This window comes from Rodentibacter pneumotropicus DSM 21403 (assembly GCF_000379905.1).
Taxonomy (GTDB): domain Bacteria; phylum Pseudomonadota; class Gammaproteobacteria; order Enterobacterales; family Pasteurellaceae; genus Rodentibacter; species Rodentibacter pneumotropicus.
The window spans coordinates 115,344-173,014 of the sequence record NZ_KB904052.1 but is presented as its reverse complement, the minus strand read 5'-3'; the positions used below and the strand labels follow the sequence as shown (position 1 = coordinate 173,014).

52 protein-coding genes, 2 tRNA genes and 2 pseudogenes (2 of these 56 cut by a window edge) are annotated in these 57,671 nt (G+C 39.2%); 22 read left to right on the top strand and 34 right to left on the bottom strand.

Annotated features, from left to right (window positions below; all coding sequences use genetic code 11):
• Both A3GE_RS0105960 and A3GE_RS0105955 read right to left on the bottom strand, forming a co-directional pair.
• On the bottom strand, positions 1-1,376 hold the 5' portion of the coding sequence (locus tag A3GE_RS0105960; protein ID WP_026215412.1) for a heavy metal translocating P-type ATPase. 805 nt of this gene lie to the left of the window's left edge; the window shows 1,376 of its 2,181 coding nt (coding positions 1-1,376); its start codon is at positions 1,374-1,376; its stop codon lies beyond the left edge, outside the window.
• The gene (locus tag A3GE_RS0105955; protein ID WP_018356353.1) at positions 1,351-1,557 is read right to left on the bottom strand and encodes a heavy-metal-associated domain-containing protein; all 207 of its coding nucleotides are present in this window, start codon (positions 1,555-1,557) and stop codon (positions 1,351-1,353) included. The genes A3GE_RS0105960 and A3GE_RS0105955 overlap by 26 nt, the downstream gene beginning before the upstream one ends.
• Positions 1,558-1,642: 85 nt before the next feature.
• Here A3GE_RS0105955 and cueR point away from each other — a divergent pair, with 85 nt between their 5' ends.
• Complete coding sequence (gene cueR / locus A3GE_RS0105950) at positions 1,643-2,035, top strand: Cu(I)-responsive transcriptional regulator (protein ID WP_018356352.1); 393 nt, start codon at positions 1,643-1,645, stop codon at positions 2,033-2,035.
• Here the strand turns inward: cueR and metJ are convergent.
• From metJ to rpmE, 5 genes are all read right to left on the bottom strand, one after another.
• A complete protein-coding gene (metJ, locus tag A3GE_RS0105945; RefSeq protein WP_018356351.1) occupies positions 2,032-2,349 on the bottom strand; it encodes a met regulon transcriptional regulator MetJ in 318 nt (105 codons plus the stop codon). The genes cueR and metJ overlap by 4 nt on opposite strands.
• Before the next feature lie 197 nt (positions 2,350-2,546).
• A complete protein-coding gene (locus A3GE_RS0105940; RefSeq protein WP_018356350.1) occupies positions 2,547-3,305 on the bottom strand; it encodes a glycosyltransferase family 25 protein in 759 nt (252 codons plus the stop codon).
• A gap of 16 nt (positions 3,306-3,321) precedes the next feature.
• On the bottom strand, positions 3,322-4,473 hold the full coding sequence (locus A3GE_RS0105935) for a glycosyltransferase (protein WP_018356349.1): 1,152 nt from the start codon (positions 4,471-4,473) through the stop codon (positions 3,322-3,324).
• A 12-nt stretch (positions 4,474-4,485) separates the two neighbouring features.
• Positions 4,486-5,370, bottom strand: a complete 885-nt coding sequence (locus A3GE_RS0105930; protein ID WP_018356348.1) for a hypothetical protein — start codon at positions 5,368-5,370, stop codon at positions 4,486-4,488.
• A gap of 227 nt (positions 5,371-5,597) precedes the next feature.
• Positions 5,598-5,810, bottom strand: coding sequence for a 50S ribosomal protein L31 (gene rpmE / locus A3GE_RS0105920; RefSeq protein WP_005655540.1), 213 nt, complete (start codon positions 5,808-5,810; stop codon positions 5,598-5,600).
• A 218-nt stretch (positions 5,811-6,028) separates the two neighbouring features.
• Here rpmE and mutY point away from each other — a divergent pair, with 218 nt between their 5' ends.
• The 3 genes from mutY to mltC are packed head-to-tail and all read left to right on the top strand — an operon-like array spanning position 6,029 to position 8,506.
• Positions 6,029-7,162, top strand: a complete 1,134-nt coding sequence (gene mutY, locus A3GE_RS0105915) for an A/G-specific adenine glycosylase (protein ID WP_018356346.1) — start codon at positions 6,029-6,031, stop codon at positions 7,160-7,162.
• Positions 7,140-7,412, top strand: coding sequence for an oxidative damage protection protein (locus A3GE_RS0105910; RefSeq protein WP_018356345.1), 273 nt, complete (start codon positions 7,140-7,142; stop codon positions 7,410-7,412). The genes mutY and A3GE_RS0105910 overlap by 23 nt, the downstream gene beginning before the upstream one ends.
• A 14-nt stretch (positions 7,413-7,426) precedes the next feature.
• A complete protein-coding gene (gene mltC, locus A3GE_RS0105905; protein WP_018356344.1) occupies positions 7,427-8,506 on the top strand; it encodes a membrane-bound lytic murein transglycosylase MltC in 1,080 nt (359 codons plus the stop codon).
• 310 nt (positions 8,507-8,816) lie between these two features.
• Here the strand turns inward: mltC and A3GE_RS11825 are convergent.
• A pseudogene (locus A3GE_RS11825) lies at positions 8,817-8,942 on the bottom strand (alpha-amylase family glycosyl hydrolase); the annotation flags it as partial.
• Between the two features lie 242 nt (positions 8,943-9,184).
• Between A3GE_RS11825 and A3GE_RS11580 the strand changes: the two are divergent.
• Positions 9,185-13,318 carry a hypothetical protein gene (locus A3GE_RS11580; protein WP_018356342.1) on the top strand — a complete coding sequence of 1,378 codons (4,134 nt, stop codon included), beginning with the start codon at positions 9,185-9,187 and terminating at the stop codon, positions 13,316-13,318.
• Between the two features lie 194 nt (positions 13,319-13,512).
• Here the strand turns inward: A3GE_RS11580 and A3GE_RS12345 are convergent.
• From A3GE_RS12345 to mtr, 5 genes and pseudogenes are all read right to left on the bottom strand, one after another.
• Positions 13,513-13,626 (bottom strand): annotated as a pseudogene (locus A3GE_RS12345) (ParA family protein); the annotation flags it as partial.
• A 100-nt stretch (positions 13,627-13,726) separates the two neighbouring features.
• Positions 13,727-13,802, bottom strand: a tRNA-Asn gene (locus tag A3GE_RS0105885).
• Positions 13,803-13,815: 13 nt separating this feature from the next.
• Positions 13,816-13,891: transfer RNA gene (locus A3GE_RS0105880), tRNA-Phe, on the bottom strand.
• Positions 13,892-14,115: 224 nt separating this feature from the next.
• Positions 14,116-14,886, bottom strand: coding sequence for a class I SAM-dependent methyltransferase (locus tag A3GE_RS0105875; RefSeq protein WP_018356340.1), 771 nt, complete (start codon positions 14,884-14,886; stop codon positions 14,116-14,118).
• An 81-nt stretch (positions 14,887-14,967) separates the two neighbouring features.
• Positions 14,968-16,227, bottom strand: coding sequence for a tryptophan permease (mtr, locus tag A3GE_RS0105870; RefSeq protein WP_018356339.1), 1,260 nt, complete (start codon positions 16,225-16,227; stop codon positions 14,968-14,970).
• A gap of 141 nt (positions 16,228-16,368) precedes the next feature.
• Here mtr and A3GE_RS0105865 point away from each other — a divergent pair, with 141 nt between their 5' ends.
• Positions 16,369-17,142, top strand: a complete 774-nt coding sequence (locus A3GE_RS0105865; protein ID WP_018356338.1) for a M48 family metallopeptidase — start codon at positions 16,369-16,371, stop codon at positions 17,140-17,142.
• Positions 17,143-17,293: 151 nt separating this feature from the next.
• Here A3GE_RS0105865 and acrB read toward each other — a convergent pair whose 3' ends face one another.
• The 5 genes from acrB to priA form a co-directional block, all read right to left on the bottom strand.
• Positions 17,294-20,380, bottom strand: a complete 3,087-nt coding sequence (gene acrB / locus A3GE_RS0105860) for a multidrug efflux RND transporter permease subunit AcrB (protein WP_018356337.1) — start codon at positions 20,378-20,380, stop codon at positions 17,294-17,296.
• A gap of 17 nt (positions 20,381-20,397) precedes the next feature.
• Positions 20,398-21,594, bottom strand: coding sequence for a multidrug efflux RND transporter periplasmic adaptor subunit AcrA (gene acrA / locus A3GE_RS0105855; protein ID WP_018356336.1), 1,197 nt, complete (start codon positions 21,592-21,594; stop codon positions 20,398-20,400).
• 35 nt (positions 21,595-21,629) lie between these two features.
• Positions 21,630-22,196 carry an efflux transporter AcrAB transcriptional repressor AcrR gene (gene acrR / locus A3GE_RS0105850; protein ID WP_018356335.1) on the bottom strand — a complete coding sequence of 189 codons (567 nt, stop codon included), beginning with the start codon at positions 22,194-22,196 and terminating at the stop codon, positions 21,630-21,632.
• 197 nt (positions 22,197-22,393) lie between these two features.
• Complete coding sequence (gene ftsN, locus A3GE_RS0105845) at positions 22,394-23,182, bottom strand: cell division protein FtsN (protein WP_018356334.1); 789 nt, start codon at positions 23,180-23,182, stop codon at positions 22,394-22,396.
• Between the two features lie 77 nt (positions 23,183-23,259).
• Complete coding sequence (gene priA, locus A3GE_RS0105840; RefSeq protein ID WP_018356333.1) at positions 23,260-25,452, bottom strand: primosomal protein N'; 2,193 nt, start codon at positions 25,450-25,452, stop codon at positions 23,260-23,262.
• 103 nt (positions 25,453-25,555) lie between these two features.
• Between priA and trmB the strand changes: the two genes are divergently transcribed.
• Both trmB and A3GE_RS0105830 read left to right on the top strand, forming a co-directional pair.
• Positions 25,556-26,296 (top strand): tRNA (guanosine(46)-N7)-methyltransferase TrmB, encoded by a 741-nt coding sequence (trmB, locus tag A3GE_RS0105835; RefSeq protein ID WP_018356332.1) that lies wholly within the window; start codon positions 25,556-25,558, stop codon positions 26,294-26,296.
• 81 nt (positions 26,297-26,377) lie between these two features.
• Positions 26,378-26,722: a YggL family protein gene (locus A3GE_RS0105830; RefSeq protein WP_018356331.1), complete on the top strand. Its 345-nt coding sequence runs from the start codon at positions 26,378-26,380 to the stop codon at positions 26,720-26,722.
• A 121-nt stretch (positions 26,723-26,843) separates the two neighbouring features.
• Here the strand turns inward: A3GE_RS0105830 and A3GE_RS0105825 are convergent, their stop codons facing one another.
• The 3 genes from A3GE_RS0105825 to A3GE_RS0105815 all read right to left on the bottom strand — a co-directional run bounded on the left by A3GE_RS0105825 (position 26,844) and on the right by A3GE_RS0105815 (position 30,717).
• A complete protein-coding gene (locus A3GE_RS0105825; RefSeq protein ID WP_018356330.1) occupies positions 26,844-27,863 on the bottom strand; it encodes an ABC transporter ATP-binding protein in 1,020 nt (339 codons plus the stop codon).
• Entirely contained in the window at positions 27,864-29,513 is a 1,650-nt protein-coding gene (locus A3GE_RS0105820) for an ABC transporter permease (protein ID WP_018356329.1), read from the bottom strand. It abuts the gene before it with no gap.
• A gap of 187 nt (positions 29,514-29,700) precedes the next feature.
• The gene (locus tag A3GE_RS0105815) at positions 29,701-30,717 is read right to left on the bottom strand and encodes a Fe(3+) ABC transporter substrate-binding protein (protein WP_018356328.1); all 1,017 of its coding nucleotides are present in this window, start codon (positions 30,715-30,717) and stop codon (positions 29,701-29,703) included.
• Positions 30,718-31,056: 339 nt separating this feature from the next.
• Here A3GE_RS0105815 and napF point away from each other — a divergent pair, with 339 nt between their 5' ends.
• The 7 genes from napF to A3GE_RS0105780 all read left to right on the top strand — a co-directional run bounded on the left by napF (position 31,057) and on the right by A3GE_RS0105780 (position 37,310).
• Positions 31,057-31,587 carry a ferredoxin-type protein NapF gene (gene napF / locus A3GE_RS0105810; RefSeq protein WP_018356327.1) on the top strand — a complete coding sequence of 177 codons (531 nt, stop codon included), beginning with the start codon at positions 31,057-31,059 and terminating at the stop codon, positions 31,585-31,587.
• A complete protein-coding gene (locus A3GE_RS0105805) occupies positions 31,580-31,861 on the top strand; it encodes a chaperone NapD (RefSeq protein ID WP_018356326.1) in 282 nt (93 codons plus the stop codon). Before napF ends, A3GE_RS0105805 begins: the two co-directional genes overlap by 8 nt.
• A 96-nt stretch (positions 31,862-31,957) precedes the next feature.
• Positions 31,958-34,441 (top strand): nitrate reductase catalytic subunit NapA, encoded by a 2,484-nt coding sequence (gene napA, locus A3GE_RS0105800; RefSeq protein WP_026215411.1) that lies wholly within the window; start codon positions 31,958-31,960, stop codon positions 34,439-34,441.
• Between the two features lie 111 nt (positions 34,442-34,552).
• Complete coding sequence (napG, locus tag A3GE_RS0105795) at positions 34,553-35,362, top strand: ferredoxin-type protein NapG (RefSeq protein WP_018356324.1); 810 nt, start codon at positions 34,553-34,555, stop codon at positions 35,360-35,362.
• A complete protein-coding gene (gene napH / locus A3GE_RS0105790) occupies positions 35,362-36,228 on the top strand; it encodes a quinol dehydrogenase ferredoxin subunit NapH (protein ID WP_018356323.1) in 867 nt (288 codons plus the stop codon). Before napG ends, napH begins: the two co-directional genes overlap by 1 nt.
• Before the next feature lie 5 nt (positions 36,229-36,233).
• Complete coding sequence (locus A3GE_RS0105785) at positions 36,234-36,677, top strand: nitrate reductase cytochrome c-type subunit (RefSeq protein WP_018356322.1); 444 nt, start codon at positions 36,234-36,236, stop codon at positions 36,675-36,677.
• Positions 36,678-36,689: 12 nt separating this feature from the next.
• Entirely contained in the window at positions 36,690-37,310 is a 621-nt protein-coding gene (locus A3GE_RS0105780) for a cytochrome c3 family protein (RefSeq protein WP_018356321.1), read from the top strand.
• A 163-nt stretch (positions 37,311-37,473) separates the two neighbouring features.
• Here A3GE_RS0105780 and A3GE_RS0105775 read toward each other — a convergent pair whose 3' ends face one another.
• The 13 genes from A3GE_RS0105775 to A3GE_RS0105715 form a co-directional block, all read right to left on the bottom strand.
• On the bottom strand, positions 37,474-39,027 hold the full coding sequence (locus tag A3GE_RS0105775) for a methyltransferase regulatory domain-containing protein (RefSeq protein ID WP_018356320.1): 1,554 nt from the start codon (positions 39,025-39,027) through the stop codon (positions 37,474-37,476).
• 265 nt (positions 39,028-39,292) lie between these two features.
• Positions 39,293-41,320 (bottom strand): BCCT family transporter, encoded by a 2,028-nt coding sequence (locus tag A3GE_RS0105770; RefSeq protein ID WP_026215410.1) that lies wholly within the window; start codon positions 41,318-41,320, stop codon positions 39,293-39,295.
• 271 nt (positions 41,321-41,591) lie between these two features.
• Positions 41,592-42,740, bottom strand: coding sequence for a tRNA 2-thiouridine(34) synthase MnmA (gene mnmA, locus A3GE_RS0105765; protein WP_018356318.1), 1,149 nt, complete (start codon positions 42,738-42,740; stop codon positions 41,592-41,594).
• 108 nt (positions 42,741-42,848) lie between these two features.
• Complete coding sequence (locus A3GE_RS0105760; protein WP_018356317.1) at positions 42,849-43,055, bottom strand: tautomerase family protein; 207 nt, start codon at positions 43,053-43,055, stop codon at positions 42,849-42,851.
• 16 nt (positions 43,056-43,071) lie between these two features.
• Complete coding sequence (gene nqrM / locus A3GE_RS0105755) at positions 43,072-43,332, bottom strand: (Na+)-NQR maturation NqrM (protein WP_018356316.1); 261 nt, start codon at positions 43,330-43,332, stop codon at positions 43,072-43,074.
• A gap of 2 nt (positions 43,333-43,334) precedes the next feature.
• A complete protein-coding gene (locus A3GE_RS0105750; protein WP_018356315.1) occupies positions 43,335-44,375 on the bottom strand; it encodes an FAD:protein FMN transferase in 1,041 nt (346 codons plus the stop codon).
• A 172-nt stretch (positions 44,376-44,547) separates the two neighbouring features.
• On the bottom strand, positions 44,548-45,783 hold the full coding sequence (gene nqrF, locus A3GE_RS0105745) for an NADH:ubiquinone reductase (Na(+)-transporting) subunit F (protein ID WP_018356314.1): 1,236 nt from the start codon (positions 45,781-45,783) through the stop codon (positions 44,548-44,550).
• 12 nt (positions 45,784-45,795) lie between these two features.
• Positions 45,796-46,392, bottom strand: a complete 597-nt coding sequence (nqrE, locus tag A3GE_RS0105740) for an NADH:ubiquinone reductase (Na(+)-transporting) subunit E (RefSeq protein WP_018356313.1) — start codon at positions 46,390-46,392, stop codon at positions 45,796-45,798.
• 3 nt (positions 46,393-46,395) lie between these two features.
• Positions 46,396-47,022, bottom strand: coding sequence for an NADH:ubiquinone reductase (Na(+)-transporting) subunit D (locus A3GE_RS0105735; RefSeq protein ID WP_018356312.1), 627 nt, complete (start codon positions 47,020-47,022; stop codon positions 46,396-46,398).
• On the bottom strand, positions 47,022-47,756 hold the full coding sequence (locus A3GE_RS0105730; RefSeq protein WP_018356311.1) for a Na(+)-translocating NADH-quinone reductase subunit C: 735 nt from the start codon (positions 47,754-47,756) through the stop codon (positions 47,022-47,024). The genes A3GE_RS0105735 and A3GE_RS0105730 overlap by 1 nt, the downstream gene beginning before the upstream one ends.
• A complete protein-coding gene (locus A3GE_RS0105725) occupies positions 47,749-48,984 on the bottom strand; it encodes an NADH:ubiquinone reductase (Na(+)-transporting) subunit B (protein ID WP_018356310.1) in 1,236 nt (411 codons plus the stop codon). Before A3GE_RS0105725 ends, A3GE_RS0105730 begins: the two co-directional genes overlap by 8 nt.
• 2 nt (positions 48,985-48,986) lie before the next feature.
• On the bottom strand, positions 48,987-50,330 hold the full coding sequence (locus A3GE_RS0105720; protein ID WP_018356309.1) for a Na(+)-translocating NADH-quinone reductase subunit A: 1,344 nt from the start codon (positions 50,328-50,330) through the stop codon (positions 48,987-48,989).
• A gap of 324 nt (positions 50,331-50,654) precedes the next feature.
• On the bottom strand, positions 50,655-50,966 hold the full coding sequence (locus A3GE_RS0105715) for a BolA family protein (protein WP_018356308.1): 312 nt from the start codon (positions 50,964-50,966) through the stop codon (positions 50,655-50,657).
• Between the two features lie 95 nt (positions 50,967-51,061).
• Between A3GE_RS0105715 and A3GE_RS0105710 the strand changes: the two genes are divergently transcribed.
• From A3GE_RS0105710 to holA, 7 genes are all read left to right on the top strand, one after another.
• Positions 51,062-51,661 (top strand): YajG family lipoprotein, encoded by a 600-nt coding sequence (locus A3GE_RS0105710; protein ID WP_018356307.1) that lies wholly within the window; start codon positions 51,062-51,064, stop codon positions 51,659-51,661.
• A 302-nt stretch (positions 51,662-51,963) separates the two neighbouring features.
• Positions 51,964-52,911, top strand: a complete 948-nt coding sequence (gene corA, locus A3GE_RS0105705; protein ID WP_018356306.1) for a magnesium/cobalt transporter CorA — start codon at positions 51,964-51,966, stop codon at positions 52,909-52,911.
• Positions 52,911-53,456 (top strand): YggT family protein, encoded by a 546-nt coding sequence (locus A3GE_RS0105700; protein WP_018356305.1) that lies wholly within the window; start codon positions 52,911-52,913, stop codon positions 53,454-53,456. Before corA ends, A3GE_RS0105700 begins: the two co-directional genes overlap by 1 nt.
• Before the next feature lie 69 nt (positions 53,457-53,525).
• The gene (gene yggU / locus A3GE_RS0105695) at positions 53,526-53,813 is read left to right on the top strand and encodes a DUF167 family protein YggU (protein ID WP_026215408.1); all 288 of its coding nucleotides are present in this window, start codon (positions 53,526-53,528) and stop codon (positions 53,811-53,813) included.
• 127 nt (positions 53,814-53,940) lie between these two features.
• On the top strand, positions 53,941-56,529 hold the full coding sequence (gene leuS, locus A3GE_RS0105690; RefSeq protein ID WP_018356303.1) for a leucine--tRNA ligase: 2,589 nt from the start codon (positions 53,941-53,943) through the stop codon (positions 56,527-56,529).
• Positions 56,530-56,587: 58 nt separating this feature from the next.
• Positions 56,588-57,091 carry an LPS-assembly lipoprotein LptE gene (locus A3GE_RS0105685; RefSeq protein WP_018356302.1) on the top strand — a complete coding sequence of 168 codons (504 nt, stop codon included), beginning with the start codon at positions 56,588-56,590 and terminating at the stop codon, positions 57,089-57,091.
• Positions 57,091-57,671: the 5' portion of a DNA polymerase III subunit delta gene (gene holA, locus A3GE_RS0105680; protein ID WP_018356301.1), read on the top strand. It continues 454 nt past the right edge of the window; only the first 581 of its 1,035 coding nucleotides appear in the window; the start codon lies at positions 57,091-57,093; its stop codon lies beyond the right edge, outside the window. Before A3GE_RS0105685 ends, holA begins: the two co-directional genes overlap by 1 nt.

Genomic DNA, 57,671 nt, shown 5'->3' with positions numbered 1-57,671 from the left:
GCGGCGGTAATGCGATACAAATCTTTTTCGGAAATGACCGCACTTTCAGGTTGCCATACCGCAGCAACAGCCAGTTCGCCAGTCGTTAATGTACCTGTTTTATCTAACACAACAGTATCGACACGGGCGGTTTCTTCCATTGCTGCTGCATCCTTAAACCAAATTCCACTATTCACCGCTTTTCCCATTCCAGCCATGATAGCAGCCGGAGTGGCAAGTCCCAATGCACAAGGACAAGCAATCACTAACACTGCAACCGAGTGAATAATTGCTGTACCAACATCATCTGTAATCAACCATGTTAGCCCGAACGTTACCGCTGCAATAATAAGAACAGCAGGTACAAAAACACCAGCGACTTTATCTGCAAAACGGGCGATTGGCGCTTTTGTGCCTTGTGCGTCAGAAAGTGCCTCCATCATATCGCCAAGCAAAGTTTTCGAACCAAGCTGGTTAGCACGGTAAATTAAGCTTCCCTCTGTCACCATTGATCCCGCCAATACCATACTTTGAACGTGCTTCATTTCAGGTATAGATTCACCTGTTAAATGGCTTTCATCACACCATCCTACCCCCTCTTCAACAATACCATCAGCTGCAATACGCTCCCCATGGTTTGTACGGAGTACGTCACCCATTTTTACTTGATCAAGCGGAATATTTTGCCAAGTTTCGGCACGCAAAACACTTACTTTTTTCGGAGTAAGTTGTAATAACAATTCAAGGCTATTTAAGCTATGTTTTTTGGTTCTCTCTTCTAAAAACTTGCCAAAAGTCACAAAGCCAATCACCATAACAGCGGCTTCAAAATAAATATGGTGCAATGCATCATAACCTTGAGCAAGGTGATAGAACAACATGTAAGTGGAATACAAATAAATGGTGAGTGTGCCGCTACTAACAAGCACATCCATATTTGCCAATCCACCGCGAATACTAGCAATTGCCCCTAGATAAAATGGGATAGCGAGACCAAATTGTACAATAGTTGCCAACACAAATTGCCACATCGGAGGCAGCATTAAACGATGATTGCCGATTAACATTCCAATCATCCCAATTAAAAAAGGCATGTTAACCAACAATAATAGCCAAAGTCGCCAATGAACTTTTTTATTCTCTCGCAACATTGGTTGTTGTTCGTTTTTTAAAATTCCTTTAAATCCCGTTTTTTGAAGAATACTGAAAATATCCTCTATAGTTGCTTGTGTTGAATCAAAAACCACTTGCGCCTCTTCTACCGCAAAATTTACATTTGCCTGTTCCACAAAAGGCTTTTTGTTTAATACCTTTTCAATTCTACTGGCACAAGATTGACAAGTCATACCTTCAATTTGGAGAGCGATTTTTTTATTCTGCTGCATCAAATCCTGCATCCTCAATAGTTTCAATTAACTGTGTGACAGATACTTTGCTTTCATCAAATTGAATATCGGCATAACCTTCAAGGGCGACATTTACTCCCTCCACACCATCCAACACCTCTAATACGCGAGTTACACTTTTTACACATCCTCCACAATGCATTCCCGTTACGCTTAAACGAACCTTTTTCATTATTTTCTCCTTGTCTTATATTGAAAAAAAATTAATGCCGGCTACTATAACCCTTGACTTAAGGTAAAGGTCAAGGTGTTTTTTTATGAATATTAGTGAAGCAGCAAAATTAAGCGGTCTCACCGCCAAACAAATTCGAGATTATGAGAAATTAGGTTTACTTAAACCGGCAAAACAAAACTTTTCTGGCTATCGTCATTATGAGGAAAAAGATATTGAACGATTACATTTTATTCGCCATTCAAGAAATGTGGGCTTTTCCTTACAGCAAATCGGGCAATTACTCGCTCTGCAAGATAACCCTGCTCGCAACAGTAGTGAGGTGAAAGCATTAACGGCAAAACACATAGCAACATTAAAACAACAGATTAAGCAATTAGAAGAGATGGTAAAAGAGCTGCAAGCTTGGTACGACGCATGCCAAGGCAATAATTGCCCCGAATGCCCAATTTTGGACGGATTAAAAGAAGAAAACTAATAATCCCAGCTTTCCGGATCTATGCCTAATTGACGCATAATTTCTTTTGCTTCTTCCGGAATTTCATCATTGCGATCCTTTATTAAATCGGCATCTGTTGGCAGAGGTTGACCGGTAAACGCATGGAGAAACGCTTCACAAAGCAACTCACTATTGGTTGCGTGGCGCAAACTTTTTAATTGGCGGCGAGTACGTTCATTAGTTAAAATTTCCAATACCTTAATGGGAATTGACACCGTAATTTTTTTAACCTGCTCACTTTTTTTTCCGTGTTCCGCATAAGGACTGATATATTTGCCATTCCAATCTGCCATAAGTACCTTGCAATCAATAAGAAAATTAAAACTAAATTATATGCGGTTATTTTAATGAAAAAAGAAAAAAATAACAATCTGGATTGCCAAGTGATAAATTTTTCAATTTTATCATAGTCATAAATTCTACTATCATTTAAACTTGCTCTACTTATATGGACAACAATATTTCCCCAAAAATAAGTTATGAACAGTTTTTAGTTAAATATATTATAAATCAATCTCTTAACTGTTGTTTTTATATTAAATAACTCTCTTGATAAAATAGTTTTAAATGATTTTATTTTCTTTTGTTTTTCAAAAATTGTAGATTCAATCTCATAATCTGCCTCTAGGCAAAATGGAACAATTGAATAAGGTGGTACTTTATTTTCAAAGAAACGATCCATCGTCACATCTACAGTTAAATACCACTCTTTGCTTTGAGCTAAGAATTTCTTAGCTGCTTGCGGAGTTAAATAATACCCCGTTGCACCAATAAAGCCTTTGCTAAATTGTTGAATTGAAAAATCACCAAAATCTGCTACTAATTTTCTTTTATTTTTTAATCGATCGGGCTGCAACCAAAAAAATTCAAAGGTATTTTTATCACTATTAATAAAGGCAAGAACATCTAAAAAATTATTTTTAAATTTTGCATCATCCTCCAAAATAATAATAGGTTGATTCAACTCTACGCATTTCTCCCACATAGAATAATGGCTTGCATAACAACCTAGTTGGCTCAAAGTTAGCGGATAGCCTTTTACATTTAACCGTTTTTTATTATTGTAACGTTTAAATAACGGATGATTGGGATTTTCTTTTCCGTTAATTCCTGTAAAGAAATAGATTTCTTGCATTGAATTATGATCAAATAAACTATCGAACTGTGCTTGCATATAGGCTTTTCGATCCGTTGATTTTTCTAGATTGATAATATATATCGGTACTTGACTATTATTTAAACCAGACATTTGATGTCTCCATATTTCACTTTTCATAAAACAAATTATCTAAACCTAACGCGATTTTTTCCATTGAGAATTGTTCAATACGTTCTAAGGATTTATTACTGTATTTTTTATATATATCATCGTTAGTCAGTAATTCTAAGGTTTCGGCTATGAATTTAGTTTTATCATACATTGGAATGAGCTTACCAAATTCTCCTTTTTCTCCAAGTATATCTTTCGGTCCAGTATGGCAATTCATCGCAATAACAGGAACACCAAATACCATACTTTCAAGTATTACGGTTGGTAACCCTTCTGATTCAGAGCAATGTAAGAATAATTTCGCGTTTTTGAAGTAGGGATATGGATTCTCCATTTCTCCTAGGAATAAAATATCATTTTCTAAACGTAGTGATAACACTTTATTCTCAAGATTTTTTCTGTTATTGCCATCCCCGATGAAATATAGTTTATGACTTATACCTTTTTTCTTTAATTCGTAGTAAATATCTATAAGCTGTTCGTGTCCCTTTCTATGAGTTAATCTTGATACTTGTAAAAGATAAGGAGTGGAATTCATAACCTGATTTATTTCAGTTTTATTGATATTACCCTTTTTCTTAATTGTAGGAATATCAATTGGATTACTCAAAATGAATAATTTATTTTTATCTATATTAACTTGTTCTAATATTAACTTTCTCATTCCCTTGCATAAAACAACTACTTTATTATGATTTCTAAAAATATTGTAATATTTATTTTTCTCTTTCTTGCTTAAAATTAGATTAGTTGAAAGTTGATTATGAACCCATCTAATTGTCTTTATATCATTTTTCCTAAAGAATGGATTCCTAATATAGGAATCTAAGCAACTACTAAAATCAATAATATAATCATACTTGTGACATATGGAGTTTATTAAATTATAGTAACGTAGTTTTTGGTAACTTTTATAAAAGCCTCTTAGTATTTTTTGGTATAAATTATTTTCTTTACTATAGATAAAATTAAATTCTTTACTGGTAAAAGCAAATCTTATATTGTGACTATTTATTTTTGAGTTTGTTTTATAAGTTATCAGTATATCTACATTATGACCTGATTTTTCTAGAATCTTCCTATAATTTATTAGTACAGTTTCAACACCACCAGTTACTAGCCATTTATGTAATATTAAGATCTTCATGATATTATCTCGTTATGGTAATATTTTCTCACCAGAGTGATTAAATCTAGAAAATGCCTCAAGTATATTGCTTTCATTAATCATGTAGTCCGGAACTCGACCTTCTAATTTATGTTCCTTTAAATATTTTCTTATATCAAAATCTTGAAGTAATACCCACTCGTCTCTGTTGAAATTATTCCTATGATTTTTTACTATAGGAAAATGCCAGTTAGTACATACAGTAAAGATTTTCTTTCTCTCTTTCTTAGGTAGGTGAAGTATTTCATAGGCTTCAAATTTGTTGTCAACCCAACCTCGCCAAAACTCAAAGTTTACATTTCTATTATACAGAATCCAAGAATCTCCATTTTCCAAAATTGGGTATTTCTTATGGATGTAACATTTTCCTTCATAACAGTGCAGGTTTAATCTACTTAAAATAATACAATCTTTTTTTCTAACTGGAATCCTACATAAGTTTTCTAAAAATTCAGGTATCCAAATATGATCTCCATCAATCTTTATTATCCATTCATTTTTTGGTAATTTTTCCCATACAAAGTTATAGTATGAGTCAAGTCTATTTTTTATATCTATCGAATCTTCCATATAGATTTTATTGCTAGCAGGAATAACATCATAAGGATATTCTACGGGAATAAATTGTGGATATTTTTTACAAAAATGTAAGATATATTCCTTTGTTCCATCAGTACATGAGTTAAATCCAATTACTCCCCCTTTTAAAACAGGCAGTACACTTTTTAAAGCAGCATCAATAGTTTTTATCTCATTATGAACACGAATAAATGCATAAGGTTTAATTGGTTTACGCCAATAATATAGCTTTTGAATTTTTTCAGTAACTCTTAAACGTTTTGATAAACCCAAATAAAATAATATTATCTTGAACATATGTATCCTTGATTTTAATGGTAATATATTTTAAATTTATTTGTAGTGAAATTAGTTAGATTCTACATATATAAAAATTAAAATAATTTAATTAATAAATTATTATTAAAAGAAAATTATTTTTTGTGACATTTAAGATGTCTTTTCCCATCAATTTTACTGGATTTTACACATTTTCCGGGCAAAACAAAACCCCGCCAGAAAGCGGGGTTTTGAAAAAATCCAAATTATTTTGAACTTGGAATTTTGAAACGGCTGTTGAAGCGTTCAACACGACCGCCGGTATCTACAACACGTTGTTTACCTGTGTAGAATGGGTGGCAGTTACCGCACACATCAAGGTTAATGTCTTTGCCTAGTGTTGAACGGGTTTTAATCACATTACCACAAGAGCAAGTCGCTGTGATTTCTTTATATTCAGGGTGAATACCTTGTTTCATAGAAAACCTCAAAATGAAGCCACGCCGCTATAAGAACTCTCTTCTCACACCGCGTGAGTTAATAATCGCCGTTATTCGGCACCAAATAGACCGCAAATTATACTGAAAAAATGATATTGATCAAGAGGGGGGAGATGGTAAAATCAGCCCTTTGTTTTCCTTAAGAAACAATAAAAATTCATTTAATTTTTTGACCGCACTTTTGACTCAGGAAAGTTATGCTAGCCCAATCTTCCCCTAATGCACCTTTTGCCCAATCCGTACTACGATGGTATGAAAAATTCGGACGTAAACATTTACCTTGGCAACAAAACAAAACATTGTATGGTGTTTGGCTTTCGGAAGTCATGCTACAACAGACTCAAGTCGCAACTGTCATTCCTTATTTTGAACGATTTATCAAAACTTTTCCAAATGTGACCGCACTTGCTAATGCTTCACAAGATGAAGTGCTTCATTTATGGACTGGGCTAGGCTATTACGCACGAGCGAGAAACTTACATAAAGCGGCACAAAAAATTCGAGACGAATTTAACGGAGATTTCCCTATTGATTTTGATCAGGTTTGGGCATTGCCGGGAGTAGGACGTTCCACTGCCGGCGCAATTTTATCTTCCGTATTGGATCAACCATACCCGATATTAGACGGAAATGTAAAACGCGTACTTTCACGTTATTTTGCAGTGAATGGTTGGCCGGGAGAGAAGAAAGTAGAAAACCATTTATGGTACCTAACAGAGCAAGTTACGCCAACAGAACGCGTAGCGGATTTTAATCAAGCAATGATGGATATTGGTGCCATGCTCTGTACACGAACAAAACCCAAATGTGAACTTTGTCCTTTAAAAAAGGATTGTTTAGCCTACAAAAATGAAAGTTGGGCACAATTTCCTGCTAAAAAACCTAAAAAAACATTACCGGAAAAAGAGACTTATTTTTTGATTTTGTCAAAGAATGGCAAAGTATGGTTAGAACAGAGGGAAAACTCAGGCTTATGGGGGGGATTATTTTGTTTTCCACAATTTGAATCACAAGAAGATTTGCAAGCTTACTTAATAAGCGAGGGAATTTCATACTATCAAGCTTGGTCAAGCTTTCGTCATACCTTCAGTCATTTTCATTTAGATATTCATCCTATTTACGCTGAAGTTGGTAATATTCGGGCAGATCAGGAAAATCGAGATTGGCGCCAAGTGATGGAAAAACCAAAAGAATATAAACCAAATCTATCAAGTGCAGTCAAATATTGGTATGATCCGAAAAATCCTCAACAAATCGGGTTGGCACAACCCGTAAAAAATCTATTAACACAATTTGTAAGGAGTAATCATGGCGAGAATAGTATTTTGTGAGCATCTCAAAAAAGAGGCTGAAGGCTTAGATTTTCAGCTTTATCCAGGGGAGTTGGGCAAGCGGATTTTTGATTCAATCAGTAAGCAGGCTTGGGGAGAATGGATAAAAAAGCAAACGATGCTCGTCAATGAGAAAAAACTCAATATGATGAATACAGAACATCGTAAATTACTCGAACAGGAGATGATAAATTTTTTGTTTGAAGGCAAAGATGTACATATTGAAGGCTATGTTCCCCCATCAAATTAATCGGCAATAAAATAATGAAAAAGTATTTGTTATTGGCATTACTGCCACTTTTGTATGCCTGTGGTGATTCTTCTAACCGCCATAGAGGTATTAATTACGATGAAGTATTTGCGAAAGATACACAAGGGCTGGATATTCTAACCGGACAATTCTCTCATAATATTGATCGCATTTGGGGGGTCAATGAGCTGCTTGTGGCGAGTCGCAAAGATTACGTAAAATACACTGATTCTTTTTATACTCGTAGCCATGTGAGTTTCGATGAAGGTAACATTGTGATTGAAACGCAAAAAGATCTCAATCGATTGCATAATGCCATTGTACACACGTTATTAATGGGATCGGATGCAAAGGGAATTGATTTATTTGCATCAGGTGATGTACCAATTAGCTCAAGACCTTTCCTTTTAGGACAGGTGGTCGATAATAACGGACAACAAATTGCAAACCAATTTATTGCGGGTAATTTCGCAACCTATTTAATTCAAAATAAATTACAAACCCGCCGACTACAAAACGGCAATATGGTACAGTTTGTTGCGATTCCGATGATTGCTAACCACGTTGAAATTCGCGCACAAAAATATTTGCCATTAATACGAAAAGCAGCGCAACGTTATGGTATTGATGAAAGTTTAATTTTGGGAATTATGCGAACCGAATCCAGTTTCAATCCTTACGCCATTAGCTATGCTAACGCCATCGGATTAATGCAAGTGGTACCGCATACGGCAGGGCGTGATGTCTTCGAGATGAAAGGTCGGGGAGGCCAGCCTTCCGCACGTTACCTGTATGATCCGGCGAATAATATTGATGCGGGGGTATCCTATTTATGGCTTCTACAAAATCGATACTTGGATGGTATTACTAACCCTGCTTCTAAACGATTTGCGATGATTTCGGCTTATAACAGTGGTGCAGGTGCGGTATTACGCGTATTTGATAACGATAAAGATGAAGCCATTTACAAAATCAACCAAATGTATCCGGAACAGGTTTATCGTATTCTAACAACCTCACATCCGTCATCACAAGCTCGTAACTATCTTTTAAAAGTGGATCAAGCACAGAAGAAATTCCGTGTAAGACGATAGGCTGCTATCAGCCCGATACAAACTCAGTCTTAACTAAAAGGTGATCGTTTAGGCGGTCACCAATGCAGTTAAAAATAACTTTATATTTCTACCTTTTCTCTTTCAATTATTTACAATTAAATGCTTTTTATTGTTAATGATCATGCAAAAATGCACCTAGCAGATACAGGAAGATTATCGAAAAGTGATCTACCCTGTCTTTTGATAAACGCCTTGTTATTTAAAACAGGGAATAACCTGATATACTTTGCCTGGAAACTATCTTAAAAACCCGCTGCCCTTATCATAAAGGCGGTCTCTCTCATAGTACCATCCAAACGCCATCCACTCCCAGCTTTTGCAGATAATCTAACCGCTTGATAATACCTTGAATATCACCCGTGCCACTACCAGTCGTATCCTGAAATGATTTCGGGTAAATTTGATAAATTACCACGTTTTTCCACCAAGATTACCGCATTTTCCGCATTTTCCGCATTTTATTGCTCCTCAAAAAATTAAAAACTTTAGCTCTTATAGAAGAATAAATGCAAATTAGGAACGTTCCTTTTTATTAAAAATTTAGATAAATCCCTCATCAGATAGATCTATCAATTATTTTGTGAATTAGTAATTTATTGATAGAATTGCTCGATTTAACTACCACTCTATACCACTACTTACTAAAAAGGCGCAGTTATGGCTACTTTTCTCCATATTATTAAAGGTAATAAAATTACTAAAGTTCCTCTTCCCTCTAAAGAAGTTATTCGTATCAAGGCAGAAAGCGAGACACAATATCAATTAGTTGATGAAAATGGAAAATTGCTCTCAAATATCAAAACAGAGTTAACAGGTAATGATCTTCATATCTTCGTTGATAATGAAAGAGCAAATCTCATTTTAGAAGACTACAATCTTAGTTATCCAATCGCTGAAAAGCCTTACTTTGTTGAGCAATCTCTTTCATTTGATTTACCTACTGAAATGTCTGAAGGTGCACTTCAGGCTAGTGAAGTATCTAAACCCTTTATCAGCAAGCTTGGTATTTTCGGATTTAGTGCTTTTATACTCAGCTCATTAATGCTTGCTACAACCAGGAAAGACAGAAAAAAAGTACAACCAACGGTAGAAGAGAAGCCAGCGGAAGAGCCAACAGAATCAGTTCAACCAACAGAGCCAACTGAGAAACCAGCCGAACCAGTAGAACCAGCTCAACCTACTGAGCCAACTGAGAAACCAGCTGAGCCAGTAGAACCAGCTCAACCTACTGAACCAACTGAGAAACCACCCGAACCAGTAGAACCAGCTCAGCCTACTGAACCAACTGAGAAACCAGCTGAACCAACAGAACCTGCTCAACCAACTGAAACGCCGAAGGTGGAAGAAGAAAAGCGCCTGCCTGCAATAGTATTAGATGATATTGTTAATATCGCGGAGAGCGAAGAATCTAAGCTTATGATTTCTGGTTCGGTGAGTAATGTTGCTGATGGTGAGAAAGTCGTTATTGAAATTGGTACACAGCAATTTGAATCGACTGTAACAGAAGGTAAGTTTAACCAAGCGATTGATACCGCACTTTTAGTTGCAAATCATCAAGTGAAAGTGAGTATTCAAGGTGTAGAAGTTGTAAGGCCATATCAAGTTGATCTCATTCCACCAACAGTTGGTTCTATAACAATTGATCCAATCGTGAGTTTAAATGCTAATAATCTAGATCAAATGGTTACTATTCAAGGTACATTGGAGTTTGGTTCAGACGATGATTTAGCGATAGTGAGTTTACACTTAAATGGTGAAGAATTTATTGTCAATGTTGATGGAAATAGATGGTCTTATAGCTTAAAAGCCTCAAAATTGATTAATGCGGATGAGCATAAAATAGAGGTTCAAGCGACATTTATTGATCCAGCATACAATGGATCTTCGCTCAAACAAGAACTTACTTATGAGGTTCTTACCCCTGAAATTACTCTTGATTTGATTACGAGTGATGATTTTATTAATGTTACTGAGGGTAAAGAGACAATTACACTAAAAGGTAGCACCAAGAATGTTGAAGATGGTGAGACTGTGAATGTTGTTGTGGGTACAGAAACCTTTGCCGCAAGGATTACTGATGGGCGTTTTAGCGTGGAAGCAAGCGGTCAGATTTTAGCACAAAATCGCAGAGTGTCTGCAACATTGGCAACGGGTAAGGCGGAAACGTCTAGAGAATATGAGGTTGATCCAAATCTCAGTGTAGCGATCGATATTACGCAAATTGGTCAATCGTTCAGTACTGATCTGGCTAAAACAAGCCGTATTAGTGGTGCGGTTGAATTTGATGGGATTTATGCATTGGGACAAAATTCACGAATGATCCGTGCGGTAAATATGGTTATTGGCGATAAAACATATACCGCTGGTTTTGATGGTAAAGCTAAATCGTTTTATGTGGATATTCCAAATATTGAATTGGCAGAACTGAATGGTCAAACGGTACAAATTAACTTCCTCAATCGCAAGACTCAGGAAGAACTACCTTATACAACCATTTCAGAGAATGATCCTATTAATCTATTTGAGGTAGTTTATGACTTAACTCAAAATGCTGATGGTAGCTATACAATGACACCTAAAGGTGAGTTTTATGGTGGAGAACGTCCTGAAATTAAGGTTAAATCTGTTACATTGACAAGCGATGTAGTTAAAGACTCAAAAGTCGTTAAACAAACTGATATGACCACGATTAGCGGAACTGTGAGCGGAGATGCAAAACCGGGTGATACTGTAAAAATTCAAGTTGGTGATGAAATTATCACAACGACTGTAGTAGAAGAGAATCGCACCTTTTCTACCAATATTGAATCCAGTAAGTTAAATCGCCATAGCCAAGTAACTGCAATATTGGAAACACAAGATATTATTTCGGGTAAATCAATAACCGTAAAAGACACCGAAAGCTATATTGCTCCAAACTTAGTCAGTGCAACTTTTGTTTCTCAGCATTCAGAAGTGCCACAAGCTGAACGTAAAACTGACCATACAAAGGAAGATCATAATTTCCCTTACTTTATTAACGGAATACTTTATCCTGATAGTTTAGGGTTTAATCGTAATCATCCGATCGGAGGTAATCAAAAAGAGCCTTTCACTATTAAATATCATTTTATGACTACAGAGGAAGCGAGGTTGACTCCTTGGAACACAGAAAGTATTAGTGGATATGAATCTGATTATACGGACAGAGAAAAAGAATCTATTCGTTTTAGCTATAGAGAAATCGAAAAGTATGTCAATGTCAAGTTTGTAGAAGTTGAAAATGTAATAGATGCAGATTCTAAAGTTTATAAAGCAAAAATAAACGATAGAAATAATGATACTATATTAGGTCTGGCTAGCCCTGGCGGTAATTTAGCTCTCAATGGCGGGAGTTTGAGTGCAAATCTGGATAATCCAACACTTAAAGCATCATCTTACAATACGAATATCCACGAAATCGGGCATACTTTGCAATTAGCACACTCTGCCGGCGAAAACAAAGGTTTTACTTATGAGGAAACCTCAGAGTTTACTGTAGAGTCATACAACGGAGCGATGTCGTTGAAACAGGGTACGATAGTAAGCCGTTATAGCTCATTACACCTATTTGATTTAGCAACCTTACATTATCGTTATGGCGTCAATCCTGAAGCCCGTAAGGGAAATGATACCTACGGCTTTAAGGATTACAATGCTACAGAAAGTGATGGGGCATTGTATATTTGGGATGGCGCTGGAATCGATGTTTTTGATGCATCTAATGAAAAAATAGGTGTAAATGTAAATCTAACACCTGGATCATGGCTCTATCGAGGTAATCAATTAAAATCCTACTTCGCTGCAGAGGGAAAAGAATTCCTTACTAAGCATAACTATTTCGGATTAGACGAAAATATTAAGATAAATGGCTCATTTGTTCACGACCTAGCCATCAAACCACCTGGTTTTCCTCCTAATCTACCGGTTGAAATGGTCATTGAATATTTAGATATGATATTCCCAGATGCCACTAAAGAAGAGATTGATCGTATACGTAATATGTTGGTCATTACTCATAGAGAGTTTAATATATATACCAAAGATCAAGCATTTATTGGTTATGGTACGCAAATTGAAAACTTAATTGGCTCTGACTATGCTGATACATTAACAGGTAATAATGCGGATAATAATATTCAAGGTGGTGCAGGTGATGATGTTATTAGAGGTGGAGCTGGTAATGATTACTTAGATGGCGGTATAGGCATCGATACGATGTATGGCGGTATCGGTGATGATCGTTATGTTGTTGATAATAAAGAGGATAAAGTAATCGAACTTGCCAATGAAGGTACGGATACTGTGCTCAGTCTCGTTGATTACAGATTATCGGAAAATGTTGAAAATCTCACTTTACTTGGTACTACAGCAAAACTTGCGACAGGTAATGCACAAGACAATGTGATTATGGCAAACAATATGGGCAATACTCTTGTTGGGGAAGCTGGCGATGACCGTTTAATTGGTGGGCTAGGTGCAGATATTCTCATAGGAGGGGAAGGAAATGACACTTTTGTCTTCCAAACTGAATTGAATGGTAATATTGATATTATTACTGATTTTGAGACAGGAGATAAAATTGCACTTTCAACTCTGATTTTCAAATCGCTTAGTAAAGGAATGGAAAACATCAGTGATTATATTCAATATAATGCCAAAGATGGTAAACTCTTCTATAATGCTGATGGCAATAGCAATAGAGATAGTGTGCATTTTGCAACCTTAAATAAAGGAGCGGTCATTGAACAAAGCCAATATGAGATTATTTAAACTGAATATTCTGAGATAAATTGGCTATTAAGTTATAATGAACGTTATGTTTAAGTAAAATAACTTGTTTTATTTATTAAAAAATCCGTCTAGAAAGCTATGACGGATTTTTAATTTGTGTTTATAAAATAGAATAGATTATTGGGTACAATAAAGTTCACTATCTCAAAATAATAAATGAAATTAGACTGTTAATAATCATGCAAAAATACACCAATATTTGCTGCATTGGTACTTTTTGCAGAGCAACCTTTAGTCGAGGCCATGGTAATAATGAATAGTCTTTGAAATAGATCTTGATTTTTCATCTCGACACTCTCTTAACAAAGATAAGTTAGTTAAGTATCGACTAGAGGACTAAATAAATGCTTTATGCTAAAGATATTATGATACCCAACCTTATAAGATTGGCTCCTCCTGCTGGACTTGAACCAGCGACATATGGATTAACAGTCCACCGTTCTACCGACTGAACTAAGGAGGAGTAGATTTTGAAATGGTGCCTCGAGGCGGAATCGAACCACCGACACGGGGATTTTCAATCCCCTGCTCTACCGACTGAGCTATCGAGGCGTTATCACTATGGGCTACTGCCTGACAACGGAGCGTATTAAACTATTTTTTCGCTTGTCGGTCAATAACTAAATTTAAAAAAAGTAAAAAAATAAGTGCGTTTGAATGGTTAATAATCAAAATGTTTATAAAAACAACGGATTTTATAAAACACATCTAAAAATAACCGCACTTTTAATAAAATAATTCTCCCAAATATAGCTATGACTTGGACATTATATTAATTACTCGCTCTTCTTAATCAGTTTTGCTTTAACAAATAATAATACCGGTCGATGCTGCAAATCTTTAAATTCTTCTTGCCATTGAGGTTGCTCCGCAAGCATTGGTTCAGCTATCTGTTCAATTTGAAAACCTGCAGCAATTAAATGATTGATAATGGTTGCAGTAGTGCGGTGGTAGGTTTTAAAAGGTTGTTTAAACCAATTTCTCTCTCGCTCTCCTTCATCACGATAATGATTTAAACGGTATGCCACCTGTCGTTTGTTTCCATCTTTTTCCCAACGCTCTCCCACTTTGTGACAAGTAGTAATGGGATGCTCTTGAGAAAATACTAATGTGCCGTTTGGTTTTAATTTCTCACTTATTGCAGTCAATAACGCCGGAAAATCCTGCACATAGTGAAAAGCGAAAGAACTGGTGATAACATCAAAATTTTCATCTGGTAAATCTGCGAGATTTTCCATTGCTAGCTGATATAAAGAAAAACGTCCGTGAAATTGACCGCACTTTTCCAAATCTGTTTGCGCTTGTTTTAACATATTGGCGGATAAATCCATTCCTACTACGGTGCTTGCCCCTTGTTTCAGATAAAACTGCAAATGCCCGCCTGTACCGCAACCAAGATCAAGTAATTTTTTGCCTTGAAGCTCAGGTAAAAGAGAAAGCATTGTCGGTTTTTCCACGATTTCATTTAGACTAATCGGATTAGCCCGAAGCTTTTGATAAAGTTCAAAGAAGTTTTCCGTATCGTAAACGCTGCTTTTATTCTTCATTGATGATTCCTGTATAGGCTCGCCTAAAATTTAAAAGGGCGTATATAATACGCCCCAACAAAACAATACGATGGGATAACATTATCCCGTAAAACTCGCAAACCATCCTAAATTAGCCCCCACTTGTGCCACAATATTTAACACACCGAAAAGGATAATAAAGCCAATCATAAAATTGCCACCATAAACTTTATAACTGGCATTCGGGAATTTTTGACGGCTTGCCTTCGCAAGTAATGCCGGCACGATAGCTGCCCAAATGGTTGCAGCTAAACCGGCATAACCAATGGCGACCACAAAACCATAAGGAAACTGAAGACTTAATAATAGGGGCGGTAGAAAAGTCACTAGGGTCGTTTTTGTTCTGCCCATCACGCTGTCGTCAAATTTAAATAAATCGGCAATATAGTCGAATAAACCTAACGTAACACCAAGGAAAGAACTGGCAATCGCCATATAAGCAAAGAAATTCAAAATCACCGCAATATAATCCGTTTCAATATATCTGCGTAATGCCTCAAGTAACGCTGATACATCCCCACCCTTTTCAATAACCGGAGCAAATTCCGCACGGGGTAAATTGCCTTGAATCGCAAGCTGCCACAAGATATAGATAATGAGAGCTAAACCGGTGCCGATAAAAATGGCTTTCATCACGCGATCACCGTCACGATGATAATATTTCACCAAACTTGGAACATTACCGTGGAAACCAAAGGAAACCAAACACACAGGAAGTGCGGTCAATAAATAAGGTAAATATTGCTGCTCACTTTGTGGTGCAAGAGTGTTAAACAAAACTTCCGTTTTTACCGAACCTAATAAACCGACTGTTGAAAGAAAAAAGGCAATCACCATTCCGCCAATTAATACCGTTGTAAAACGATCGACCGCTTTGGTTGAAAGCCATACAAACGCAGCTAAGACAATACAGAAAATGAGCGAACCAAAAGTACGACCAATTTCAACCGCACTTTCAGAGGCGCTCAACAGCTGATTTAATAAATTTTGCGTAATACCGCCACCTGAAGTAATATAGGCGTAAGTTAAAATATAAAGCACAAAGGCGACGGATAAACCGTTAATCATATTCCAACCTTTGCCAAGCAAATCTTTGACGATAGTGTCGAAACTTGACCCGGTAGGATAATGCAAATTAGCTTCTAAAATCATTAAGCCAGATGTAGTCATACAAAACCAAGTGTAAACCAACGCAAGAATAGATCCGATAAACCACACACCTGCGGTTGATGTCGGGTTTGCCAACATACCTGCACCAATTGCGGTGCCGGCAATAATCATCGCACCACCCAATAACGAAGGGGATTTTTGTTGTTTCATAATTGATTCCTGAAGGGTTAATTTTGCACTATTATAGTAGTACAATTTCAAAACTCAATTGTTTTTTATTAGACAATATAATCCGACTTTCCTTATAATCCCACTATCTCTAAACCGTTGTACTCACAATAGGAATCTTAAATGAAAAAATACATCAAATCTTTTGCTTTTGCCTCCGTCGCGGCTTTTGTACTAAACGCTTGTGCAGATTCCGCTTCCATCAATCAGCAAGCGGCATCAAGCTATGCTCAGGAAATGGGCAGAATTCGCACACAAGGTGCAGTGGATACCACCTCTCAAACGGCAAAACGTATTCACCGAATTTTCAACAAAATGGTGCCTTACGCTAACAAAGAAAATCAAACCGGTCAGCCTTTTAACTGGCAAATCACGGTTATCAAGTCTAAAGAATTAAATGCGTGGGCAATGCCGGGTGGAAAAATGGCATTTTATACGGGCTTAGTAGATTCATTAAGACTCAATGATGATGAAATTGCGACCATAATGGGACATGAAATGGCACATGCCCTAAAGGAGCACGGTAAAGCAAAAGCGAATTTCGGGATGGCAACAGGCATTGCCGCACAATTAGGCCATATTGCCCTTTCTACCGTGGTTGGCTCTGATTTAAGCGGAATGGCGATTAGCTTAACGAAAGATTTTGCATTAGATAAACCTTACTCCCGTAGTGCGGAAACCGAAGCCGATGAAGTAGGCTTATTGCTTATGGCAAAATCAGGATTTAATCCACAATTCGCCCCCGGTTTATGGGATAAAATGAAAAAAGCCTCTGGCGGTTCAAAAGGCGTATTAGATGCCTTAGCCTCTACTCACCCGACAGATGAAGATCGCCAAGAAAACTTACGCCGTTTACTCCCAGAGGCGATGAAACTTTACGAAGCCTCAAAAAAATAAAAAACGTTTATGAAATTGACCGCACTTTAAGGTGCGGTTTTTTATTGGTTCATACCAGGGAATGTGGAAATTTTGTCTTTGTCATAGCCCCAACACAAAACAAAACCGCACTTTCGTTTCCAAAAGTGCGGTTAAATTTTAAGGTTTTTTATTAATGAGCCGATTTGGTTTCATTTTCTTCAAATTCCGGCAATGGTTTATGTTCGGTTGCCACATAACTATAAACTACCGGGAGGACAAACAATGTGAAGATTGTACCGATAGATAAACCGGCGACGATAACGATACCAATACTAAAGCGTGATACCGCACCGGCACCCGTTGCATAAAGTAGTGGAATCAAGCCGGCTACCATCGCGGCGGTTGTCATTAAAATCGGACGTAAGCGCACCTTAGCTGCGGTAGTAATCGCATCAATGCGGTTTTTGCCGTGCAATAATTGCTCTTCTTTCGCCACTTCACACATCAAAATACCATGTTTTGTAATCAAACCCACCAAGGTGATTAATCCCACTTGTGAGTAAATATTTAAGGTTGTGCCTGAAATACTAAAGAAAGACAAGAAATTCAGTGTCAATAATGCACCACTCACCGCCAATGGTACAGAGATCATAATCACAAGCGGATCTCGTATTGATTCAAACTGGATCGCCAATACTAAGAAGATAATTACCACCGCTAATGCAAAGGTAACCGCCAAAGCATTACCTTCTTGTACTAACTGACGGGATTCCGAACGGAAATCATAAGTATAGCCTTGTGGCAAGGAGGTATCGGCGTGTTGTTGTAACCATGCCACCGCATCCCCTGTGGAGGTTCCCGGCATTGGTACGGCTTGAATCGTGGCGGAATTTAACTGGCTAAAACGTGGTAAAGAAGTGGGCTGGGTTTCCAATTTCATACTAATTAAGCTACTTAGCGGCACCGATTCGCCATTACTTGCGGTGAGATAGTAGTTTTTGAAACTTTCCGGCGATAAGCGATCATCACGTTTTACCTGTGAAATCACTTTATAAGCCCGTCCATCAATATCCACACGAGTAATGGTTGCACCGGAAAGGAAACTTCCTAATGTATTACTGATTTGCTGCATAGTAATGCCATAGGTTCCCGCTTTTTCTTTATCCACCGAGATCGTCATTTGTGCGGTATCGTATTTCAAATCAAGGTTGGTATAAACAAACTTACCTGATGCCCGCATCCCTTCCAGAAACTTCTCAGCCGTATTTGCCAACGCATTATAATCTTGCGCTGTTTTTAACACGATAGCGACCGGCGGTCCTTGTTCCCCCGTATCAATTTCAGGGAAGTTAAATGCAGATACCGAAACTTCCGGTAATTCTTTTGCTTTTGCATTTAGCTCATTCATAATTGCCGGTTGCTTGCGTGAACGTTCTTTCCAATCTTTTAGTGTCACAATATTTAAAGATTGATTAGAACTTGGAGCTCCCGCAATACTCATTCCAAAAGAAACTTCCTCAGTATCCATCACCGTTTTCATATAAGGTTTCATTGCATTTTGAATATAATCCACATTCACATTAGAAGGTGCAGAACCAATAGCAATAAATGCTCCCTTATCTTCATTCGGTGTTAATTCACTTGAAAGCGAATTAAATAGGAAAGGTAATGTGACAAAAATAGCCACGGCAAACGCTACCATAGATTTACGATTTTGCATCACAATATCCAACATATAGTTATACACCTTATTCATTTTAGAAAGTGTGTGCTCAACTTTACGTTCCATCCACGTCGGCTCGGCATTGGATTTCAGCAATTTGCTGGTCATCATTGGTGAAAGGGTTAATGCCACAATACCTGAAATAAATACGGAGCCTGCAAGGGTGAGGGCAAACTCTTTAAAGAGTGTTCCCGTAATTCCCCCCATTAGAGCCATTGGCGAGTAAACCGCAATCAAAGAAATGGTCATGGAAATAACCGGTAGCGCAATTTCACGGGTACCGATAATCGCTGCTCTGAATGGGGTTTCACCCTCCTTAATGTGGCGGTCAACGTTTTCCAACACTACAATCGCATCATCCACCACCAAACCGATGGCGAGAATCAATGCTAACAATGTCATTAAGTTAATAGAAAAATCTAAACTTTGTAACATCATTAACACCCCGATCAAGGAAATAGGGATGGTTAATACCGGAATCAAAATCGCACGGAGTGAACCGATAAACATCAAAATAACAACAAGTACGATGACTGTCGCTTCAACAATAGTTTTGACAACTTCGTTAATGGAACTATTAATTGCAATCGTACGGTCGTAAAGAATATCCGATTCCATGCTGTCCGGAAGTTGTTTTTTTATGCTTTCGTAGAGTGGACGGATTTTTTCAGCCACCGTTAACGGGTTAGCCGAAGAAGTTGGGTTAATACCCAATACAACAGAGTCCGCACCATTTGCGGTTGCCCGTGAATTATCACTTTCTTTATTCAATTCAACTGTAGCAATATCACGCAAACGCACTAAATCATCGCCATTAGAAGCAACAATCAAATTACCTAACTGCTCCACGGATTTAGTGGTTGTTTCTACTTTATTACGATAACTCACGTAATAACCGTTATCACTCCCCGCTGCAGTTTGAATATTATTGGCTGAAAGTGCGGACATCACTTGCGAAGCCGAAAGATTTTGTCCCGCCATTTTTTGCGGATCTAACCAAATACGCATAGCATATTCAGCTGCACCAAAAATTTGTACTTCCGCCACACCTTCAATTGTAAAAAATTGTGGTTTCACTACTCGGTTGATATAGTCCGTTACTTGGCTGGAATCCAACTTTTTAGAGCGGAAACTAATATACATAATTCCCGAACCGCCCGATGAGGATGCCACTGTCGGATCTTCAATCCCGCTTGGCAATTCCGAACGTACCGCATTCACTTTCGCCAGCACATCAGCCAATGCACCAGCAGGATCCGTATTCAGTTTCATTTTTACGGTAATGCTTGAAGCGTTAGGTGCACTTGAAGAAGACATATAGTCAATATTATCCGCTTGAGCAATAGACTCTTCCAATTTAGAGGTAACAAACGCTTGAATCAAGTTGGCATCAGCCCCAGGATAAGCGGTAGTAACGGTAATCACGGTTGTTGTCATTTTAGGATATTCACGCACTGCCAATTTCGAAATAGCCTGCAAACCTAAAATAATGATAAGCAAACTGATCGAAACCGCTAAGACAGGGCGACGAATAAATATATCAGTAAATTTCATTCGTACTTCCTAGACTATTACAAATTGGTTTTCATCGCAGGTTCGGTTCCACCAACGATATCTTTCTTAATCCATTCAACAAGACTGCCATTACCAATACCTTGTTGGCCACCAGTAATGATTTTATCACCCACTTTGACTTCATCACCTTGTAATTGAGAGTAAATCCCTTGGCGATCTTTAGTAAATACCGTGATTTGTTTTGCACGATAGAGTGAATCTAATTTTGGATTATTGGCAAATTTCGCTTTATCTTCTTCGGATAAAGGCTCTAACAAATAAGAAATTTCACCGTACATGTTATAGCTCACCGCTACTTGTGGCACGACAATTTGATTCGTCTCTGTCGGTAATGCAATACGTAAACGTGAGAACATACCGGAAAGCAATTTACGCCCGTCTTCAGGATCGAAAGTCGCTTGAATATCCACTAACCCGGTTGATGAATTAATTGCCGGTTCAATTGCCGTAATACGCGCCGAAAAGGTTTCCCCTTGGCGGGCATCCGTAGTTGTAGTAACACGTTGCCCAAGATGTAACTTATCTAATTCATTTTGTGAAATAGCAAAATCAATTTTCATTGAGCTGGTATCTTCTACACGAACAATTTCCGTCCCCACATTCACATATTGACCGACATTAACCTTTACAATACCGGCTTTACCATCAAAAGGAGCAACAATCTGACGACGTTCAATCATTGCTTTTAAGGATTCAATATTCGCCACCTGCGCATCATAAGCGGATTTCGCATTATCCACCTCTTGGCGGGAAACCGCATTGCTTGCTAATAAATTTGCATAGCGCTGATAGGTTTGACGCAATGCTGGAAGTTGTGCTTGAGAAGCTTTAAGACTTGCCCGTTCAACAGAACTATCAAGTTCAACTAAAAGATCACCTTTTTTTACAATTTGTCCATTTTGAACAAATACATTGGAAACGGTTCCCGCATTCTGTGCGCTTAACATTGCCCCCTGATTTGGTCGCACAAGCCCTGTGGTATTAATCACCGGTGTCCACTCTCTTGCCTTTACTTCCAATGCTGTAACAGGGCTTGAAGACTCCGGCCTATTAGCAATTGCCTTACCGATCATAATGCCTCGTAACACATTAAAACCGATAACACCGGCAAAAATTAAGACAAACACTACTAAAATAATTTTCATATAGAAAACATGCGAGCGTTTCGGTCGGTTGGTTTGAGTTTGACTCATTTTATAAAAGCTCCGATAAAAAATAAAAACAATGATTATTTCTGAATTGCCCGCCAAGAGCGTTCAACTACAGATTCTAAAATTTCACTGGTGAGTTCCACGCTGAAAAACTTAATATCCGATGCCATCGTCATTGCTGTTTTTAAGCTTAACTGAAAAAGAACCTCATCCGGTAAATCTGCTAATTCATTTGCCGCCTTTGCTTGAAAACAAAAATGATCCCAACGACTATTATCAATTTCCCGACAAAGTTCGGCAAAATTAGGTAAAGACTGATACTGATTCAAGTTTGATAAAATCGTGGGGTTATCTTGCAAAAACAGCCAAATGTTCCACCACATTCGTCGATATTGTTGAAAAAAGGATTCTGATTCATCAAAATCCTTCTCCAGTGCTGCCATAAACATAGCAAACACACGCCGAGCGAATTGTTCTAACAATTCATCTTTATTTTTAAAATAAAGATAAATCGTTCCTGCTGCTACCTTGGCTTCTTTTGCCAATTTATGCATCGAAAGTTGATTTAAACCTTCTTTTGCCATCAAGCAATCTACTGCCATAAAAATTTGCTCGGCAAGATCTGTTTTAGAAGAGTGCCGCATAAAAAAGTCTTAGGTTTGAAAGTAAAAAAGAGGGCTCACGCCCACCAAATGAACGAGCGTTCATTTTAGTGATTTTTCATTTTTTGGCAAGTTAAAAAATAAAAAAGTGCGGTCATTTTTCACCGCACTTTTTCTTTCATCATCAATCTATTGACGTTTTGTTTTTTACTTATATTGTCAAAAAATTATCACCGCTCCTACATACCGATAATCACACAAGCTGTCACAGATTTTGCTTTATCTTGCGTTTGCACCGCCACATCACGGTTTGCGAATGGCCCTACGCGAACACGATTCCATTCACCATTCACCATCACCTGCGCATTAATACCAGCCATCACTAAACGACCTTGTAAATTTTCTGCCTGAGCCCGGTTTTTAAAAGCACCACACTGTAAACCAAAACGCTTACTACCAGTTGTAGCTGCTGTATTTGCCGGTTTAGTTTCCTCTGTTTTCGTTTCCGCTTTTTTTGCTGCCTCAACTTTAACCGATTCTGCTTTCTTTGCTGTTTCCGGCTGTTTCTTCACTTCTTGTTTGGGTATCTCAACCTTCACCGTTTCCACGACTTGTTGTTGCGCTTTTTCAGCTTCTTCCGCTTTGCGTTTCTCCGCCAATTTTCGGGCTTCTTCTGCCTCTTTCTGCTCTTTTTCCATTTGAGCTAAAACCTGACGCTGCTCTTCCGTTAAACGCATATTTTTTTCTACACTGGAAGGTTTATCATCTACCGGTACAGTACGGGTTTCCAACGCCTTAATGTAGCTCCATACTTCTTCCGGTCGATTAGGTAATACACTTTTCGGCTGTGTTTTTTCAGGCTGGCTCACCATAGGAGAAACCGGCTTAGGGGTTTTGCTTTTTAAAAAATAAAGCCCGACACCAAGGCCAATCAATACCGCTAAAGCAATACCAATCAGTACATTTTTATTTGTCGTCTTCTTTTTCTTGTTTGAACCGCGACGGGCGGCAAAATCTCGATGTGCCACAATAAAATCCTAAACTTTAAATGATTTCTAAAAATTTTATAAAACTGTCCAAGTTTACTGAAAAATATCGTGATTTTCTAGCTTAAATCCTGAGGATCTACATCTAAAATCAACCGCACTTGGCTATTTTTTTCTAAATTCGCCTGCTGATAATCACGTAATGCTTTTTGTAATTCTCTACGAGAGGGATGCTGCAAAAGCAACTGCCAACGGAATTGCCCTGCTTTTTTGCTAAACGGCGCGGGTATGGGTCCTAAAATTTGTAACCCTTCAATTTGCTTTGTATGAAAAAAATCTGCGATCCGAATTAAACATTCCTCTGCCTGCTCAGAATAGCGAGCCTGCGCTTTAAACAAGGCTTGGAAACTAAAAGGTGGCAATCCCATTGTATGGCGTAAATGCAAGGTTTCTTCCGCAAATGCCTGATAGCCTTTCGCTAATAACGTTGTCAATAACGGATGATCCGGATAATGTGTTTGTAACACCACTTCTCCTTGTTTTTCCGCCCGACCGGAACGACCTGCCACTTGCACATAAAGCTGCGCCAATCGTTCTTCTGCACGAAAATCCAATGAAAACAACGCACTGTCCACATTTACCAAGGCAACCAAGGTGACATTAGGAAAGTGATGTCCTTTTGCCAACATCTGCGTGCCGATTAAAATTTGGCTTTTCCCTTGTTGAATATCCTCTAAATAGCCTTCCAAGGAGCCTTTTCGGGATGTACTGTCTCGGTCGATACGCGCCACAGAATAAGTGGGAAATTGGGCTTTCAAAGTTTCTTCCAACTGCTCCGTACCAAGCCCTGTTGTGACTAAATGAGTTGAACCACAATCTCCACATTGACGAGGAATAGTTTTCTGTGAGCCACAATGATGGCAACGCAACACACGTTGATGTTGATGATAGGTATAAGGTTTTTCACAATGGGAACATTGGGCAATCCAACCACATTCGTGGCAAAGCAAAACAGGAGCGAATCCACGCCGGTTGAGAAATAATAAAACCTGATTACCTTTTTCAAGATGATTTTTCATTCGTGCCAACAACGGCTGCGATAATCCCTGTTGCACAGGCTGATTTTTTAAATCAATGACAAACTGACGAAGTGCGGTCGTATTTCCGGCTCTTTTTGACAAAGTCAGATGTTTATATTTACCGTTTTTTACATTATTGAGACTTTCTAAACTTGGCGTCGCCGATCCCATTAACATTGGAATATTCAGTTTTTGCGCTAACACAATCGCCAAATCACGGGCATGATAACGCCAACCGTCCTGTTGTTTGAAAGAAGCATCATGTTCCTCATCCAAAATAATCGCCCCCAAGTTCGCAAATTGTGTAAATAATGCGGATCTCGTGCCAATCACCACCGCACTTTGCCCTGTTTTTGCCCGAGCCCATACATTAAGCCGTTGGGTGTCATTTAAATGAGAATGGAGAACATCAATTTCCACATTAAAACGCGCTTCAAAACGTTGAACAGTTTGCGGCGTTAGCCCTATTTCCGGTACCAACACAAGCACTTGTTTACCTGATTTCAAGATTTCTTCAATATATTGCAAATAAATTTCTGTCTTACCGGAGCCCGTTACGCCGTCCAGCAACCACACGTTAAATTCACGTTGAAACATTAATTGGCTAAATGCTAAGGCTTGCTGTTTGTTTAAAGTCAGACGATTATCAATATTCACTAAGGAGTTATCACCCAAAACAGATTGCCAACTTTTTGGTTCCTTTTGAACATGGATTTCTTGAACAAAATGTTTACTTTTTAATGCAGACCAAACAGAGGGGCTAAAATTCCCCTCCCCTTTTTCCAAATCCTTTTCCGACAAACATCGCAAGGCTTCCGCCTGTTTTTTAGAACGCGTTAATTCACCACTGCGAAGTGCATTTCTTCCCTCATCGGTGATACGCCAAAAAGTGCGGTCATTTTTCACCGCACTTTCACCATGACGTAATTTCACCGGCAATGCTTGAAATAGCACGTCTCCCAATGCACCTTGATAATAATTCGCCGCCCACAACAACCATTCCCAAGTGGCAGAAGAAAATAAGGAGGCTGAATCTAAAGGCGCAATAATTTCCTTTAACTTATCCTTTGGTATCTCTGTGGTTTCCGGCAATTCCACCACAATCGCGACTTTTTTCTGCGTGCCGAAAGGGACAAGTACGCGCGCGCCCACAACCAATGGCACATCATCAGAAACAAGATAATCAAATAAATGGTGAAGCGGCACAGGAAGTGCGACACGGACAATTTTCATAATCACCTTCAGGAAAAAATTTGGCTTATTATACGAGAAAACACGATGATTTCGTGTATAATCGCCGGCAATTTTTACATATTCATTTTGCAATATAAACGTTATGACACATACCTTTGCCGATCAAAAACGTAAAACCGTAGAAACGGCCGAATTTACCGAAGATGGTCGTTATAAACGCAAAGTACGTAGTTTTGTGCTACGCACGGGACGTTTAAGTGAATTTCAAAAAAATATGATGAACGAGCATTGGGGAGAACTCGGCTTAGATTATCAAACCGCTCCTTTTGATTTCGCCACCATTTATGGTAATACCAATCCGGTGATTTTGGAAATTGGTTTCGGTATGGGAAAATCCCTCGTGGATATGGCGTATGCCAATCCTGATAAAAATTATCTCGGTATTGAAGTGCATACACCGGGTGTCGGAGCCTGTATTGCCTATGCCGTAGAAAAAGGCGTGAAAAATCTCCGTGTGCTCTGCCACGATGCCACTGAAATTTTACGCGATAGTATTGCGGATAATACGTTGGGCGGGTTACAGCTATTTTTTCCCGATCCTTGGCATAAAGCAAAACATCACAAACGCCGTATTGTTCAGCCTCACTTTGTCGATCAAGTGGTTAAAAAACTGGGTGAAAATGGCTTTATTCACATGGCAACGGACTGGGAAAACTATGCAGAGCAAATACTGGAGGTGCTTAGTGCCAATACCAATTTATCCAACACATCAGCACAGGGTAACTATATTCCCCGCCCGAATTTTCGTCCATTAACAAAATTTGAAGCTCGTGGACAACGACTAGGTCATGGTGTCTGGGATTTGTTCTTTACGAAAAAATAATTTTTATTTTATAAAGGCATCAGTAAAATTCTGATGCCTCCCATTAATTTCTCACAACAATCCAAATAGGAGAACCTCAAAATGTCTAAATCCTACAATCAACGCCAGCGTAAAAAACTTCATCTTGCCGAGTTCCAAGAATTAGGCTTTTTGGTCAATTTCCAATTTGCCGAAGGCACCTCAATTGATACCGTGGATGAAGTTGTTGATCGTTTTATTAGCGAAGTCATTCAACCAAATGGACTCGCTTATGAAGGTAGCGGCTATTTACACTGGGAAGGTTTAGTATGCTTGGAAAAAATCGGTAAATGTGATGAAAGTCACCGTGAAACCGTTAAAAAATGGCTTGAAAGCAACGGCTTACAACAAATCGAAATCAGTGAATTATTTGATATTTGGTGGGATTATCCGACCTTAAAAGCTTAATTCCTTCTCGCTAAAAAAACAGTATGAAACGGTTATCTTTCATGCTGTTTTTTCAAAACTAATAAAAAATCGACCGCACTTTGCAAAAGAATTTCTTTGTTTTATTAATCCCTACTCCCCATTATAGAGTGGGGAAAAAAACAAATTCTCTGCACTGAAAAGTGACACTCACGGTAGATTGTAAGGGTAGGTCTGCACTTTCATAAGCAATAAGATTGATACCGTTAATGGTAATTTGATAACGATAGTACTGCCCTAAAAAAAGTTTATCCATCACTGTTCCCTGTCCGAATTGATCGAGTTTGAGCAAAATCTGTTCGGGACGAAGTAACCATTGATAACGACCGGTGGCATAGCCCATTTCAGGAAAAAGATGGTAAGTTCCAATCGGGCTTTTAAGAACTTGTTCGGCTTGAATTTCACAATTGAGATAATTTGTACTACCGAGAAAATCTGCAACAAAGTGATTGATTGGATTGTGATAAAGCTGAGTTGGCGTACCAATTTGTACAATTTTACCTTGATCCATAACGGCAATTTTATCCGCAAAAGCAAAGGCCTCTTCCTTACTATGTGTTACAAAAATTGCCGGCACTTTTTGATTTCTCAAGATTTGTTTAATTTCTTGGATCATTGCATAGCGAGTTTGGCTATCAATGTTGGAAAAAGGTTCATCCAACAAAAGCAATTCAGGCTTGCAAGCTAAGGCTCTAGCGATGGCTACCCGCTGTTGCTGCCCACCGGATAATTCGTGTGGGAAGCGTTGTTCAAAGCCCTCCAATTTCACTACGGTCAACATTCGCCGAATAACGATTTGTTGCTCATTTTTTGTAAATTTACTCAACCCAAATTGAATATTTTCCGCAACAGTTAAATGTGGAAAAAGCGCGTAATCTTGAAAAATTAAACCGATTTTACGTTGTTCTACAGGTATTTGGTTAACTACCTTCCCTGCCAGTTTTACTAAGCCTTGCGAGCTTGGAATTAAACCAGCAATCGCTTTAAGGAGGGTTGTCTTACCGCAACCGCTTGCACCGAGTAAACAAACAATCTCATTTTCTTCAACATCAAGATCAAGGGATTCTAAAATCTGATTCTGTTCAAACTTGCAGCTCAGTTGCTGCACTTCAAGTAATTTCATTTAACGCTCTTTTTGTGATTGGGAAATCAGCGAACGAGTGAGCCAAATCACCGGGATTAGCCCAACCAGCACTAAGACAATAGCCGGCATCGCGGCCCGCTCTAGCTGTTCGTCCGAAGTAAAAGTAAAAACGTAAGTTGCAAGCGTATCAAAATTGAAAGGACGAAGTAACAATGAGGCATTTAGCTCTTTCATACTTTCAATAAATACCATTAAAGCGGCGGTAATAATCCCCTTTGAAACCAATGGAATATGAATATGCTTAAACATTTTCGCCCCGTTTTTCCCCATGGTTTGGCTTGCCATATCTAATGTAGGGGAAACCCTTTCTAAACAAGCACCAAGACTTCCGATTGCCATAGCTAAAAAACGAATAGTATAAGCCAATACTAATGCAAATATCGAACCGGAAAAAATCAGTCCGATAGGTTTTAATTCTAAAGATTTTAGTAGATTATGCAGTTGATGATCAGCAAAAGTAAGGGGAGAAAGCAGGCCAATCGCCAACACAGTGCCTGGAATAGCATAACCAAAACCCGATAAGGCAAGTGAAAGTCGGGTCATTTTGCCAAAAAATGGCGTATTCCGAGATAACCGATGAGCAAGGTGCAACAAAAGTGCTACACATACCGTAGTAATGGCAGCAATCGAGGACACTTTTAAACTGTTTAAGGCAAATTTGACAAAATCTAAATTCCATGACTGCTCAAAGTAGTCTATCGACCAAAAAATCAATCGTCCAAACGGAATAAAAAATGCCATTGCCAACAGACTCCAGCACCATAACAACGCTAAACCACAACGCCATCCTGTCAGCGTTCTAAAATTCGTTTTCTTTTCATAACCACGTTGATAGCTTTTCTGCTTACGGCGACTATATTGTTCAAGGCTGATAAACAGGAAAATCATCATCAGCATAAAAATTGAGATACGGCTTGCCGTGCCAAGATCGTGAAAACTGAGCCACGAATCGTAGATTGCAGTTGTCAATGTAGGGAGGGCAAAATAGGCAACAGTACCAAAATCTCCCAAGGTTTCCATTGCGACCAATGCCATCCCTACCACAATGGCAGGACGAATAAGTGGAAAAGTCACACGGCGAAAAATTTGGAAAGGTGTTGCGCCAAGCATTTTAGCACTATGCTGCAAATTTTCTGACTGTTCCAAAAACGCAACTCGCACCAGAAGAAAGATATAAGGATACAGCACTAAGGCAAGAACGAAACAAGCACCGTAAAGCGTTCGAATTTGTGGAAACCAATAGTCCTGTGGCGTTTGCCAGTCGAAAATACTACGCAATAACGATTGAAACGCCCCCGAATAATCAAGTAAATCCGTATAAAGATAAGCGATTAAATAAGCCGGCATAGCAAGAGGTAAGCAAAGCAACCACTGTAATGCACGTTGCCCACAAAACTGAAAATTTGCCACCAACCACGCAGAAGGGAGTGCAAAAAATAATGCCAGTACGACAGTACCGATCACTAACAATAAGGAGTTAATCACATAGCGACCAAGCATCGTGTTCCAAAGATGAATAAGATTATCCGTCTCACCGTTCAGCGCATGATAAGTAATCGCTAATAACGGTAACAGAATAAAAAGTGCGGTTAAAATCGCAAAAAATTTCCAGGGTAGGTTACGGGTCATTTTTATTTAAATTATTTTCCTATACGGACCGTATGATTTAGTAAGCCTAGCTAACATAATTAGCACTAAAAGGAGTGTTTTATTAAAATAAATTATTTTAGACACTAAAACGAGCTTTAACAGATTTTCAGGTAATACCTCATTCTTTGTTAAAGCTCGTTCTATTTTAATAAAGAAAGCCTAATAATTAAAATTCATCAAATTTCACTTCATCAACTAATTTCAACGCTTTCTCATAATTTTTTGCAATAGTCTCCAATTTTAAGGTATCCGGTGTGAATGAACCCCAACCTTTAACCAATTCAGAAGGTTCAACACCCGGTTTTACCGGATATTCATGATTGAGTTGCGCATAAAGTTTTTGGGCTTTTTCACCGCTTAAATACTCCACAAGTTTTACCGCATTTTCTTTATTTGGTGAATATTTCGCCAGTGCAACACCACTGATATTAACATGCGTACCATACTTGCCTGCAGGGAAATTAATCACTGCAGATTCCGCCCATACTTTTTGTTTCTCATCATCTAGCATTTTACCGTAGTAATAACTGTTACCCAGTGAATAATCACAAATTCCCTCTTTAATCGCTTTCACTTGATCGCGATCACCACCTTGAGGTTTTTGAGCAAGATTCGCTTTTAAACCCTCTAAAAAGGCTTTGGTTTTTGCTTCTCCGTAGTGCTCAATCATTGAAGCAAAAAGTGAGACATTATAGGAATTTTTACCTGAACGTACACATACTTTACCTTTGAATTCCGGTTTGGCTAAATCCAAATAATCAAAATCAGCAGGTAATTTCCCTACTCGATCTTTAGATGAATAAATAACACGTGCACGTGTCGTTAAACCGTACCATTTTCCATCAGAATCACGATATTGTGCAGGGATATTTTCGTCTAAGTGCTTAGAAGTAAACGGCTGTGCTAAACCTTCATTGACAATTTGCATCACGCGTGAAATATCCACTGTCAATAACACATCAGCAGGGCTCAATTCGCCTTCTTGTTTGACTCGTTCAACCAAACCTTTATCGGCAAAAATAACATTCACTTTAATGCCGGTTTCTTTTTCAAACTCCTTGAGCATTGGTTCAATGAGGTATGGTTGACGATAAGAGTAAACATTCACTTCATTTGCTGCAAATGCAGAAGCTGAAAGTAATGCTGAAAAAGATAATGCAATAGCGGTAAGAGATTTTTTCATTGGACTTTCTCCATATGGGTAGGTTTATTATTCGACAAAGATTCTAAAAGGTTATCCCAACACCGTCAATAAGAATTATTATTATTTAATAATTTTTAAAAATATTTTCTATAGTTTACCAATACTCACCATTTTCAATTAAGGTCCATGAAGAATATCATCCTCCCCTATAAAAATATTATTAAAAAATCAATTAGTAACCACCTTTATCTTGATCTAACACAATAAAAGCTCAACTCTTTATCAATCTACCTCTTTTTAGTAGTTTATATATTACGATCACAATTAGATAATTTGCTACCCAATGTAGGCTATATACTATTAACAAAGGCAAACTAAATGAGCGTTGAAAACTTACCACGCAGGCAATTTTTACGAGGTAAATTTTTAACATCATTACATACTGAAAACGAACAAAAACAAGGAGTTGAAGGAATTCTACCTCCATGGTCTATCACCGATAATGAATTCATTGAAAAATGTACGCGCTGTGGTGATTGCCTATCGGTTTGTGAAACTAAAATTTTAGTAAAAGGTAATGGCGGTTTTCCGGAAGTTCAGTTTGAGAACAGTGAATGCACTTTTTGTAGAAAATGTGTTGAAATTTGTCAACAGCCGATTTTTCGCCCGTCAAATGAGCAGCCTTGGACACATAAAGTTGAAATCGGTGCAAATTGTTTAACGCAACGGAATATTGAATGTCGTTCATGTCAAGACAGTTGCCCTGTAAGTTCCATTTATTTTCGTCTCCAAATGGGCGGTGTAGCCCAACCTTTTGTAAATATAGATACTTGTAATGGTTGTGGTGCCTGCTTACAAAAGTGTCCTGTTAATGCAATAAAAATCAATCAGTTAAATTACAATGAATAAAAAAAACTTAACCGCTGAAGATACTCAGAATTGGCACGTGGTCGGACTAATCGTACAGGGAAATCCTAAAAAAATAGCGAAAATTCAGACCGCACTTTTGGAAATTGAGCATACCGAAATACCAACATTTGATGAAAAAATGGGTAAATTGGTCGTAGTGATGCAGTCTCATGATCAGCATATTCTGCTCGATAATATGGAAAGCGTGAATAACATTGACGGCGTAATTAATGTTTCACTTATCTACCACGAACAAAACGAGCAGAAAAAATAATCCATTTTGTATATTGATTAATCTTGGGTGACATAAATTCCCCCTAAAAATATAAACCAAATTTTTAAAATCAACGTGTAATGTGAGGGAAACGCGATGAGGTTAAGTCGTCGAGACTTTATGAAAGCCAATGCAGCTATGGCAGCAGCAACGGCAGCGGGATTAACCATCTCGGTCAAAAATGTGGTTGCGGCAGAATCCGAAATTAAATGGGATAAAGCAGTATGCCGTTTCTGCGGTACCGGCTGTGCCGTACTGGTAGGAACTAAAGACGGGCGTGTTGTTGCTTCGCAAGGCGATCCGGATGCGGAGGTAAACCGTGGTTTAAATTGTATTAAAGGTTACTTCTTACCAAAAATTATGTACGGAAAGGATCGTTTAACACAACCGATGCTACGTATGACAAACGGTAAATTCGACAAGAATGGGGATTTTGCGCCTGTTTCTTGGGATGTTGCCTTCAAAACCATGGCAGAAAAATTTAAAGAAGCCTTCAAAAAAAATGGTCAAAATGCGGTTGGTATGTTCAGTTCCGGTCAATCCACCATTTGGGAAGGTTATGCAAAGAATAAACTTTGGAAAGCCGGTTTCCGTTCAAACAATGTCGATCCGAATGCCCGCCATTGTATGGCATCTGCTGCTGTTGCGTTTATGCGTACCTTTGGTATGGATGAACCAATGGGCTGCTATGATGATATTGAACGTGCCGATGCATTTGTGCTTTGGGGTTCCAATATGGCGGAAATGCACCCGATTTTGTGGTCCCGCATCACGGATCGACGTATTTCCAATCCAGATGTGAAAGTAGCGGTTCTTTCTACTTTTGAGCATCGTAGTTTTGAACTTGCCGATCACGGTTTAGTGTTTACACCGCAAACCGACTTAGCGATTATGAACTACATTATTAACTATCTCATTCAAAATAATGCAATCAACTGGGATTTTGTTAATAAACACACCAAATTTAAACGTGGGGAAACCAATATCGGTTATGGTTTACGTCCTGAAAACCCGTTAGAGAAAGACACTAATCGCAAAACCGCAGGCAAAATGCATGATTCGTCCTTTGAAGAATTGAAACAATTAGTGTCGGAATATACCCTTGAAAAAGTGGCAGAAATGTCAGGGTTAGACAAAGCCCAACTTGAGAATTTGGCAAAACTTTATGCAGATCCAAACAAAAAAGTGGTGTCCTTCTGGACAATGGGCTTTAACCAACATTCTCGCGGAGTTTGGGCAAATCACCTGATCTACAATATCCATCTATTAACCGGCAAAATTTCTATCCCGGGTTGCGGTCCGTTTTCATTAACAGGTCAACCTTCTGCTTGTGGTACAGCGCGTGAGGTTGGTTCTTTCCCACATCGTTTACCAGCAGATTTAGTGGTGACGAACCCAAAACACCGCGAAACAGCCGAACGTATTTGGAAATTACCAAAAGGAACGATTTCTGAAAAAGTAGGTTTGGATACCATTGCACAAGATCGCGCAATGCACGACGGTAAAATGAACGTATTGTGGCAGATGTGTAACAACAATATGCAAGCGGGACCAAATATCAATGCAGACCGTTTACCGGGCTGGCGTAAAGAAGGCAACTTCGTGATTGTCTCTGATCCTTATCCAACAGTTTCCGCATTATCTGCCGACTTAATCCTTCCAACGGCAATGTGGGTGGAAAAAGAGGGCGCATATGGTAATGCAGAGCGCCGTACGCAATTTTGGCGTCAGCAAGTTAAAGCACCGGGAGAGGCAAAATCTGACTTGTGGCAGTTAATGGAATTTGCCAAATACTTCACAACAGATGAAATGTGGCCGGAAGAACTGCTTGCAGAAATGCCGGAATATCGCGGAAAAACCTTGTATGACGTTCTGTTTAAAAACGGTCAGGTGGATAAATTCCCATTAAGTGAATTGGCTGAAGGTCAGTTAAATGACGAATCCGAACACTTTGGCTACTACGTTCACAAAGGGCTATTTGAAGAATATGCCGAATTTGGTCGTGGGCATGGCCATGATTTAGCGCCGTTTGATATGTACCATAAAGCCCGTGGTTTACGTTGGCCTGTCGTCGATGGAAAAGAAACCTTGTGGCGTTATCGTGAAGGTTACGATCCTTATGTGAAAGAAGGCGAGAGCGTGGCATTTTACGGCTATCCGGACAAAAAAGCGATTATCCTTGCCGTACCTTATGAACCGCCGGCAGAATCACCGGATGCAGAATTTGATTTGTGGTTATCAACCGGTCGTGTTCTCGAACACTGGCATACAGGCAGTATGACTCGTCGCGTGCAAGAATTACACCGCTCATTTCCAAATAATTTAGTGTGGATGCACCCGCTAGATGCCGAAGCGAGAGGGTTGCGTCATGGAGATAAAATTAAAATTTCATCCCGCCGTGGCGAAATGGTTTCTTATTTAGACACACGTGGACGTAATAAGCCGCCTCGTGGCTTAGTTTACACCACCTTCTTTGATGCCGGTCAGCTTGCTAATGTATTAACACTTGATGCAACAGATCCGATTTCAAAAGAAACCGACTTCAAAAAATGTGCAGTAAAAGTGGAAAAGGCTGCGTAAAAACAACATGAAAACCAACCGCACTTATCACTAGAATGTAGGAAAAGAAGTATTACGTATTCGTCAATATTTCGTTTCCTATTAAAAAGTGCGGTCAATATTTGAAGAGAAATGAAAAAGCTCACGCTAAATCCTGAACGCCGACGTTTTCTAAAAGAGACTACCCGCACTGCGGGTGGGCTTGTTGGCGTGGGAATTTTGCTGGGATTACAACAAAATCAAAGCTTAGCCCGTGAAGGGGTACCGCTACGTCCGCCATTTGCACTGCAAGATATGAAAGCATTTTCTGCTGCTTGTATTCGTTGCGGTCAATGCGTACAGGCTTGCCCTTATGATATGTTGCATCTGGCATCACTTCTGTCACCGGTAGAAGCCGGTACACCATACTTCATTGCGCGTGATAAACCCTGTGAAATGTGTCCTGACATTCCTTGTGCTCATGCTTGTCCAAGCGGTGCATTAGATCGTAATGCAACAGACATCAACGAGTCACGTATGGGATTATCCGTATTGTTAGACCATGAAACCTGTCTTAACTGGCAAGGTCTGCGTTGTGATGTGTGTTATCGTGTTTGTCCGTTAATCGACAAAGCAATTACTTTGGAAAAACAGCACAATCCGCGTTCGGGTAAGCATGCGTTATTCATTCCCACAGTACATTCCGATGCTTGCACCGGTTGTGGTAAATGTGAACAAGCCTGTGTATTGGAAGAAGCGGCAATCAAAGTCTTACCGATGGAGCTTGCCAAAGGAATGTTAGGCCAACACTATCGTTTGAGCTGGGAGGAAAAAGAAAAAGCCGGCCATTCTCTTGCGCCGAAAGACATCATTTCTCTACCCGCTCGTACGCCTGAAGCAGAGACGACAATACCGGAAGCAGCAGAACCTGTTTTGGCACCAATTTTAGAGGTAACCAAATAATGGCAGTAAATGCACCTAAGCATGCAGGCAGAGAAGCCCGTCAAAAATGGGGATGGTGGTATGCCAACCGCTTTTTGTTTTGGCGGCGTTTAAGTCAACTCAGCATTCTTGCAATGTTTTTAAGTGGTCCTTATTTAAATGTGTGGTTCTTAAAAGGTAATTACAGTGCCAGCCTGCTGTTTGATACGATTCCTTTAAGTGATCCCTTAATCACTGCTGAAAGCCTTGCTACGGGACATTTACCCAATGTTCTGACATTAATCGGAGCCATAATTATTGTACTTTGCTACTCAATACTGGGAAGTAAAGTATTTTGTGGCTGGGTCTGCCCATTAAATATCGTGACAGATACTGCAGCATGGTTACGTCGCAAACTTAGCATTCGCCAAACGGCGAAACTCTCGCGAGGATTACGCTACGGTATTTTAGCAATGATTTTAATCGGCAGTGCTGTAAGTGGAATGTTATTGTGGGAATGGATTAATCCCGTTGCAGCATTAGGGCGCGCTTTTATCTTTGGATTTGGCGCGACAGCTTGGTTAATCGCGGTAATTTTTCTTTTTGATTTGTTGATTGTCGAACACGGTTGGTGCGGACATTTATGCCCAATCGGTGCGACTTACGGCATTATTGGTGCCAAAAGTATTCTTCGAATTAAAGTTATTGATCGCAGCAAATGTGACAATTGTATGGATTGCTATAACGTCTGTCCGGAAGCACAAGTGTTACGTTCACCGTTACACGGAAAAAAAGATGATAGCCTACTTGTGCTTTCTAAAGATTGCATCAGCTGTGGACGTTGTATTGACGTTTGCGCTGAAAAAGTTTTTAAATTTTCAACTCGATTCAATCATTCAGGGGAGTGATTAATATGACCAATCAGGTATCTAAAATTTTAGTGGGATTAATGACCACACTTTTTGCCGGTTACTTAATGGCAAACGATGTTCAACCTATAGGTAAAGATTTAACTCAATCACCGGACAATATTACGCCGGCATTCCATACCGCACCGCGTGAAAGTGAGTTACCCGCATTAAATTATGTAAACCAACCACCAATGGTGCCGCATAGTGTAGCTAATTATCAAGTGACCAAAAATGTGAATCAATGCTTAAACTGCCATAGCCCTGAAAATTCACGTTTAAGCGGTGCAACCCGAATCAGTCCGACACACTTTATGGATCGTGATGGAAATATTGGTTCCAGCTCATCGCCACGCCGTTATTTTTGCCTACAATGCCATGTTTCTCAATCAAATGTCGATCCTATCGTACCAAATGATTTCAAACCGATGAAAGGTTACGGTAACTAAGAAGGAAGGATTATGTCAGAGAAAAAACCAAATTTCATTGTGCGCTTTTGGCGTTGGTTTCGTAAACCAAGCCGTCTAGCCGTGGGAACAATCATTACTCTTGCTTTTATCGGCGGTATTTTATCTTGGGTAGGTTTTAATTACGGCTTAGAGCAAACGAATACTGAAAAATTCTGCGCAAGCTGCCATATGAATGATGCCTATCCGGAATATCTTCACAGTGTACATTACCAAACCCGTACCGGTGTGGGAGCGAGCTGCCCAGATTGTCACGTACCACACGAATTCGGGCCGAAGATGAAACGCAAAATCATTGCAGCAAAAGAAGTCTATGCCCATTACACCGGCAAAGTGGATACATTGGAGAAATTTAATCAACATCGTTTAGCAATGGCAGAAAACGAATGGGCACGAATGAAAGCCAACGACTCTCAAGAATGTCGTAATTGCCATAATGTAGAGCGAATGAATTTCAATGCACAACGTTCTGTTGCCGCGAAAATGCACGAAAAAATCAAAACAGAGGGGAAAACCTGTATTGATTGTCATAAAGGTATTGCCCACCAGCTACCTGATATGAGTAATGTAGAATCCGGGTTTAAAAAAGAAACATCGGATAAAACAGAAAAATAATCAAATTTTAACCGCACTTTATATGAATATCGGCACCTTTCGGTGCCGATTTAATTTCCATAAAATGTTTCTATATTAGAAATATATTTAAAGCCCGATACTTTCAACAAGATCGAGCTTTATTTCATCGTTAATAAAAAATATTAAGCTATTAATGGTGTTTTTAGTTAGTTGAAATAATCCCTAAACATTTTAACTGTGGTAGTTGATTTTCTACAAATCCGTTGTAAATTACTTCCATTCTGGCTTTGCCTTCCTCGTCCTTTTCCAAGGTTTTCCCATCTTCTGCCATAAACAAACCGTTTTCCTTTAATAAACTCCAAGCGAAATCCAATTGTTTTTTCTTCGTAAGCCCCTCAATATGGGCAAGTAAAAACCAACGCTGTACCATATCAAGGTTGTGCGCTCCGCCTGTAATTGGACTAGCAAGATAGTTAATACTGAATTGCGAAGAACGGGATTGCTCCAGTACGTAACGATTAAAGGCTTCACAATGTGGACGCGCTTGCTCAATTGCCTCTTCTGATTGCACTACAACCAAATTATTTTTACCGGCAAGTATAGCTAAAACCGTAAAAATATCCATTTCATTAAAATGATCTTTTAGTGCTTCAACAATATCTTTAACCGAGTGGATTTTATGATCCTGCAGTATATCCAATATTGGATTAAATAAATCCACGTTCAAATCAACACTCAAATGGCTTGAAGCTTTCATTTCAATTTGCTTACGAGGAGTATGTAGCAAGACACGCAATTTTTTCCATGCCTGTTTTTGCTCATAACCATTTAATCGACGTGTACCTTTTACCCAAAAATCCTTGCGGAATTGTTTATTTAAGATAAAGTCTTTAACCGTTTGAGCAAATGACGGCTCACTAAAACCAGCCATAAACTCTCGTTGTTCTTGGTTGTAGAGAGTTTCGTGAAAATCGTCTAAATAGTTACTGGAACAAGCGAAAGTCAATTTGGCGGATTCCAACCATTTTTGCATATCGGCAAAATACATCGGTTGCCAATCTTTATTCAGATATTCGTGGGCTACATAATGTGGATCATGGTTTTTAAGTCGTTCAACTCGAGAAAGTAATTCCGGTGATTTTTGTGTTAGATGGGGGCTTTGAGCGAACACTTTACCAACAAACTCTATACTATCCTTAATATTTTGTTGGCGACTATTGGAATGTGCGGTCATTGTATTGTGATGTTGAAGTAATAAATGACGTAGTGGCGATGGCGCAGACCACCCAGGCAAGGTATTATAACTGATATATAAGATGCCGCCGACTTTTAGTTTGCGACGAATAAAATCGACCACAATGGCGCGGTTTTCATCAGAAATCCAAGACCAGATGCCATGTAAACCGATAAAATCAAACTCAGGTAAATCATCACGCTTACAAAATTCATTAAAACCCTGATCAGCAATTAACGCACCGTTATTCGTCACATCAGAAAGATAGCGGGCAAAATTGGCTTGAGATGGATTAAAATCCGTTGCATACCATTTAGCATGACCAGCGGCCGCATGTACATTAACCGATATACCTTGCCCAAATCCAAGCTCACAAGCGTTATACTGAGAAGTTGAAACTGACTCCGGTAACGCAATTCCCGCCATTAAAAAAGGAATAATGGCATTATTAGGATTGAGTTCCGAATAATAACCAAAAGTATAGTTTATATCGCTAACATAACCTTCTGACCAACTAGACATAAGAGATTCTCCCATTAGTTTTATATTATTAAATAATTTTTATAAATATCGAATATATTTACTAATACATTATGAAACCCGCACACTATACTTTATTTTTAAGCTTTAGTCGTTAAAATTAAATGAATTTTTATATTTCACTCTAACTAAGATATTAAAAAGTGCGGTCAATTTCGACCGCACTTCTTGGTTTTTTCAGTATTATGTAACAAAATCATGTTTGTGCAACTGCTACATAATGTCGGTTTTTTGAGGAATAGGAAAATTATTCTGCTAATTCCACTTGCTCATGAGCCATTAATTCTTGCCCGACATCATCAAGTAAAGTGAGATAACGTTCATATTGTCTCAATATATCAGCAATCAGCTCATCTTGATCCATATATTGCACATCGTAACCGACACGACCATCAAAGAAATAGGTGTAAGGTTCATAAGTCGTACTATGTTGAATATGCGGAAGGTTTTCATCATTAATTAATTGTTCGGAGACTTCACGCCCCACAGACTTAATCCCATACATAAAATCACGCATGGATTCTTTCTGAATGACTAGCTCCACTGCTGGTTCTTCTTGCTCAAACAATGTATTAACTTGCACGCTTAGATTATATTTGCCAATAAGCTCTTGGCGTAGTTCGCGCACTGCCGGTAACGCGATATGTTTTAAAAAACGTAAAGTATCTTTTTCCTGTGTTTGGCTCATCATTTGTTCCAAGCGGTCTTTCCATTTTTCCCCCGTCCAGAAAATACTGGTTGGATTAACTTTAGTCGTAAAGTATTTTTTATCTGCATTTAACCCTTTCCACAGACTAAAACACATCACTAACATCAATACAGCAAAAGGTAATGCCACCATTAATGTCATGGTCTGCAAATTTGCTAAACCACCTGATTTCATTAATACAATCGCCACAACAGACATTAGGACACCCCACATTACTGTCTGCCAGTTCGGTGAAATAAGACTTTTATCACGAGAAGCAATATTGTTTAAAACATAAATCCCCGAATCCGCCGAAGTGATAAAAAATAGCGAAATAACGATCAAACTCACCAAACTACTAACAGCAGGCAATGGTAAATAATCAAGAAACTTAAATAGTAGCGTTTCCGGTGATGAAATCATTTTTCCCAGCGCGCCGGCTGCCTCACCATCATTTAACCAAATAGCCGTGTTACCAAATACTGTAAACCAAAGGATACCGAATACACTTGGAATGACCAATACCCCAAAAATAAATTCACGGATAGTACGACCTCTGGAAATACGGGCGATAAATAACCCTACAAATGGTGCCCATGAACACCACCACGCCCAATAAAGTACCGTCCACCCACTAAACCAAGCTGTATGTTCTTGCTCATACGCATAGGTTTTAAAACTAAGTTGTACTAAATTACTGAAATAAGTGCCAATGTTGTCGCTAAATGCCGAGAGTAAATAAAGTGTTGGTCCGGTAACCAGTACAAAAATGAGTAATAAAAATGCCAATGTTAAATTCAATTCACTGAGCATTTTCACTCCTTTTCCCACACCTGAGATAGCAGAAAAAACTGCTAGGCTCATTACCACTGCAATCACAATAATTTGTAACGTAAACGTATTTTCACTCACCCATCCCATTTGGTGTAATCCGGCACCTAGCTGGGATGCCCCGAAACCTAAAGTAGTAATAATACCGAATAAGGTAGCAAGCAATGCCATAATATCGATGAGATCGCCTACTTTCCCATTGATGCGATCTTTCAACAACGGGTAAAAACAAGAGCGTAACGCTAACGGCAATTTATAACGGAAACCGAAATAAGCCAAGGCTAATGCAATTGTGCCATATACCGCCCACGCATGAATGCCCCAATGGAATAAAGTATGTAATAACGCCTCTTGTTGTCGATGCTCTGCCGGTCCGCTGGTAATTTCCGAAAGATAATGGGCTAATGGCTCAGCGACACCAAAGAACATCAAGCCCACTCCCATACCGGCAGCAAATAACATAGCAAGCCAAGAGAGGAAACTAAATTCAGGTTCTTCCTCATCACTACCAAGTTTAATATTCCCCAAACTACTTACGGACAAAATGAGCAAAAATCCTAAAAAAACTGAGAATACCAACACATAAAACCAGCTAAAATTTGCAAAAATGCCTGCTTTCGCTTGGTTTAATAATGTTTGAGTGTGATCCGGTGCGATTAAAATCATCGCCACCAGTAATAAAACAAAAAATAACGTTAATCCGATTACAAAAGGATTAAATGACGTTCGCTTTTCCATAAATTGAGATAAAGACAAACCTTTTCCCCTTAAAATAAAGTCTATAAATTAAAAATTCGATTTATTCAAAACATTGCCGTTAAGCAAAAAAGTGTGTAGTGGAATCACTACAATGGACAGCACATAGAAGTGCGATTTTGGTAGAAACACTCAGTAGGCATTGAGAGATTGTTTCTAAAAACGGGGTGAAGTCTATCAAAAAATGATGATTATTTCAAATTAGTGGATATTGACAATTAAAAGTGCGGTGAAAAAACACTGACATTTTCCACCGCACTTGAAAGAAAACCTATATCCGTTCTTCAATAATTCCCCCACCTAAGCATACCTCATCCAGATAAAATACTGCGGATTGTCCGGGCGTTACGGCAGCTTGAGATTCATCAAAAACAACACGGATGGTTTCATCATTAATAGGTTCTATCACGCAAGGAATATCCGTTTGTCGATAGCGGGTTTTCACTGTGCAACGTAAAGATTCACAAATCGCTTGACGATCCACCCAATGGAGCTGTTTGGCAATTAACCCTTTGGAAAATAAACGTGGATGATCATGACCTTGAGCCACAATGAGTTCGTTATTTTCCACATCTTTATCCACCACATACCAAGCTTCGTCACCGGCATTTTTCAATCCACCAATACCCAAGCCTTTACGCTGTCCCAAGGTATGGTACATTAACCCCTCATGACGACCAATCACCTCGCCGTCCACTGTGCGAATATCCCCAGGTTGTGCCGGTAAATAACGTGCTAAAAAATCCTTGAATTTACGCTCACCTATAAAACAAATTCCAGTTGAATCTTTCTTTTTTGCCGTAATCAAACCTAGCTCTTCGGCAATCGCACGCACAATCGGTTTTTCAATTTCCCCCACAGGAAAGAGACTTTGCCCCACTTGTTGATGGCTTAGGGTATATAAAAAATAGCTTTGATCTTTATTGGTATCCAAACCACGTAATAATTTGGCTTGATTGTCATCACCAGAGCGACGAACATAATGCCCCGTGGCGATATAGTTTGCGCCGAGATCTTCTGCCGCATATTCTAAAAATGCTTTAAATTTAATTTCTTTATTACATAAAATATCAGGATTCGGTGTTCGACCGGCTTTGTATTCCGTTAAAAAATGCTCAAATACGTTATCCCAGTATTCTGCGGCAAAATTGATTTTATGCAGTTTAATTCCGAGCTTATCGCACACCGCCTGCGCATCTGCTAAATCTGCTGCTGCGGTACAATAATCCGTATCATCATCCTCTTCCCAATTTTTCATAAACAGGCCTTCTACTTGATAACCTTGCTGCTGAAGGATAAAAGCAGATACGGATGAATCTACTCCACCGGACATACCGACAATGACTTTTTTAGCGGCGTTCTCAGTTAATTGCTCCGCCGTAAGTTGCGGGAAATGATTTTCGTAAGTTTGTGATTTCATAATGTGATAGTAAAAATTTCGCTAAATTAAGTATTCGGGCATTCTACCGCAAATCAATTAAGAGTAAAAATGCCCAAGAATTTCGGGCATTTATGGTTATATTCATGATCATTTCATTGTCCGTCTGGCAGTGACCGTTTTTCCACAGATCCCCCAATTATCCATATCAACTTCATCAATAATCACGACCGTTGTTTCGGGGTTTTTATTCAACACTTTTTGTAATAACTGTGTTACCCCTTCGATTATTTCCGCCTTTTGCTGTGCCGTCGGCGCTTCCTTCCCTCCGGTTACTTTAATATTGACATAAGGCACATTAATTTCTCCAAAATTATTTCACTTCATAAAATGACGAATCATCATTTTTCTTTGCGAATTTTTGTTCATACTCCGCTTTCGCTTTTTCATCCCCCGAATCAAGTTTTGATTGAAGCGTATCGCAAGGCTTATCACAATCACAGGCTTTAGCGATGCCTAACGTGGATAAACCGCCACAGCTACCTTTTAAGCTCTGTTTTTTGATGATAAAACCAATAGACATCAATAAAATAATCGCAACAAATACGATGAGGGTAAAAAATAAAGTTTGCATGATTAGTCCTTTGTTTCCATTAGTTTTTTAAATGCAGATGATATTTTCGTTTCAAAGCCATTTGCGGTTTTGATAATTAAATATATTGCGATATCATTTTTCTCTGCCACTTCAAGGGCTTTTTCTTCCCCGAGTACAAATAACCCCGTTGATAAACCGTCTGCCGTCATAGTTGTTGGAGAAAACACCGTGATAGAGGCAAGATGATGTTGAATCGGGTAACCGGTTTTCGGATCAATTTCATGGGCAAAACGTTTACCGTTTTCTTCAAAATAAATACGATAATCGCCGGACGTTGCCATTGCCATATTATTTAAACCAATCACATTTTCGACCGCTCTTTCTCCCGTCATATTAGGCTTTTCAATGGCAATTTGCCAAGGTTTCCCTTCTGCATTCTTTCCTTTAGCTCGAATTTCACCACCAATTTCTACCATATAGTTTTGTGCATTAAGCTGTTCTAACTTCTCTGCAACTTGATCCACGCCAAAGCCTTTCGCAATGGAAGAAAGGTCAATATAGACTTGCGGAACTGATTTACTTAATGTTGGGATATTACCACTCATATCAAGTGTGATTTTATCAAGTCCGACCCAAGCTTGACGCTCGGCGAGTTGTTCCGCAGTCGGTTGACGCTCAGGGCGTTTTTCCGGACCAAATCCCCATAAATTCACGACCGGCCCAACGGTAACATCAAGTGCCCCCTCCGTGACTTGATGTAATTGAATTGCTTCTGCCAACACTTTCGCAAAATCTGCCGAAATTTCGATAGGTGTGTTTACCTGCGTATTTTGGTTAAAACGGCTCAATTCCGAATCCTTGATATAGGTGGACATTTTTGCATTGACATCTTTTAGAATGTATTCAATCTGTTCGTGGGTATTTTGTAAATTTTCACTCACAGAACCATCATCAATATATTTAACATGATAGGTTGTACCCATGGTTTTACCACTTAGCGAGATCACCTCAGGATCTTTCTTACAAGCTGCCAATGAGCAAGCAAAAGCAACAACAAGTAGTCCGCTCAATATTTTCTTCATTTATTTTTTCCTAATGAGATGAATTATAGGCAAACTGACTTTTCAATCAGCTTGCCTGTAATCTGAATAACAATAAGGGCGTACTGAATACGCCCATAGAAAACGCCTTAAATTTTGACCGCACTTCACCATAAAGTGCGGTCAATTTTCATGGTGTTTTAACTAATTAAAATCAGCCACCGAAGTCATCTAATAAGATATTTTCGTCTTCAACGCCGAGATCTTTCAACATTTTGATAACCGCAGCGTTCATTACAGGAGGTCCACACATATAGTATTCACAATCTTCCGGAGCTTCATGATTTTTCAAGTAGTTCTCATAAAGTACGTTGTGAATAAAACCGGTATAGCCGTCCCAATTATCTTCCGGTAACGGATCAGAAAGTGCTACATGCCATTTGAAGTTTGGATTTTCCGCTTGAAGGGAATCAAAATCTTCCACATAGAACATTTCACGTTTAGAACGTGCACCATACCAGAATGAAATTTTACGTTTGGAATGTAAACGTTTTAACTGATCGAAAATATGTGAACGCATTGGCGCCATACCTGCACCACCACCGATGAAGACCATTTCCGCATCAGTATCTTTTGCAAAGAATTCACCGAATGGTCCGGAAATTGTCACTTTGTCACCCTCTTTTAATGACCAAATGTAAGAGGACATTTGACCCGGAGGCGCCTCAGGTTGACGTGGTGGAGGCGTTGCAATACGCACGTTAAGCATAATAATGCCTTTCTCTTCCGGATAGGAAGCCATTGAGTACGCACGAATGATATGCTCATCCACTTTAGACACATAACGCCATAGATCGTATTTATCCCAGTCTTCGTGATATTCTTCAGGAATATCGAAGTCTTTATAGTAAACCGTGTGAGGCTCCGCTTCGATTTGGATATAACCACCGGCACGGAACGGGACTTCTTCACCTTCAGGAATCGCTAATTTAAGCTCTTTGATGAATGTCGCTTTGTTGTCGTTAGAAATAACGGTACATTCCCATTTTTTCACGCCGAAGATTTCTTCCGGAAGTTCAACTTCCATATTGCCTTTCACATTCACTTGACAAGCCAGACGATAACCTTCTTTTGCTTCACGCTTATTGATGTGAGAAAGTTCGGTTGGGAGAATTTCTCCACCACCGCTTTTCACTTTTACAATACACTGACCACAAGAGCCACCGCCACCACAAGCAGAGGAAACGAAGATACCTTTACTTGCCAATGCGCCTAATAATTTGCCACCGGCAGGTAATGTGATTGCCTTTTCGGAATCATCATTAATACCGATTGTAATATCCCCGGAATCTACGAGTTTTGATTTCGCAAATAAGATGATTGCTACTAACACCAATACGATAACCGTAAATGCAGCAATACCGAGTGCAAGAATTACTGAATCACTCATTGATTACACTCCTTATAATTGAATACCGGAGAAGGACATAAAGCCCAACGCCATCAAACCAACGGTGATGAAAGTAATGCCTAAGCCTTTCAAACCACCTGGAATATCCGCATATTTCATTTTTTCCGTTAAACCGGCAAGAGCAACGATGGCTAACATCCAACCCAAACCGGAACCGAAACCATATACGATAGATTCAGGGAAATTGTAATCGCGTTGAACCATAAAGGATACGCCCCCGAAAATCGCACAGTTTACTGCGATAAGCGGCAAGAAGATCCCTAATGCGTTATAAAGAGACGGCATAAATTTGTCTAATACCATCTCAAGGATTTGCACTAAACCTGCAATCACACCGATAAAAGTAATGAAGTTTAAGAATGATAAATCCACACCTTCAATTAACGCATTTTCTTTTAGTATGTTAGCGTAAATTAACTGGTTAACAGGTACCGCAACGCCTAATACGAAGGTTACTGCAATCCCTAAACCAAAAGCCGTAGAAACCTTTTTTGATACCGCCAAGAATGTACACATCCCCAAGAAAAAGGACAGTGCCATATTTTCAATGAAGACGGCCTTCACAAATAGGCTAATATAATGTTCCATTGATTATTTCTCCTGTTGCTCTGGTTTCCAAGTTCTTAATCCCCAGATGACAAATCCGATGATAAAGAATGCACTTGGTGCAAGTAGGAATAAACCGTTTGCTTGGTACCAACCACCATTTTGAATAGTTTCAAGAATAGTTATACCGAATAATTTACCTGAACCGATAAGTTCACGGAAGAAAGCAACAATAATTAACATTGCGCCATACCCTAAACCGTTACCAATACCGTCTACGAAACTTTCAAGCGGAGGTGATTTCATTGCAAAAGCCTCTGCACGCCCCATAACGATACAGTTTGTAATAATCAAGCCAACGAATACTGAAAGCTGTTTAGACAAACCATAGGCGTAAGCTTTTAATATTTGGTCAACGACAATTACCAATGAAGCAATAATCGCAAGTTGTACGATAATACGAATACTGTTAGGAATATAGTGACGGATTAAGGAAACAAAGAAGTTTGATAACCCCGTTACTAAAGTTACCGCAATAGCCATAACAAATGCAGTTTCTAATTTCGTTGTTACCGCTAATGCAGAACAAATCCCAAGGATTTGCAACGCAATTGGATTGTTTTTAGCAATAGGAGCTAATAACAGATCTTTTAAATTTGTTTTTCCAGACATTAGTTCGCTCCTGCTTGAAATTTTTCAAGATATTTACTAAAGCCATTTTCACTGAACCAATAATCAAAAGTACCTTGAACACCATTACCGGTTAGTGTTGCGCCAGATAAACCATCAATACTATGATCATCTTTTGGTGCTTGACCTTTCACAATATGGATAGCCGGTTGATATTGTTCATTGAAAAGTTTTTTACCTTTAAATAAACCTGCCCAATTTGGATTTTCAATCTCACCACCTAATCCTGGAGTTTCACCATGTTGATAATAAGTGATACCGTTAATCGTATTGCCGTCCGGTTGAACAGAAACTAAACCATACATAACAGACCATAATCCGGTACCGTAAATAGGTAAAATCACTTGCTGAGTTTGACCTTGTTCATTTTTAACAAGATAAATTTCAGCGGTTTTTCCACGAGTACGGATTCTAGCCTTATCTTGTTCTGCAGGAATCGCTTCTTGAGAATCATCAGGCTGTTGAACATAGTCACCAGTTGCTAAATCAACAAAACGTGGTTCAATAAATTTTGCATAGGTTTCTTTTACATTCGCTTTTTCTTGTAAAAGCCCTGCAACATTGAGAATATTTTTTTGCTTGTCGAGTAATTTTTGCTCTTCTTGTGCAGGTTTTAACATCACAGCGGAACCAGCAACAATAATGGAACAAACTAAACTCAGTAACAACACAACAAGAATTGTGCCGCCTACACTGTCTTTATTAAACTTAGCCATTTGTTCTTGCTCTCCGACGTTTGATATTTGCTTGAACAACGATGTAGTCAAAAATTGGTGCAAACAAGTTTGCAAATAAAATTGCTAACATCATTCCTTCCGGATAAGCCGGGTTTACAGTACGAATTAATACGGCCATGACACCAATTAGCGCACCATACCACCATTTACCTGTATTGGTGAATGACGCTGAAACAGGATCCGTTGCCATGAATACCATACCTAGCGCAAAACCACCTAAAACAAGATGCCAGTGCCAAGGCATTGAGAACATCTGATTCGTTTCAGAACCAATTAGGTTAAATAATGTTGAGGTCGCAATCATACCGATCATTACCCCAGCGATAATACGCCATGACGCAATACGGGTGAAGACGATAACTGCACCACCGATTAAAATGGCTAAGGTTGAAACCTCTCCCATAGAACCAGGGATATTACCAATAAATGCGTCCATCCAAGAGATTGGTTGACCTGTTACAGTATGCTGCAACGCACCTTGACCTGCTTGTGACCATTGTGAAAGTGCAGTTGCACCGGAGAAACCATCAGCCGCAGTCCATACTGTATCACCGGAAATTTGTGCAGGATAGGCAAAGAACAAGAAAGCTCGACCTGCCAGTGCCGGGTTCATAAAGTTACGCCCTACACCACCGAAGATCTCTTTTGCCACGACGATACCAAAACTGATACCGAGTGCAGCCTGCCATAAAGGTAACGTTGGCGGAACGATCAAAGCGAAAAGAATCGTAGAAACAAACATCCCTTCATTGACTTCGTGACCACGAACCACGGAGAATAATAATTCCCAAATTGTACAAACCGTAAATACCACTAAGTAAATTGGCAGGAAGAAAATTGCACCCAATGCCATTTTGCTTCCCCAACCTGCATTTAAGGTTAGATCTAACCCTAAACCATTGGCGAGCGCATAATGCCAGTCGTTTGCAATTAATTGTTCTAAATTGCCTAATTGATTTAATGCGGGAATCGCTTGGTTACCCACATTGTACATACCATAGAAAATCGCAGGAAACAGTGCGAGAAACACTGTGATCATCATACGTTTTGAATCTAACGCATCACGAACATGCGTGTTTTTGTGCGTCACCGTACCCGGTGTATAAAGCAAGGTATAAATCGATTCAAAGATCGGATAAAGCTTGCTGTACTTACCACCAGGTAAAAACGCGGGTTCCATTTTTTCTAAAAGATTTTTTAAACCCATTTCTAACCTTCCTTCTCAATCTTTTCTAAAGCTTGACGCAAGATTGAACCATATTCATATTTACCCGGACACACGAATGAACAAAGCGCCAAATCTTCTTCATCCAACTCTAAACAACCTAATGCTTGAGCACTATCAGTATCACCAGCGATTAAATCACGTAGCAGTAAAGTTGGTAAAATATCCAACGGCATCACTCGCTCATAGTTGCCGATTGGCACCATTGCACGCTCACCACCATTTTCAGCAGTAGTGAAATTGAATAATTTTTTGCCAAAATGACCCAATACAGTACGGGTAATCGAATATTTATTTGGCTGCGGAGTAATCCAACCAAAGAATTCTTTATTGTTCCCTTCAGCAATCACGGAAACCTGTAAAGCATAACGACCTAAATAGTCATGTACACCTTTCGCCGTATTACCGCAAAATACAGAACCGGAAATGACGCGATTTTCACCCGTACTTAGTTCATTTTCTGTTAATTGAGAAAGGTTTGCACCGATCATTGTACGGATCAAACGTGGATTTTGCACTTGTGGACCGGCAAGAGAAATGACGCGATCAACATAAAGTTCACCCGTGGTAAATAATTTACCAACGGCAATCACATCTTGATAATTGATATGCCATACGGTTTTATGTATGCCGACAGGATCGATAAAGTGAATGTGAGTTCCCACTAAACCCGCCGGATGAACGCCACCAAAATCATGAACCTGAAGATTTGATAGATCCACAGTCGGAATCTTAATATCTCCCGCTTTACATAGATGTAATGGTTTGCTTGGGAATAAACGGCTTAATACGGTTAACCCATTAGTGAAATCTTGCCAATGCTCTTTTAATACGACTTCAGGATCAGCCGAGAGAGGATTAGTATCCATTGCATTTACAAAGATAGAAGAAGGTTCGCTTTCAATCGCTGGGATTTTGCTGAAAGGACGCGTACGTAATGCGGTCCATAAACCTGATTCCACAAGATTTTGTTTTACTTGTTCAGGAGAAAGCGTATTAAGTTCATCTGCATTATATTTCGCGAAAGTGATTTGTTCATCGCCTTCCACTTTAATGACCACAGATTGTAATACACGTTTTTCGCCACGATTTATTGCTGTGATAGTACCGCTTGCTGGGGCTGTGAAAACCACACCGGGATTTTTTTTGTCTTCAAAAAGTGCTTGACCTTTCTTAACAACATCACCTTCACGTACCTTCATAGAAGGACGCATCCCCACATACTCCTCACCAAGAATCGCAACCTGATTCACAACGTTGCCGCTGTGGATTACTTGTGCCGGTTTTCCTGCAATAGGAAGATCCAAGCCTTTCTTAATTGTAATCATATTGTTTGCACTACTTTTCAAGGTTAAAAATACAATTGCAAATAACTAAAATTAAATGCAATCTCGTGTTTGAGCGTGACAGAGAATACGTTAAACCATCAAAGTATTAACTACTGACACATAAATAAAAAACTCAAATTGGTTTAATTTTTTGACAAAGTAAGTGAGCTTTTACAACATCAAAAAATTGAAAATATAAAAATTAAAGCGACCTATTCTAGCTAAAATCTGTGTTTCATTCCACTTTAACCCACACTTTTTGTGAAAAAATTGTGAACTTTTTGAAAGATACACACAAAGAGTTATGAATGGAAAATAATCAAACTACAACCCAACTCCGGCACAGTTTGGTGAATTTGGAAATACCTCACCACGTTCTTCCCATTCTTTTTTTGTGTAAAGATGAAGGGCTAAGGCATGGATACCGTTTGTTAAATCATCGGAAAATAATTGATATAACTTTTGATGGCGTTTAACCTTACTCATACCGTCAAAAACATCACTGACAATCACCAATTTAAAGTGAGAATTTGCACCACGACCGGAGCTATGCATATGGCTTTCATTTTCTACCGTCGCAAAGTGCGGTTGAAATTCAGTGTGAATTTTATCTAATAATTCTTGTTGTTTTGACATTATTCATCTCCAATAAAATTTTGCTGAAGGGCTATACATCCATCATTAAGTTTGCAAGAATAGCACAAATTAACTAATTTTTAATTGAGGAAATTATGGAACTTGCAAATAAAATCAAAACATTATCTGCTGTTACTCTTGCTGCCGCAACAATCTTTCTTACCGGCTGCCAAGCTCAATCCAATACACTAACATTCACACCGCCAGCCCCCAATGCGTCCATGAACGTTAATCAATCCGCCGTTGTTTATGTCACCACAACCGATGCCCGTTCAAAACAAGATATCGCCAGCTATGTAAAAAACGGGGAATTACTAAAACTCAATGCTTCTCCGAGTGTAACGCAACTATTTCAACAAGTGATGCAACAAAATCTGGTAAGCAAAGGATTCCGTATCGGACAGGTCAATAATTCAAATGCAGGCGTTACCGTTGAAGTAAAAGATTTTTTCACTCAGGTGGATCAGGGCAATTTACGCTACAATCTAAATAGCAAAATTCAAGTTACCGTACACATACAGGGTGCAGGCGGAAAATATAACAAAGACTTTAACGTCAGCCGTTCACAATCCGGTGTATTTAACGCTAATAATGACGAAATTCAAAAAGTGCTTGGCGAAACCTTCAAAGACATTGTTAATAACATCTATCAAGATCAAGAAGTCGCTACGGCAATCAATCAATATATCCGTTAATTCTATTCGGGGCGTTATGCCCCTTTTTTCTATAAAAACTTGACGAATCCCCCTTTCAAGCGTAACATTCGCCCGATTTTTTAACGAGAAGGACACACACTTTGGACAGTCATAGTCGATACCGAATATCGCTTTAGACTCCCGCCTAATGTCAAAATGGCTATCGGCGAGAGTTCGTCGGTAGATTTACCGCTTTCGGCATCCTTATACAAAACGAAAATAACGCAATTTTTCACCGCACTTATTCGTTTGACATTCTTTTGTTCACGGTTAACTGTTCATAATCCCAAAAGGAGTATGAAATGATCAATGCTTTTACTATCAACGATTCCCGTTTATTTCGGATCGATGAAAATGAAACAGATCTCAATAGCGCAATCTGGCTTGATTTGCTCGAACCTACCGGCGAAGAGCGTGAAATGCTACAAGAAAGCTTGGGACAAAGCCTCGCTTCTTTTCTGGAATTAGAAGATATTGAGGCCTCCGCCCGTTTCTTTGAAGACGAAGACGGATTACACTTACACTCATTCTTTTACTGTGAAGATGAAAATAACTATGCCGATCTCGCCAGTGTCGCATTTACCATTCGCGATGGACGTTTATTTACCTTGCGTGATCGGGAACTCCCGGCATTTCGTTTATATCGTATGCGCTCCCGCAGTCAGCGTTTATTGGAATTCAATGCTTATGAAGTATTGCTTGATTTATTTGAAACCAAAATCGAGCAACTTGCCGATGTAATCGAAAATGTTTACGCCGACTTAGAAGAATTAAGTCGTGTGATCTTAAATGGCACACAAGACGAAGCCTTTGATGAAGCTTTAAACACCCTCACAGAGCAGGAAGACACCAGTTCTAAAGTGCGTCTGTGCCTGATGGATACCCAACGCGCCCTCGGTTTTTTGGTGCGCAAAACCCGCTTGCCGGCAAACCAGTTAGAACAGGCTCGAGAAATCCTACGGGATATTGAATCCCTACAACCGCACAACGAATCATTATTCCAAAAAGTGAACTTTCTTATGCAAGCGGCAATGGGTTATATTAATATTGAGCAGAATAAAATTATGAAATTTTTCTCTGTGGTATCCGTTATGTTCCTACCGGCAACATTGGTTGCCTCTACTTATGGAATGAACTTTGAGTTTATGCCGGAACTACATTTTAAATATGGTTACCCAATGGCTATCGGTTTAATGATCGCTGCCGCACTCACCCCATATATTTATTTTAAACGAAAAGGATGGCTATAATGGAATTATCTCAAACTGCATTATTTGTCGGTTCAATCATCAATCTTTATGCGCTCGTGTTGGTCTTACGCATTTGGTTGCAGTTGGCTAGAGTGGATTACTACAACCCCCTTTCACAGTTTGTGGTAAAAATTACAGAACCTGTACTTAAACCCATTCGTAAAATAATGCCGATCGTCAAAAACATTGACACTTCGGCTGTCCTTGTGATCTTTATCCTCGGTGCACTAAAATCCTTACTTTACTTCGGATTAGCCATTGATGTCATGATACTTTTAGGCATATTAAGCATCTTAAAAGCAATCGGAATGACCATTTTCTATGTGTTATTTATCGGTGCGATTTCAAGTTGGTTTAATCGTGGCAATAATCCTATTTTCTACGCATTCTATCAGCTGTCAGAGCCACTATTACGCCCTGTTAGAAAAATTTTGCCGACGATCGGTGCGATTGATTTTTCTCCTATGGTGATTGTATTTATCCTATTATTTATCAATAACTTTATGATTGATATGCTACAAGGACTTTGGTTGATTGCAGGATAAAAAGTGCGGTCATAAAATAATATGTTTTCAGCCACGTTCCACGTGGCTTTTCTTTATGAGATTTATAATATGTCAGCAATCGAAAAAATGTCTGATGGTATTCGTCTGAAAATTTTTTTACAACCCAAAGCCAGCAGAGATCAAATTGTTGGAATACATAATGAAGAGCTCAAAATCACCATCACCGCCCCACCTATAGAAGGACAAGCAAACGCTCACTTATTAAAATTCTTAAGCAAAATTTTTAAAGTTCCGAAAAGCAGTATCCTGCTGGAGAAAGGCGAATTAAATCGGCATAAACAAATTTGGATTCCTAATCCTAAATTAATCCCTCAAGAAATTGAGAATTTGTTATAAAACAAGTAAAAATGACCGCACTTTACGCCTCTTAGCCTACCAATTTATAGCGTTTTACGATATTCTATGAATCAATTTTCTCATGTAAGAATCCCGCCCAAGTGCGGTCAAAATTTAAGGTGATTTTATGCAAGAACAATATCGTCCCGATATGATTGAACCTAAGGTTCAGCAGTATTGGGCAGAAAATAAGGTTTTCAAAGCCGTTAAAGATACCAATAAAGAGAAATATTATTGTCTTTCTATGTTCCCGTATCCGTCAGGTCGTCTGCATATGGGACATGTGCGTAACTATACCATCGGTGATGTTGTTTCACGTTATCAACATATGAACGGCAAAAATGTGTTGCAACCAATTGGTTGGGATGCCTTTGGTTTGCCTGCGGAAGGAGCAGCAATTAAACACAAAACCGCACCGGCAAAATGGACATACGAAAACATTGAATATATGAAGAATCAGCTCAAAATATTGGGCTTTGGGTATGATTGGGATCGTGAAATTGCGACTTGCAAACCTGAATACTATAAATGGGAACAATGGTTTTTCACCGAGCTTTACAAAAAAGGCTTAGTGTATAAAAAAACCTCAACGGTAAACTGGTGTCCGAATGATGAAACAGTGCTTGCGAACGAGCAAGTACATGACGGTTGCTGTTGGCGTTGTGATACCCCTGTGGAACAAAAGGAAATTCCTCAATGGTTTATTAAAATCACTGATTATGCAGAGCAATTATTAGGCGGGCTGGATAATCTTCCGCAATGGCCGGATATGGTAAAAACCATGCAACGAAACTGGATTGGGCGTTCTGAAGGGGTGGAAATTATCTTTGAGGTGGCGGACACCAATGAGAAAGTCGCAGTTTATACCACACGCCCTGATACCTGCTATGGCGTGAGCTATTTAGGCATTGCCGCCGCTCATCCTTTGGCGAGCCTAGCGGCACAAAATAATCCAGAATTGGCAGCATTCATTCAAGAAGCGAAAAATGCCAAAGTTGCCGAAGCTGATCTTGCCACAATGGAGAAAAAAGGCATGGCAACGGGCTTGTTTGCTATTCATCCGTTAACCGGTGAAAAATTGCCGATCTGGGTGGCAAATTTCGTTCTTATGCACTATGGCACCGGCGCTGTGATGGCTGTCCCTGCCCACGACCAGCGTGACTATGAGTTCGCACAAAAATACGCTTTGCCACTAAAACAGGTTATCGCGCCGCTTGCCGATCAAGAAATTGATTTAGGTAAAGAAGCCTTCACAGAACACGGTATTTTGGTCAATTCAGCCGAATTTGACGGATTAGATTTCGAGGGTGCATTTAACGGTATAGCAGATAAACTTGAAAAATTAGGAGTGGGGAAACGCCAAGTGAATTATCGCTTGCGTGATTGGGGCGTATCCCGCCAACGTTATTGGGGCGCACCGATTCCAATGCTGACCCTTGAAAACGGTGATGTCGTGCCAGCACCATTAGAAGATTTACCGATTGTACTGCCTGAAGATGTGGTGATGGACGGTGTGAAAAGCCCGATTAAAGCGGATCCTAACTGGGCAAAAACCACCTTTAACGGTGCACCGGCGTTAAAAGAAACGGATACTTTCGATACATTTATGGAGTCTTCTTGGTATTACGCCCGTTACACCTCACCAACATTTGCTGAAGCAATGCTAGATAAGGAGGAAGCGAATTATTGGTTACCGGTGGATCAATATATCGGCGGTATTGAACACGCCACGATGCACTTGTTATATTTCCGTTTCTTCCACAAACTCTTACATGATGCAGGTTTTGTGAAAAGTGATGAACCAGCCACCAAGTTATTGTGTCAAGGGATGGTGCTTGCCGATGCGTTCTATTACACCAGTCCGACTAACGAGCGTATTTGGGTCAGCCCAACGCAAGTGACTCTTGAGCGTGATGAGAAAGGTCGTATTATCAAAGCGACAGATCCTGAGGGGCGTGAACTTGTGCATTCCGGTATGACAAAAATGTCGAAATCGAAAAATAACGGTATCGACCCACAAGAGATGGTGGAAAAATACGGTGCAGATACGGTTCGCTTGTTTATGATGTTCGCTTCCCCTGCGGAGATGACCCTTGAATGGCAAGAATCCGGTGTTGAAGGGGCAAAACGTTTCTTAGGTCGGGTGTGGAACTTGGTGTATCAATATCAACAAAACCCGGCAAAAACTGCGTTGGATGTGACCGCACTTTCAGCGGTTCAAAAAGCCCTTCGCCGTGAAGTTCATAAAACCATTGCAAAAGTCAGTGATGATATTGGTCGCCGTCAAACTTTCAATACTGCGATAGCGGCAATCATGGAGTTGATGAACAAACTCACTAAAGCGCCGTTGGATAGCGAGCAAGATCGTGCTGTAATGGCAGAAGCATTAAGTGCAGTAGTACGTATGCTTTATCCGATTACACCACATATTTGTTTTGAGCTGTGGTATGCCTTAGGCAATGAAAATACTATCGATACCGCAGAATGGGTGAAAGCCGATGAAGCGGCGATGGTGGAAGATGAAAAACTCATTGTTGTTCAAGTGAACGGTAAAGTGCGTGGTAAGGTTACCGTTGCCTCGAACGCTGACGAGGAAATAGTAAAAACCATTGCCTTTGCCGATGAAAATGTGAAGAAATTTATTGATGGGCAACAAATTGTGAAAGTGATTTACGTGTCAGGTAAATTATTAAATGTCGTGGTGAAACCACAATAATCCATAGAAATAACCGCACTTATTACCAAAAGTGCGGTTGATTTTAAAGGTAATTTTTATGATTCAATCAATCAAGAGCTTATTTCTTACGGCAATAGTAGCGACACTTTCAGCCTGCGGGTGGCACCTTCAAAATGGTGCATTAATTCCCCAAGAATTACAAACGCTAACTTTTGAAAGTAATGACCCTTATAGTGAAATGTCAATGGCAGTCCGTCGCCAATTACAAATCAATAACGTCAATCTTGTTAAACCAACGCAAGGTGTAGCTGTGCTACGTATCAATAAGCAAACCAGTGATAATCAGGTTGCTTCTATTTTTAAACGTGGGCGTGAAGCGGAAAAAGTCTTAATGCTGGAAGTGGAGGCAAGTGTGCGTTTAGCCAATGGTGAAACTTATCCAATTAGTGCAAAAGTAAACCGCACTTTCTTTGATAATTCACGGGCTGCATTGGCAAAAGCGGCAGAGCAGGATGTCATTTGGAGTGATATGCGTGATCAAGCTGCACGCCAACTCATTACTAAAATGGTGGCATTACAGCAGCAAGTAAAGGGTAAGTAATGAATCGTCTTTTTCCTGAGCAACTAGTCCATCATCTCAGCCAACGTCTAGCCAAAGTATATTTATTAGTCGGGCAAGATCCGCTGTTACTCAGTGAAAGTGAAGATACTATTTATCAAACAGCCATTCAGCAAGGCTTTGATGAAAAAAATATAGTACAAGTTGATAACCAAACCTATTGGGGAAAACTTATTGAAGCGAACCACTCTATGGGCTTGTTTTTTAACAAACAAATGCTGGTTCTCAATTTACCGGAAAACTTGGCTGCACCTTTGCAGAAAAATTTACAAGAATTCATTGTTTCATTGACCGAAGATGTTTTACTCGTTCTCAGCATAACAAAACTCCCCAAAACAATGGAGAAACAAGCTTGGTTTTTGGCACTTAGTCAATATGAACCTGATTTGATATTGATTAATTGCCAAACCCCAACGGTTGAAAATCTTCCCCGTTGGGTAAAAAATCGCATCCAATCAATGGGATTAACGGCTGATGATGAAGCCATTCAGCAGCTTTGTTATAGCTATGAAAATAACCTACTTGCATTAAAACAAACTTTGCAACTCTTAGATTTACTTCA

Coding starts and splice junctions, on each gene's coding strand:
- A3GE_RS0105720 (WP_018356309.1), bottom strand. CDS start 50,330: ATGATTACAATTAAGAAAGGCTTGGATCTTCCTATTGCAGGAAAACCG.
- A3GE_RS0105725 (WP_018356310.1), bottom strand. CDS start 48,984: ATGGGTTTAAAAAATCTTTTAGAAAAAATGGAACCCGCGTTTTTACCT.
- A3GE_RS0105780 (WP_018356321.1), top strand. CDS start 36,690: ATGTCAGAGAAAAAACCAAATTTCATTGTGCGCTTTTGGCGTTGGTTT.
- A3GE_RS0105685 (WP_018356302.1), top strand. CDS start 56,588: ATGATTCAATCAATCAAGAGCTTATTTCTTACGGCAATAGTAGCGACA.
- A3GE_RS0105875 (WP_018356340.1), bottom strand. CDS start 14,886: ATGAAGAATAAAAGCAGCGTTTACGATACGGAAAACTTCTTTGAACTT.
- A3GE_RS0105910 (WP_018356345.1), top strand. CDS start 7,140: ATGGCGAGAATAGTATTTTGTGAGCATCTCAAAAAAGAGGCTGAAGGC.
- A3GE_RS0105730 (WP_018356311.1), bottom strand. CDS start 47,756: ATGGCTAAGTTTAATAAAGACAGTGTAGGCGGCACAATTCTTGTTGTG.
- trmB (WP_018356332.1), top strand. CDS start 25,556: ATGACACATACCTTTGCCGATCAAAAACGTAAAACCGTAGAAACGGCC.
- A3GE_RS0105825 (WP_018356330.1), bottom strand. CDS start 27,863: ATGAAATTACTTGAAGTGCAGCAACTGAGCTGCAAGTTTGAACAGAAT.
- A3GE_RS0105815 (WP_018356328.1), bottom strand. CDS start 30,717: ATGAAAAAATCTCTTACCGCTATTGCATTATCTTTTTCAGCATTACTT.
- mltC (WP_018356344.1), top strand. CDS start 7,427: ATGAAAAAGTATTTGTTATTGGCATTACTGCCACTTTTGTATGCCTGT.
- A3GE_RS0105785 (WP_018356322.1), top strand. CDS start 36,234: ATGACCAATCAGGTATCTAAAATTTTAGTGGGATTAATGACCACACTT.
- mutY (WP_018356346.1), top strand. CDS start 6,029: ATGCTAGCCCAATCTTCCCCTAATGCACCTTTTGCCCAATCCGTACTA.
- acrB (WP_018356337.1), bottom strand. CDS start 20,380: ATGAAATTTACTGATATATTTATTCGTCGCCCTGTCTTAGCGGTTTCG.
- A3GE_RS0105700 (WP_018356305.1), top strand. CDS start 52,911: ATGGAATTATCTCAAACTGCATTATTTGTCGGTTCAATCATCAATCTT.
- acrA (WP_018356336.1), bottom strand. CDS start 21,594: ATGAGTCAAACTCAAACCAACCGACCGAAACGCTCGCATGTTTTCTAT.
- A3GE_RS0105710 (WP_018356307.1), top strand. CDS start 51,062: ATGGAACTTGCAAATAAAATCAAAACATTATCTGCTGTTACTCTTGCT.
- mtr (WP_018356339.1), bottom strand. CDS start 16,227: ATGAAACAACAAAAATCCCCTTCGTTATTGGGTGGTGCGATGATTATT.
- A3GE_RS0105820 (WP_018356329.1), bottom strand. CDS start 29,513: ATGACCCGTAACCTACCCTGGAAATTTTTTGCGATTTTAACCGCACTT.
- A3GE_RS0105775 (WP_018356320.1), bottom strand. CDS start 39,027: ATGTCTAGTTGGTCAGAAGGTTATGTTAGCGATATAAACTATACTTTT.
- napG (WP_018356324.1), top strand. CDS start 34,553: ATGAAAAAGCTCACGCTAAATCCTGAACGCCGACGTTTTCTAAAAGAG.
- A3GE_RS0105805 (WP_018356326.1), top strand. CDS start 31,580: ATGAATAAAAAAAACTTAACCGCTGAAGATACTCAGAATTGGCACGTG.
- A3GE_RS0105865 (WP_018356338.1), top strand. CDS start 16,369: ATGAAAAAATACATCAAATCTTTTGCTTTTGCCTCCGTCGCGGCTTTT.
- A3GE_RS0105750 (WP_018356315.1), bottom strand. CDS start 44,375: ATGAAGAAAATATTGAGCGGACTACTTGTTGTTGCTTTTGCTTGCTCA.
- yggU (WP_026215408.1), top strand. CDS start 53,526: ATGTCAGCAATCGAAAAAATGTCTGATGGTATTCGTCTGAAAATTTTT.
- nqrE (WP_018356313.1), bottom strand. CDS start 46,392: ATGGAACATTATATTAGCCTATTTGTGAAGGCCGTCTTCATTGAAAAT.
- napH (WP_018356323.1), top strand. CDS start 35,362: ATGGCAGTAAATGCACCTAAGCATGCAGGCAGAGAAGCCCGTCAAAAA.
- A3GE_RS0105940 (WP_018356350.1), bottom strand. CDS start 3,305: ATGTCTGGTTTAAATAATAGTCAAGTACCGATATATATTATCAATCTA.
- A3GE_RS11580 (WP_018356342.1), top strand. CDS start 9,185: ATGGCTACTTTTCTCCATATTATTAAAGGTAATAAAATTACTAAAGTT.
- nqrM (WP_018356316.1), bottom strand. CDS start 43,332: ATGCAAACTTTATTTTTTACCCTCATCGTATTTGTTGCGATTATTTTA.
- A3GE_RS0105830 (WP_018356331.1), top strand. CDS start 26,378: ATGTCTAAATCCTACAATCAACGCCAGCGTAAAAAACTTCATCTTGCC.
- nqrF (WP_018356314.1), bottom strand. CDS start 45,783: ATGAGTGATTCAGTAATTCTTGCACTCGGTATTGCTGCATTTACGGTT.
- leuS (WP_018356303.1), top strand. CDS start 53,941: ATGCAAGAACAATATCGTCCCGATATGATTGAACCTAAGGTTCAGCAG.
- A3GE_RS0105930 (WP_018356348.1), bottom strand. CDS start 5,370: ATGTTCAAGATAATATTATTTTATTTGGGTTTATCAAAACGTTTAAGA.
- corA (WP_018356306.1), top strand. CDS start 51,964: ATGATCAATGCTTTTACTATCAACGATTCCCGTTTATTTCGGATCGAT.
- rpmE (WP_005655540.1), bottom strand. CDS start 5,810: ATGAAACAAGGTATTCACCCTGAATATAAAGAAATCACAGCGACTTGC.
- A3GE_RS0105715 (WP_018356308.1), bottom strand. CDS start 50,966: ATGTCAAAACAACAAGAATTATTAGATAAAATTCACACTGAATTTCAA.
- napF (WP_018356327.1), top strand. CDS start 31,057: ATGAGCGTTGAAAACTTACCACGCAGGCAATTTTTACGAGGTAAATTT.
- mnmA (WP_018356318.1), bottom strand. CDS start 42,740: ATGAAATCACAAACTTACGAAAATCATTTCCCGCAACTTACGGCGGAG.
- cueR (WP_018356352.1), top strand. CDS start 1,643: ATGAATATTAGTGAAGCAGCAAAATTAAGCGGTCTCACCGCCAAACAA.
- metJ (WP_018356351.1), bottom strand. CDS start 2,349: ATGGCAGATTGGAATGGCAAATATATCAGTCCTTATGCGGAACACGGA.
- A3GE_RS0105935 (WP_018356349.1), bottom strand. CDS start 4,473: ATGAAGATCTTAATATTACATAAATGGCTAGTAACTGGTGGTGTTGAA.
- acrR (WP_018356335.1), bottom strand. CDS start 22,196: ATGCGGCACTCTTCTAAAACAGATCTTGCCGAGCAAATTTTTATGGCA.
- priA (WP_018356333.1), bottom strand. CDS start 25,452: ATGAAAATTGTCCGTGTCGCACTTCCTGTGCCGCTTCACCATTTATTT.
- A3GE_RS0105955 (WP_018356353.1), bottom strand. CDS start 1,557: ATGAAAAAGGTTCGTTTAAGCGTAACGGGAATGCATTGTGGAGGATGT.
- A3GE_RS0105735 (WP_018356312.1), bottom strand. CDS start 47,022: ATGTCTGGAAAAACAAATTTAAAAGATCTGTTATTAGCTCCTATTGCT.
- napA (WP_026215411.1), top strand. CDS start 31,958: ATGAGGTTAAGTCGTCGAGACTTTATGAAAGCCAATGCAGCTATGGCA.